The sequence below is a fragment of the Pseudoscardovia radai genome, from assembly GCF_002259605.1.
In the GTDB taxonomy this organism is placed as follows: Bacteria; Actinomycetota; Actinomycetes; order Actinomycetales; family Bifidobacteriaceae; genus Pseudoscardovia; species Pseudoscardovia radai.
Genome location: NZ_MWWR01000009.1, coordinates 1 through 57,671, shown reverse-complemented (window position 1 = coordinate 57,671; position 57,671 = coordinate 1). Strand labels below are relative to the sequence as shown.

Genomic DNA, 57,671 nt, shown 5'->3' with positions numbered 1-57,671 from the left:
CACGGTCATGTGGCGGCCGGCGTTGTAATACTTGCCGTTGCGCACATCGTTGTTGTCATAGGCCACGGACAGCGTCGGGGCCTGGGTGTCCACGACGATGTCCGTCAGGCCCAGCACCTGGTTGTCGGCGGTCGTCTGGAATCCGGTGTAGTCGGAGAGCACGCTCGTGGTCGCCCAGTTGCCGGCCGCGTCACTGATCTTCACGCTCGTGTTGCCCAGCGACAGGCTCTGGCCGTCGCCGGAGAAGGAGAAGGAGATGGCGCCGTTCGCGGACACCGGGTGGGGCTCCGAGCCGTCGAGCTTGGTGAAGCCGTAGTCTGCGAAGGCCACCGTGCGGTCGTCCACTCCGGAGACGCTGTCGGTGACGCCGTTGATTGTCACGGTGACGGGCTGCGTCTGCACGTTGAGGCTTCCGTTACGGATTCCCGGGTTCGACAGCGTCAGCGAGCCGAGGGTCGGGGCCGTCCAGTCGAGTACGATTTCGCCGCCGTGGTTGTTGTTATAGGCGCCCTTGATCGCATCGGCCTGGCCGCTCTTGATATCCGGATAGGTCACCGTGAAGTTGTAGTGCCCCTCCACGGACTTGGCGATGGGATAGGTGCCGCCTTGGTTCCACAGATCGTTGACAGTCGGCTGGTCGCCGTCCGCTCCCTCGCCCTTGGTCAGGGTGGAAACCGAGGTGCCGCCAAACAGCGCCTGCGTGAACTTATGCCAGTCGTCCTTAACCGTAAACGTCGCCGTCACACCGCCACGGAAGTAGTAGTGCTCTTCCGTGGACGCGGGGTTGCCCGACTGGTTCTCCACGTCCAGGGACTGGACGCTCGGCTGCTGGTAGTGATCGCCGAGCACGAGGATGGACGAGCTGTCCTTAAGCTGCGTGAGCTGAGGGTACTGCTTGAGCAGCAGCTGCCTGAGGGTCTGGCTCTTCTGCGCATCGTCCTTCGGATTGCCGTTCTTGTCGGTAAAGGTAACGGTGATGTTGTCGAGGTCATAGATGCCGGTGTTGCTCAGGGTAACGGTCATCGTATGCGGGTCAGACTTCGGACCATCGGTGCCCGTGGGATCGCCATCCTCATTCGTGCGAACTATCGCGGAGACGGTGCCGCTCGCGACACCATAGGTTCCGGAATCGTCGGCGCTGCAGTCATGACCCGGGTAGCAGTCGTAGCCGGTGACGGTGAAGGTCAGCGGACCATTGACCACAAGGACATCCTTGTTGGAGGAACCGACCGGGACGTCCTTGGCCTCCCTGCCCTGGGAGATGGCACCCAAGATGCTGTCATCGGCGGTCGCCTTGACGGTCGGCGCCGTGGTGTCGACGATATGATCGCCCGTGTCTTTCCACGAGAGGATGTCGGCTGCGGGCTCGGCGATATCGTACTTGCCATCGTTCAGCGCAATCATGTGAATGAACTTGCCACCGGTCATCTCGGAGGCCTTCACGACGTGGGATGCCGAATCGCCATCATAGGTCTGATAGGTCAGCAGGTCGTCGCTCTCTGCGAGCATATCCCACGCCACGTCCGCACCCGCAACCGACTTGGTCTCGATGGAAAGCGTGGTGCCGTCAATCCTCGCCGTAGCGAGATTGTTGAAGTCCACATCCTTGCGGCTTGCGATATACAGCTTATCGGCACCACCCAGCTGGTCGCCGAGAATCTCCTTCAGCGTCTCCGACTTCTGGTTACCGGCCTTATCCGTGGCAATGGCGGTGATCTCGTTCACATCGTATGTGCCATCGGGAAGCGTCGCGGTGAAACTGGAGCCGGTTGCGTCGGGAATCTTCTGCTCGTTGCCGTCAGAATCGGTATACGTACCCTTGAACGTCAGGCTGGCCACGCCGGATGCCATACCGTTGGGATCCGAATCCGTGGCCGAAATCGTCACATTGTGACTGAAAGCGGCATTGCGCTTGATAACGGGCTGTTCGGAAGCGGAATTCGAGCTGATCTTCGGCGCCTGCGCATCAATGATATAGGTGACCGATCCGGAGGTGACGCCGGGGAAGGCCTTGGCATTCAGGGCGATGGCGTATTGCCCGTCGTTTTGCGGGCCGCCGGAAATCGTCTGCACGGGCGACTCTTTGCCATTCTTCAGGAACCAGTTGGCATTGCCGATAGCCGCCTGTCGATCTGCCAGTGCGGGATCGGTAATCGTGAGCCTGAGAGCCCTCGCATACTGGGTACCGGGGTTGGTGCCCTTCGGGACGATGTCGATGGGGTCTCCGTCGGTCGTGGGGTCTCCACGCATCGGCACCACCGTGGCCTTAATGCCGCTGATCGGATCAAGGTCGATGGTGGTGGGCGCATTCTCGACAGTACCGAGAACGACGGAATCCACGGGATCGCCGGCGGTCATGGTGTTATCGGCGTCGCCGGGGGTTGTGCCATCGGTCGGGGTGGCGCTATCGGTCGGCGTGGCGCTATCGGTCGGCGAAGCGGTATCAGTCGGCGTGGCGGACGACGTGGAAGACGACGTGTCACCGGTGGTATCCGATGCCTTGGCCGGAACGGCCTTGTAGATGCCGGACACCGTGATGCCGCTCGTCTTGTACTGCTTGAAGGAATTGGAAGTCAGCGTCACGTAGGCGGTCGTGATGGTCCCGTTGTCGTTCTTGTTGCCGGGGGCGATGGTCAGCTGCTCGGGCGTGGCCGTCTGGTCGGTGCCGTCGGCGTTCTTGTACGTCGCCGCCGGCTTCTTGCCATCGGCGTCGCTGAAGGTGTAGCCATCGGCGAGCGTCAGGGTCAGCTGCACGCTTGCCTCGGACGGATCTGCGCCATCGTACGTCGCGCCGGCAATGACAATGCCGTTGGCGGCGAGCGTGGTGTTCGGGTTGGACGACGTCATGACTCCGCTCACCACAACAGCGGGCTGCTCGGGTTCATCGGTTCCCGTGGGGTCGGAGCTCGGCGTCGGATCCGCGGTCGGCGTGGCGGTGTCGCTCACGGACGGGCCGGCGGACGGCGTCGGCGTCTGCAGAAGCGCAGACAGCGGATGCTCCGCCGACGACGGGTCGGTTGTCACCGTCGACGTCGAGGTGAAATCCTGGTCGGCCGTCGCATGATCGAGCTGTGAGCTCAAGGCGGCGCACGTCAGGGTGCCTGACAGGCAGATCATGGCCGCCCACGTAATAGCAGTGCGAGTCCTCATCGCCTGCCTCCCTTCTTCTTCCTGCCGTTAGCCAGAACGGTAGGAGCTTCGTCTTCGGAATCGTCTGTATTATCTGCCGCGCCCTGCGGAACGTTCGCATCCTCGGCATCGGAATGCCACAGGATGGTCGGCGCGGAATCCTCGTCATCATCGGCGTCGACCGTCTGCCTCACGCCGTGCTTGCGGATTCCCGCGAGCACGGTCGGCGCGTCATCGTCGTCGGATGCATCGTTTGCCTTCTTCGCGGCGGAACGCTTCGACCCGCGCTTCGCCAGAACGGTCGGCGCGGAATCCTCGTCGCCTCCGGCGAGCTCGGTCAGGTAATCGTCATCCTCTTCATCACCGCGGCCGGCCAGAACGGTCGGCGTGGAATCGTCTTCCTCATCGCGCCCTGCGAGCGTGGTCGGGGTGTAATCCTCGACCTCGTCGTCGTTGGACGCCGCGCGCTTCCTGCGCTTCTTGGCAAGGGAGGTTCGCGCGAGCTCGGTTTCGGAGGAATCGTCGATCTCGGCGTCGGAGTTGAGAGACGTCGGCGCGCCGGGGTTCCTGTCACGATTGCCCGCAGCGGACTTCGGCGTGCGGGTGCGCTTGGTGGGCTGCTTCACCTCATCGGCGGACTGCTCGCGCGTGGCGCGCTCCGCCGGACGCGAAGACACACCCGTTTCGGCGCGCAGCTCGTCCTCGACCGGATCGAGCCAGGTTCCCACTCGGCTCGAGCGCAGGATCTCGATCTCGCGCTCCCTGTCCTGGCCGTTCAGTGCCTGATGTGCCTGGCGCACGCGCAGCACGCGCCAGACGATGGCCGCCGCGATGAAAAGCACGGCAGCGGCGACGAGAAGAATGATCTCAAGCGTTTTCCAACCTGTGTACGTCATGCTTCGTTTCCCTTCTGGCCGGTGACGTCGATGAAGGCGTTCTCAATGGCTGTGGTGGTGGCGTCCTTCGAATCGATGGCGCGCTTCCTGTTGTTCTCCTGGGTGGAGTCGCTGGCGTTCACGGTCGTGCCCTGCGCCAGGTCCACCGCACTCTGGGCGAGGGCGAGCATATCGTCCTTGCTGATTCCCTCGGCGCGGAAGTTGCGCGGATACGTCTGGAGTGCGTAGAGGGTGAGGTTCGCCACGTCGAGCCTCATAACGGGGTTCGTTTCATCCTGGCTGTTCTCCACGAGCTTGCGCAGCTCCTCGAAGTGCTTGCTGTAGCCTGAATCGGTGCCCTGCTTGATCTTCGCGTCGATCTGCGTCATGAAGTCGGCGATCTCGGCGTAGACCGCGGCCTTGTCTTTGATGTCGGCCGTGGAATCGGCGGCGTTGTGCATCCACTGCGAGGCGGCGCGCACCCTCAGGCCGCGGGCCTGCTCGTCGGCCTCGGCGGAGGTTGCGGACGACGACGCGGACGCGACGGCGGAATCCGGGGTGTAGAAGTACCAGTACATCAGGCCGGTGTCGTATGACAGCGTGCCCCAGTTGTCGCTGTTCTTGGAGAGGTCCTGCGTGTTCTCCACGATCAGCGTGTTGAAGGTCTGCTCCTCGCTGGTCGAGAACTGTCCGTCGTTTTCGTACAGGGCGATCAGCTTCTCGTACGGCTCGATGGAATCGGACTTGGCCTTGGTGGCGTTCCTGTAGGCCTGCTCGGCGGCGGCATCGTTCGTGCTCTGCGCGCCCGTCTGCATCCAGTAGTCGTAGTCCTTGTTCCTGCTGGCGTTGCCGGCGGGGATGCAGGCCAGGCCGAGGACGAGGCAGACCACGGCGGCGATCACGAGGCCGTTGAAGATCCTCACGCGGCGCCTGAAGGCGCGGTTATGCGCGGCGTCGCGGTCACGATAATGACGCAGGGCGTAGGCCATCTCCGCGCAATCGGCGTAGCGCTTGTTCGGGTCCTGCTGCGTGGCCCTGAGGATGACCTCCTCGAGACCCTCGGACAGCGAGGGGTCGATCTGGCGGATCGGCTTCATCGGGTTCGTGTGCGGGTTGACGCCGGTGAGCAGATAGAACAGCGTGGCGCCCAGCGCATAGATATCGGTGCGGGCGTCGATGGGGGCGCCGTCCTCGAACTGCTCCGGCGCGCCGAAGCCCTGGGTGCCGAGGGGGCGGGGGTCACCCAGCAGCGTGCGGCCTTCGGTTCCCTTGCCGGGGATCTCGCGGGCGATGCCGAAATCGATGAGGCGGATGGCGCCGTCGGGCGTGAGCATGACGTTCGACGGCTTGACGTCGCGGTAAATGATGGACGGGTTGCGGCGATGCAGGTAATCGAGCACGTCGCAAAGCTGGACGCCCCAGTCGGCGACGACCTGCTCGGACTGCGGGCCCTTCTTCGTCACGAGGCGGCTGAGGGTGCGGCCCTCGACGTAATCCATGACGATGTAGATTTCGTCGGCGTTCTTCGCGTCCGTCTGGAACAGATCGACGATTCGCGGAATGGCCGGGTGGTTGAGGCCCTTGAGCAGGTTCGCCTCGTTGACCAGGCCCTTGATGATGACGTCACGCTGCTCGGCGTCGCCGACGGTGCGGATCTCCTTGAGCGCCCACTGCTTGTTGAGCTTCGTATCGGTCGCAAGATAGACGGTCGACATGCCGCCGTGACCGATCACCTTGTCGATCCTGTACCGCCCGGCTATCACTTCTCCTACCCCAGCCATAGGTGTGCCCCTCGTCTCGTGGATATCTTCTCACTATATGTACTCCAACATAATGTTTTCAAGGGACAATTGGCCTGTGGGAGCGGGGTGGGGCGGGCGGTGGAATGGGAGTCTGGTGCGAGGCAGGGTGCGGGGTGAGTGGCAGGCGGCGAAACGGGATGGAATGCGTGGTGAAGCTGGGCGGAGCGCGTGGAGCGCGATGGAGCGAATGGCGGGGACGAACGGTGGAGCGGGGCGGAGCGGGGCAGCTCGCGAATCGGCATGCGGAGTCGCGGACCTGGCATACCGTTCGCGAATGCGGCAGTGCGGGGGACAGGCGCGTGCAGTGGAACTGGGAATCGTACGTGCAGCGAAGCGTGCGGTGAACGAAGCCGATGCGAGGCTGGCTCGGGAATCGGCATGCATCTTGGCACGCGTCAGGTCCGGGATGAAAACACGTCCCGCGCCGAGCGCATCTATTCTCTATTCTTTTTCCGCCCTCTCTCCTCCGTCTCCTTCTCCCCGTCTCTCGTCTTCCCTCTTCCCCCTCCTTTCCCCTATTCCTTCTTTTCCCGTTCAGATCTTTCTCCCTCCTCCCCATCTCCCTTTGACTCCACCCCTCCGCCTCCTCCTTCTTCCCTCTCCTTTTCCCCTATTCCCTCTTGTCCCGTTCAAATCTTTCTCCCTCCTCCCCATCTCCCTTTGACTCCACCCCTCCGCCTCCTCCCTCTTCCCTCTCCTTTCCCCATTCCCGCTCTTTCCATCCATGTCTCTCTGCCCCTTCTTTTTCTCCTCCCTTTCTCACCCCTCGTCCTGTTCTTTTCTTTCCCCTTTTTCCCTCCTTCTTCCCTCGTCCTTTTTCTTCTTTCTTCCCCGCTCCTCTTTTCTCCCCACCGTCGTATGAGTCTCGAAAAGCAAGGGGCTGTGCCGGGAAACGAGACATCGTCCCCCGGCACAGCGGGTGCATCATGGATCAGAAAACACCGGGGCGGAACCCAGCGCCGCCGGGCTCGGATTCCTCCGCGTCCTCCGCGGCATCCGCCGCCTCGCCCTCGCCCGCGGCCTCAGCGTCTACGCCCCGCGCATCGTCTTCGCCCGACGCACCATCGCCCGAGCCGAACGGCCGCGTGACGCCGAACGTCTGACCCGACCCGGCGGGAGGAGCTCCCCCACCAGATGCGCGGGCTTCCATGGACGACACCGCCGCGCGGGCGGCGTCCTCCTCGTCCTGCGCCACCTGGGACGGCTTGGAATTGCGCGACTTGCGCTCGAACGAGCTGACACCGCGGCTCAGGTCGTGCCCAATGGACGCCGCTTCGATGGACAACGCCGTCCTCATGCTGCCGTCCTGCGCCTTCCAGCTGTCGGATACCAGCTGCCCGTTGATGATGACGGGGTCGCCGCGGGAGATGGATTCCTTGACATTCAGTGCGAGCTGACGATACGCCCGCACCGACATCCAGGTGGTGGGGAGGTCCTCCCATCTGCCTTCGCGCTGGCTGAAATACCGGCGAGTGCTGGCCACGCGGAACACGCAGCAGGGGACCTTGCCGACGTCCCCGATCAGCCGGGGCTCGCCGCCTACATAACCGGTCACCGTGACCATGGATTGCTGTGCCATTGTTCTTCCTTTCATTCTTTCTTTCCACCGACTCGGCGGCGAAGCTTGCGCTCGCCGTCGGCCGGTTGCGTCGCCTTCCGCGGATGCGCCCCGCGCTCCGTGCGCGCGGCGTCGACTGTTCGCAGGGGATGCGATGCTCTCGTCGTCGTGCGGAAGGTGCGTCCACTATGACGCATGCGACACGCTGACGCGGCCGGTTTCGGACAATGTGGAAAAACGTCGGCGAAAGCTTACGATGTGGACGGATTTATCCACAATGTCCGCATAGCGAACGCCAAATTGTCCCATTCTGGCGTATCTCGACGATTTCTCAGCGGTGCACGGCATCGGTGGCGTGCACGATCTCGGCGGCGCGCAGCATGCCATCGGCGGTGCGCACGATCTCGGCGGTCTCTGCCAAGCGCCCCCGCCATGCGCCATGGGCTGCCCGTCGCCGAGGGCGCAAAATCCTGCACCCCCAACCACGATTACCCCGGCCAACCACCCCACCAGACGGCCTATCCCCCACCGAGGGCGCACAATCGTGCACCCTCAACCCCGGTTAGGCAAAAGATCGGCCGGGTTTGAAGGGACAGTGGCCACCGAAGGTGCAATCCCGTGCACCCTCGACCCGGATTAGGCAGAGAATCGGCCGCATCTGGAGAGGTAACCAGCACCGAGGGTGCAATCCTGTGCACCCTCGACCACGATTACCCCCGCCAACCACACCGCCAGACAGCCCACCCCCACCGAGGGCGCATAATCGTGCACCCTCGACCGCGGTTAGAGAGGGGCAGGCCGGGTTTGAGGAACCTATTCCGCGCCGAAGGAGCACAATCGTGCACCCTCGACCACGATTACCCCGGCCGATGACCCCGCCAGATGGCCTATCCCCCACCGAGGGCGCATAATCGTGCACCCTCAACCCCGGTTAGGCAAGGATTCAGCCGGGTTTGAAAGGGCAACCGCCACCGAAGGCGCACAATCGTGCACCCTCGACCCCGGTTAGGCAGAGAATCAGCCGCATCTGGAGAGGTAACCAGCACCGAGGGTGCAATCCCGTGCACCCTCGGTGCGCGCACCGCGCCCGGGCACCCGCGCCGCGCCACCCGCGCCGCGCGCAGCACCGACACCCGCGCACCCGCCTCCGCCCCGCGCGCGCTACTGAAGCGCGGCGATGCGCTCGCGGATGCGGGCGGCGGCGTCGGCCACAGCAACGGCCTCGTCATTCTCGCCGTTGCGGTCGCGAATCTCGATCGTGCCGTTGTTCACGGTGTCGCGGCCCACGACGGCGATGATCGGCGCACCGATGAGCTCGGCGTCCTTGAACTTCACGCCGGGGCTCACCTTGCCGGCGCGGTCATCGTAGAGGACCTCCACGCCGGCGTCGGCCAGCTCGGACACCAGCGCGTCGGCGGCCTCGAACGCCTTGGGGTCCTTGCCCGTCGCCACCACGTGCACCTGCGCCGGAGCCACGGACACAGGCCACGCCAGGCCCTTGTCGTCATGGTGGAACTCGGCGATGCACGCCATCACGCGCGAAACACCGATGCCATAGGAGCCCATCCACACCGGCACGGCCTTGCCCTGCTGGTTGAGAACCTTGAAATCAAGCGCCTCGGAGTACTTCAGGCCAAGCTGGAACACCTGGCCGATCTCCACGCCGCGCTCGAAGCTGAGCGGACCGGAGCCGTCGGGGCTCATGTCGCCGTCGCGCACCTGCACGGCCTCCACGGTGCCGTCGGCCTCGAAGTCGCGGCCCCACACGGCGTGGAACAGATGCGTGCCCTCCTTGTCGGCGCCCGTGATCCACTCGGCGCCGCGCGTCACATGCGGGTCGATGAGGTAACGGATCGGGCACTTGATGCCGGCGGCCTTGGCCTGCGGGCCGAGCACCATCGGGCCGATGTAGCCCTTGACAAGCTCGGGATGCGCCTTGAGGTCGTCCTCGGTGGCCTCCTCGATCTCGGCCGGGGCGAAGCTGGCCTCGAGACGCTTCATGTCGACGGTGCGGTCGCCGGGAACGCCGATGGCCACGATTTCGCGCCACGGCTTGTCATGGTCCTCGTCCTCCGGGTGCTTGACCGCGATGATCAGGTTCTTCAGCGTGTCGGCGGCGGTCCACTCACGCCCGTCGGAGCGCGGATGCAGCGCATTGGCCTGCGCGACCAGCGTCTCGATGGTCTTGGAATCCGGCGTCGCCAGCGCCTCCATGGCCGGGGTGTCGGTGAAGTCGACGGGCTCGGGCACCGGCGTGGTCAGCGCCTCGACGTTCCAAGCCTTGCCGGACGGCGACATGGCGAAGGTGTCCTCGCCAATGGGCAGCGGCGCAAGGAACTCCTCGGATTCGAAGCCGCCCATCGGGCCGGACACGGCATGCACGATGACGTACTTCACGCCCAGGCGGTCGTAGATGCGACGGTAGGCCGCGCGCTCCTCGTCATAGCACTTGATGAGTCCTTCCTTGTCGATCGTGAAGGAGTAGGCGTCCTTCATCACGAACTCGCGGCCGCGGATCAGGCCGGCGCGCGGGCGGAATTCGTCGCGGTACTTGCTCTGGATCTGGTAGAGCGTGACGGGAAGGTCCTTGTAAGAGGAGTACATGTCCTTGGCCATGAGGGTGAACATCTCCTCATGGGTCGGGGCAAGCAGGTAGTCCTGGTCGTGGCGGTCCTTGAAGCGGAAGATGTTCTCGCCGTATTCCTCCCAGCGGTGCGTGCGCTCGTACGGCTCGCGCGGCTGCATGGCGGTGAAGTGGACTTCCTGGCCGCCGATCGCGTCGATTTCCTCGCGCACGATGGCCTCGATCTTGTTGAGGACCTTGAGGCCGAGCGGGAGCCAGGCGTACAGGCCCGGGGCGACCTTGCGAATATATCCGGCGCGCGTCAGCAGCTTGGCGGAGTCGACGTCGGCATCGGCGGGATCGTCGCGCAGCGTGCGCAGGAACAGGGTGGACATACGCATAACATGTGAGCTCATGGTTCCTCAGACTATTCGCGTTGCGTGACAAAGCACGATGGTCCCGGCGCCGCGCGGCGGCGAGAGTCCACGATGCTTCCGCCGCTCATCAGACACCGCGCCCGGGCATCCTCCCTCATGCGGAGAACAGCAGCCAGAAGTACCCGGTTCCGATGAGGAAGCCGCCGATGAGGCCGCCCACATGCGCCGACAGGTTGATGCCGCGGTTGCCCAGCCCCGGCGCGATGCACAGGAACACATTCGTCACGATGGCGCCCACATTGAGATACGCACGCAGGGACGGCACGAACAGCATCGCCACGTACACGCCGAGCAGCCCGCAGATCGCACCGGAGGCGCCGGCGGAGACGACATCGTATTGCCCGCTGGACTCCTGAACCGCCCACGTCAGCAGGTTTCCGAGCAACCCCGACACAAGATACGTCACGATGAGGAACAGTGACCCCGTCATGATCCGCGTGCCGAACGCCATCTCGATCACCACGCCGAGGTACAGAAGCGACATCATGTTGCACGCCAGGTGCACGAAGCCGAAATGCACGAACATCGACGTCATCAGGCGCCACCACTGGCCGCGGCGGATGTCACGCACCGTCATGGCGCCGAAGCGCCGTGCCACGCGGATATCGGTGCTGCCGCCCGCCACGGTTTCAAGAAGGAAGACGATGATGTTGATTGCGATCAGCGCGAAGGTGACCGGCGCGGCGGAGACGAGCTCGGCCGGATCGGAGTAATACATGCGGGCTCCTTTCGACGTCTCTACGATACCGCCGCCGCGCGCAGGAATGCCGCCGCCATGCGCAGGGTTACCGTCGCGCGCACACCATGCAACGCCCGCCCGCGCGCCGCCACCCGCCTCAGAACAGAACGCCCTGCGCGAATTCGTCGTCCTCGCCATCATCCGCCGACGACGCGCCATCCACCTTCGTCAGCGCAATCGCGCCGACGTGCCCAAGCGTTTCGCACGCCTTCTCGGAGCGCGCCACGAGCTCCCTGTCGATGCGCATGGCGCCCTCGCTTACCTCGAACGCACGCGGGCCGACCCCTTCGAGGTACAGCCCGTCGAGCGACTCCACGCGTGACAGCGCCACATACCCCATGCCGGGCGCGAACGTGCGGCGCAGGTCCATCACCGCGGCGTCCAGCGTCATGCCCTGCGACTTGTGAATCGTAATGCCCCACGCGCAACGCAGCGGGATCTGCGAGACCTCCGCCAGCACCGCGTCGTTGTCCGTGATCTGCCAATCGGCCGGGTGCATCGTCACCACATTGCCGTTGTCGAAGCTCACGATGGGCGCGCCGCCCGCCGCCTCGGACGCGGCCGAGGGCGCGCCGGATGACAGCCGCTTCTCGAAATCCGTCACCACGCCGATGGACCCGTTCACGTACCGGTGCTCGGAATCGTTGCGCAGCGCCATGACCACGGCGCCCTTTTTCAGCGACAGCCTTTCCGGGGCGAGCATCGAGCGCTTGAGCTGCTTGACAAGCGTGGGCGAGCCCGTGGACGTGGCGATGAAATCATGCGACATCCCGGGCAGCTGGTACAGGCGCATGTCGTTGAGCTGGTCGGCCTGGCGGTTGGTCGGGTACAGGCGCACGATCGGCATGTCCACGGGCACGGCGCCGACGCGGCCGTCGAGCACCGCGCGGTCGGCGGGCGTCACGGCGCCCTCGCGGATATGGGTCAGGACGCTCAGCAGCTCGCCGTGGTCCTGCCTGTGCTGCTCGGTGAGGTAGCACACCACCGGGTCGAAGTCGCGCCACACGAAGGATTCGGTGATGAAGCCGTCGGGGTCGTGCCCGGCGTCGGCGTAGGACTGGCGGTATTGCGCCACGTCTGGGTCCATGCGCAGGCCGTCGTCCGAGTTGCCGCGGTTGGTGCGGACGACGGGCGGCAGCTGGAAGAGGTCGCCGGAGATGACGACCTGGAGGCCGCCGAAGGGGTGGCCGGCGTCGTGGCGGATGGCGCGGCAGATGCGGTCGACCATGTCGAACTGCCAGGCGGGCATCATGGAGATCTCGTCGATGACGAGCACGTCGGCGCGGCGGATGGCCTTGCCGCGGTAGGTGCGGGCGCGGCGAAGAAGCGCCTCGGTCGGCGCCTGCGCCACTCCCATGCCGCTCCACGAGTGGATGGTCTGGCCGTTGATATGCGTGGAGGCGATGCCCGTGGTGGCGGTTATCGACACGATTTTCCCGGCCGCGCGGGCGGACGAGATGAACTGGTTGAGCACATAGGTCTTGCCTGCGCCCGGGGCGCCGGTCAGGAACACCGATGCGCCGGCGTCGAGGATCTTCAGCGCGTCCGATTGCTTCATGGGCTCCCTTTCTCCTGGATTCGCGGGCTGGCGGGCTCATCCGGCTCGCAGGCCGGTTCGACTGGTCCGGCCTCACCCAGAGTACTCGTGACAAACGAAGGCCGATTTCTGGGGCAAAATCGTATATACACCGCACAACCGGCGTTCGTTTGCCACAGCTTCTCTGCTCTATACCACACTCTTAAAACGCGCTACCTTCAGAGTCCCCGGCGATGCACCATGGTTCGGCAACTTTCCGCGCGAATGCGCAAAATACAAGAAAAGAACCCGAGCTCTCCGTCACAGGCAGAGACAGGGGTTCCTCTACAATTTCACTATTTGTGAAACTATTCCGTAAAACGTGTTGACGATTCCTTTTTCGTGTTTATACTTCGAGCGTCAGAATTTTTCATAACAGAACCGCCGATGCAAAGGAGGTCACTTTGTCAGACAGCAAGAAAACGTACCATGAAAACGCTCTCAAATTCGCGGAACACGCCGACGAGACCGAACAAGACAAAAGGCGAGTTGAGATCAGGAAAGATCGCGAACGTCGCTTCAAGGGCACATGGCCGCTTGTGGACATTGAGGAAGTGCGCAAACGCTACGCCCCGAAAGACCCGCACGGCCACAAGCAAGGATACAAATGGAATTTCGAAGACAATCCTGAAGATCATAAACACGGTTACGTGGTGTCTTGCGATATGATAACCGGCTCCCTCAGAGTATTCCTGAAAATTCCCCACACCAAGAAGTCAAAAATCAAACGTAAGGCCATTCATATTGAAGACAACACAATCGGAGAGGACAAGGATACACACTACAGAATCAAGAAACGCAACGGCAACGACACAGCCAAAGGAATCCAGCGGACGTTGAAAAGGAGAAAAAACAAGAAAAACAAGAAAAAGCATGGCAAGACATCAGACAACGACAACCAATAAGGCAGCCCTATGCTGAAATACAACAAACACGCCTAAGGAGCCAACCCATGATTCTCATGCTGTATCACGATTTGTCCAAGGTCAAGCATTGGTACGGGCCACTGCCGGATGATGGACCGGTCGAAACGGACAACGTCTCCGTGCTGGGTACCTCCGAGGACTGTTACATGGACGACGAAACGTATCCGGCGTACTACGACAACGTCTTCGGCCCTATCAACGACGTCTGCGGCTCGGACCTCGACAATTTCGACTACGACTTCCTCAACGCCGAACAATGCAAGAAACTCATCCCCTGGCTCGACGAGCAGATCAGGCATCCTAACGACAAACGATTCCTGCCCATGTACAAGGAACTCAAGGACTACGCGCTCAAGGCCATCGAATACAACACCGGCATCGGCATCGAGTGCTGTTGAAAATCAACCGCTTCCCCGCCTCGAACGGACGGAAAGATCCACCCCACGCCGTAGTTCGTCTCCATGACGTCGCTCGTCAAACTGCGTTGCCGAACACAACAACAGAAATTGAGTGAGACCTTCCCATGCATTTCACTATCTGTGAAATCCTTTCTTTCATTACAGCGCGTCTTCTCATTCTGTGTGTTATCATCACCGAGTAGAAAGATACCTTGATTCCATGAAAGGAGCCTACGATGACCGACACCAAGGACATCTTCCACAAGAACGCAGTCACTTTCTACGAACACGCAGACGAGACCGAGCAGGACAAGGAACGAATCGAAAGAGCCCAAAACCGCGAAAGCCGATACAACGACGCCTGGCCAAAAGTCGACATCGAGGAAGTGCGCAAACGCTACGCCCCGAAAGACGCGCAAGGCCATAAAAGCGGATATAAGTGGGTCTACGAAGACAACCCCAAAGACCACAACCACGGCTATCAGGTCGTCTGCGACATGCTCAACGGATCTCTTAGGGTCTACCTGAAAATTCCCCACACGAAAAAGTCGAAAATCAAACACAAGGCTGTTCACATTGAGGACAATTCATTCGGGGACAAGACAAACACGCATTACAAGATCAAGAAACGCAACGGCAATGACACTAGAAGGGGAATACTCAAAACACTGGAAAACCGGAGAAGAAAAAGAATAAAGCCGAAAACGAACGGAGTTGACAACAACCCGCCGACAAACGGCAGCAAACAACGAGCATCGGACACAAAGCACAGCAACAAGAATTGACGTCAGGAGCAAATGATGATTCTTTCGCTTTACCATGATCTGAGCAAGGTCAAGAAGTGGTATGTGAACATTCCGGCCGACGACCCAGTTGACACGGACAACGTCACCGTACTCTACACCAGCGAGGACTGCGACATGGACGAAGACTGGGAAGCGTACGAAAAATGCTTCTTCCTTCCAGTCGACAAGCTATGCAACGCACTTCTGGAAATGTATGAGTACGACTTCCTCAACGCGGAGCAGTGCAAGAAGCTCATCCCCTGGCTCGACGAGCAGATCAGGCATCCTAACGACAAACGATTCCTGCCCATGTACAAGGAACTCAAGGACTACGCGCTCAAGGCCATCGAATACAACACCGGCATCGGCATCGAGTGCTGTTGAGGATGTGACGACACATGAAATCAACGTATTTTCTGCCGGGCGCGTACTGGGACAAAATGAAACACGACGCCTGCAGCATTCCCGAATACGTTGATCTCTTTACCAAGCGCCTCGCGTCGTTGGGCTGCACCTTCAACGACAACAGCTTCCCCGCGTTGGAATCGAATTGGTTCATGCATGGAGAACCTCACGATATGGCGACCTTCACGATGCGAAACGCGCCATACATCAAAGACCACGGGCGAACACTCCTGTGTTTCTACAGTTCCGACAGACGAATCTATCCCAGATTCGACACAATCGACCAGAACCTTCCGATCTACCGTGAATTCATGGGAGTAGTAGCACCAGACCTCACGGTCTCTCCCGAGACGCCCATCAAAGAATGAAGGAGCGCCATTCGGAAAAGCAGATACTCATCGTGTGAGTTGTTGTCTATAATTTGTATACGGAATTCACTTCACGTGAAACCCATTCCGCCGCAAATCAACAAAAAAGACAGAATAATGAGAATGCACAGCGACGCCAACGAAAACAGGAGGATTCGCATAGCATCGCTAATCATTCTCCAGAAAAGCGCCGAACAACAAAGAAGGAAAGACATGGCAACTCCACTGGGGAAGGCTTTGCGCAAGATGCGCATCGACAGAGACGAATTGCTTAAGGACATGGCAGGCAAACTTGACATGTCGTCATCCATGCTGTCATCAATCGAAAACGGCACACGAAAGGCACCCAATGGATTCATGGAGCGCATCGAAAACGCCTACGCTCTGACTGACGAGGAAAAGGATGACATCGGGGCCGCCCTGTCGGACGAATGGGGAGAGGTACGCATACCCGTTGACGATGTCGACGCCGACGACAAGGAATTTGCATTGACATTCGCTAGAAGCTATAGGAAAGTCAGCGAGGAGGACAAACGACGAATCCTAGATATTCTGAGGAAAGGAGAGTGAATGGCCCTTTCTGCTTTCGAGGCATTCGTCAAGAACGACCGTGTCGACAACTTCGAGAATGGTTTCGTCGTTCCACCGACAAGTCGCGACAACATCCGACGTTGGCGAATTGCCGATGCCCCCGCCAATAGTCGGCCTCACTGGTCGCCACACTGCCAGTGAGAGGTACTGTCGGACAAACGATCGCTGAGCGTTATCAGGTTTCCCCCAGAGCAGCCGAAGTTGAAAAGAGCAAACTCAACAAGATAACAGGGGTCCGGAACTCACTCCCGGCGTAGGGTCGCACTGGCCGGAATCGGGGGATTGCGCCCGGGCACCGCCTTCTCACCATGGCCGACAGACTTCTCACCACGGCCGACAGAACAGTCTGGGTCAGGCGAGCCGGAACAGCCCGAATCCCATCAGGCTGGTCCGACCCGCAACCAGCCTGAATCAGTACTCGGCCTTTTCGGGCGTGGAGGCATCCTCAATCGGATTGCCCTCGGACTCATACACGCGCAGCAGGCTGGTCGCCTCGATGCGCGCGGCGCCGGCGCGGGCGGCCTCGGCATCGGGGCCGGGCGCGGGCACGAAGCACATCTCGCGGTAATAGCGCAGCTCGTCGATGGACTCCACGATGTCCGCAAGCGCGCGGTGGCCGCCGTGCTTGGCGGGCTTGTTGAGGCTGACCTGCGGGTACCAGCGGCGCGCGAGCTCCTTCATGGTGCTGACATCGATCACACGATAGTGCAGCAGGCTGGTGAGGTCGGGCATGTAGCGGTCGAGGAACTTCTTGTCGGAGTGGATGGAGTTGCCGGCCAGATGTGCCTTGCCGTGGCCTTCGGCGGGCAGGAACGGCCTGACGTACTCGACCACCTGGCGCGTGGCCTCCTCGAGGGAGACGCCGGTGGCGTTCCACTCGTCGATAAGCCCGGAGACGGTGTGCATATGGCGCACGAAATCGTTCATATGCGCGACGGCGGCGTCGGACGGCTTGATCACGATGTCGAAGCCCTTGTCAAGCACCTTGAGGTTGAAGTCGGTGGGGACGACGGACACCTCGCACAGTTCGTCGTGGAAGATGTCGAGTCCCGTCATCTCGCAATCGATCCAGATCATGCGGGATTCTTCGGGGCTGAAAACCTGATTGTCGTCGTGCGCCATGGATGGCCGTCCTTTCGTCTGCGTTCATCTGCGTTCGCCTGCGCCGCATCGCCTGCGCCGCATCGTCGGCACCGCTTCGTCGGCGTCATGGCGCGGTCCGGCGCGCCACGGAACGTTTCAGACTACCGCGCGGCGCATCGTTGCGCAAGCCGCGCTCCCGCGCCGCGCCGCCATCGCCCACGGCGCATCATGTGCCATCGTCCATGCCATCGTCGCACAATGACCGCATGAAGATCGCACTCGTCCAGACCCATATGTCCGATTCCGTCGACGCCAACCTCGCGCACGCGCTCGAGGCGATGCGCACGGCGGCGCAATCCGGCGCCGAGCTCATCGTGTTCCCCGAGGTGCAGCTCTCCCCGTTCTTCCCGCAGTACCCCGGGCGCGACGCCTCCCGCTACGCCATGCGCCTCGACGGCCCCGAGGCGCGCGCCCTCCAGAACGAATGCGCGCGGCTGGGCGTCTGGGCGTCGCCGAACCTGTACATCGAACGCGACGGGAAGCGCTTCGACACAAGCCTGCTCATCGACGACCGCGGGCGGCTTGTGGGAACGCAGGAGATGATCCACATCGCGCAGGCCGAGAAGTTCTACGAGCAGGACTACTACGCGCCGGGCGACCGCGGGTTCCAGGTCTTCGACACCCCGATGGGCCGCATCGCGATCGTGGTGTGCTTCGACAGGCACTACCCCGAGTCGATTCGCACGCAGGCGCTGCGCGGGGCGGATCTGGTGCTTGTGCCGACCGCGAACACGACGGCCGAGCCGGCCGAGATGTTCGACTGGGAGATCAAGGTGCAGGCCTTCCAGAACAGCGTGGCCGTGGCGATGTGCAACAGGTGCGGCGTGGAGGGGAATATGGAGTTCTCCGGGCGTTCCCTGGTGTGCGGGCCCAATGGCGAGACGATTGCGCAGGCCGGCGCCTACGACGAGCTGCTCCTGGCGGACGTGGACCTCGGCGCGGTGCCGGCGGTGCGCGCGGGTAGGCCCTATACGCAGCTGCGGCGGCCAGACGTGTATGCGTGATGCACCGCGCGCGGGCGGCGCGGCGATAGCACACGCATTGTGCCGGCACGCCGCCGACACCGGCCCTTCCCAATCCACCAATCCACACGACATGCACGGAATCTCCATCGTTTCCCCGCTCAGCGGAAAAACGATGGATAACCGCCGAATCCACACGCGCAACAGGTACGATAAGACCATGACACAAGCAATCATTCACACGTCCGAAGGCGACATCACCGTCGACCTCTTCGACGACAAGGCACCGTTCACCGTCCAGAACTTCATCGCGCTGGCCGAAGGCACCCAGGAATGGCGTGACCCCGACACCGGCGAGACCCGCACCGATCCGCTGTTTGACGGCACCACCTTCCACCGCATCATCAAGGACTTCATGATCCAGGGCGGCGATCCGGCCGGCAACGGCACGGGCGGCCCCGGCTACGTGTTCGACGATGAGATCAACGATGTGAAGTTCGACCGTCCGTACATCCTCGCGATGGCGAACGCCGGCATCCATCCCGGCCCCGACGGCCGCATGCACGGCACCAACGGCAGCCAGTTCTTCATCACCACCGTCCCCACCCCGTGGCTCGACGGCCACCATACCGTGTTCGGCGAAGTGGCGGATGACGACAGCAAGAAGGTCGTCGATGCCATCGAAGGCGTTGCCACGGACGCGCGCGACATGCCGCTCGAGCCCGTCATCATCGAATCCGTCGAGGTTCTCGACGAGGAGTAGCCTGTGGTTGGCTTTTGCTGACTAGCGGGTTCGTCGGCGCAGGTTCAGCTGACGCGGGTTCAGCTGGCGCAAGGCCGGCTCTGCTACGGCCAGATGCAGAAGGCGCATGTATGTCGATTGACATGCACGCGCCTTTTTTGTGTGCGCTGTGTCCTGCGTGACCGGCACTTGCGGCGGCTGGTTTTCAACGATTTCGCCGACGTTCACCGGATAGGAAAATCGTGGACCATGCGGCAGATTCCCACACGGCACCGCTACTGGCGGTCAGCCTTTCTGCTCCTGCTCGGCGGGGAAATGCGCGACGTCCACGAGGGTCAGCGCCATGTAGCACGGCTCCACCGCCTTCAGCGAATGCGGCTCGCCCGGCGCCAGGTAGATGACGTCGCCGGCGCGGAGGACGGACTTCTCGGCGCCGATCCAGAAATCCATCACGCCCTGCAGGAGCGTGACGACGACCGCGCGCGGCGAGGCGTGCTCCTTCATATCGCAGCCCGCATCCATGGCGAACACCACGTGACGCAGCCTTTCGTTGTTCTCCACGATTTTCGACGTCGTGGCATGCGGCGTGATGGGCAGATCCTGGAAAATCCCCGTCACGACTTTCGTTTCCTTCGACGATGACAGTGCCATACCCCCTCCCTCTCGATCGGCACGGATGGGTGTTCCAAGACTACCGCGCGGCCCGCCACGGCCGGTCGGCGCGACCAATATGCAGCGAGGGAGCAGAATCGTGCACCCCCGATCGCAGTTACCCCAGCAATCAGCACCACCCAGCACCCAAACCCACACCGAAGGAGCAAAGTCGTGCACCCTCGACCGGGATTACCCCAGCCCAAGACCCCTCTCACCCACCTAACCGCCACCGAAGGTGCAAAATCGTGCACCCTCGACCGGAGTTACCCCAGCCCAAGGCCCTTCTCACCTACATAACCCGCACCGAGGGCGCACAACCCTGCACCCTCGACCGGGGTTACCCCACCCATCCGCACCTCCCGGCACCCTAACCGCCACCGAGAGAGCACAACCGTGCACCCTCGACCCCGCTTACCCCGGCCCAGGATCCTTATCACCCACCCAACCCGCACCGAAGGTGCACCATCGTGCACCCTCGACCGGGGTTACCCCACCCATCCGCACCTCCCGGCACCCTAACCGCCACCGAGGGCGCACAACCGTGCACCCTCGGCTATGACGAACGTCATCTCGCAGCGGGGCATCGTCACGCGGATTGTGGTTCCTCCCGGTCCGCGAGTATCCTGTGGTTCAGAAGCCGGCGACCCTCGTGTTTCCACAATCTCTCACGTTTCCACAGAGAGGTATTTCGCGGGACGGCGCCGTCTGCTTCGTATCGTCCTCGGACCCAGCACATTTCCGAAAAGAGAAACCAATGGTGAACGCCAACAACCCTTCCGATCCCGCCTCTGGTGATTCTGCCGGATACGTCGGCAACGCCTACGGGCAGAACGGGGCTAATCAAACTAGCCAACCGTATCAAGGAACGCAGTACCAAGGCGCATACGCCCAGCCGCAGTACGCGCAGCAACCGTATGTGCAGTCGCAGTACGCGCAGCAGCCATACAGCCAAACCACCCCCAGCAATCCTTATGACCAAGGGCAATATGCCAGCGCTCAGCCCGCTAGCCCTTACGCCCAGCCGCAGCTGAACTACGCTGCGCCGGCGCCGCAATATCAAAACGCACCCCAGTACCAAAGCACACCCGCTTTCGGTCTGAGCGATAAGTCGAAACTCGCCGCCGGACTTCTCGGCATTTTCCTCGGCGGCTTTGGCATTCACAATTTCTATCTCGGCTACACCACGAAAGGTGTCATCCAGCTGGTGGTCAGCCTTTTCACCGTCGGCATCGGTTCGCTCTGGGGATTCATCGAAGGAATCCTCATCCTCTGCTCGGCCACAGGATCGCACTGGCACCGCGATGCGCAAGGACGCGAACTGCGCGACAACGCATAGTCGCGTATCGGCAGTCAGAAAAGCTGTCAGGAAACACGATTTTCCCGCCGTTGCCCCGCACCGAGGGCGCACAACCGTGCACCCTCGACCGGAATTAGATGTCGGGAGAACCGATGTTGAGAGGGCAACCCGCATCGAGGGCGCACAACCGTGCACCCTCGACCCCGCTTACCCCACCAATCGGCACCTCCCGGCACCCTAACCGCCACCGAGGGCGCACAACCCTGCACCCTCAACCGGAGTTGGCGGGGCAAAGCCGGGTATAAGAAGAGTAACCCCCACCGAGGGCGCACCGCAGTGCACCCTGGGCCGGGATTAGGCACAAGAAGAAGCGGGTGGGAAGGGGCAACCCCCACCGAGGGCGCACCGCAGTGCACCCTCACCGCCCATCACCGAACCAAGCCACACCAACAACGGATCAGCTTGTGATGTGGATGCCGCCGGAGAGGGCGGCGACGACCAGGCGCACGCCAAACCAGCAGATCAGTCCCAGCCCGACGCCCCAACCGGCGAACCACCAGACGAAGAATCGGTCGCTGCGGCGGAAACATTCGTGTCGCAGGGAAGCCAAAACAAGCTCGAGGATGATACCGACCGGTCCGAACAGAGCCGGCAGAACGATCGAGATGAATCCGGGCGCGTTGCGCAGGGGATTGTAGATCATGCCTTTCGACCCATTCCCAGTAAGCCCAGAGAACCCAGAGAGTCCGGCGAATCCCGCGGATCTATTGAAAGCGCCTGCAAAATCGCCGCTAGCGAATGACTCGACCGCGGCGCGGAACCGCCCGCGCTCGTCGAGCGTGAGGTCGGGGTAGCGCGCCCACACGAACAGCGGCGCCGTGAACGCAACCAGCACCACGCCCAGGACGATGGCGGCGATCCGCAGCACCTGCGCCGCATCGGGGTCGCTGCCGAGCATCCAGCACAGTGCGACGACGAACAGTTCAAACACCGCCGCGATGACACACCAGATCGCGAGTCGCACACGACGGCCACGCCGCACCTTCCGCACGATGTCGTCGATCGGGTCGGCGGAGGAAAAAGCAGAGGCGGCGGCAGAGGCAAAAGCGGAGGCAGAGGCGGCGGGACCGGAAAAGGCAGAAGACGCATCGTGAATCGTGGACGACCCCGCCGAAAAATCGTATGCCCCGCCTCGCGCAGCACCACCGCGAGCGCCACCGAACGCCGCGCCATCGTCCACCGAAGATGCCGTCGCGGACGCCGCGCCATCAGAGCGACCGTTCTCGCGCAGCACCTGCTCCTGCACCGCAGACCAGATCGAACGGTCCGCCTCGCCCGGCTGCTCCTGCCCCTCCGCCGGCGCGAACGGCACCTGCCCAGGCGTCTCCCACGGCCGCCATCCCGCGCCTCCGCCCGCGCTGATCGGCGCGGAATCCCTCTTGTGGTCGTTCATCGAGGCCTCTCTCCTATCGGTGTCCCCTAGATACTTCACGATTCTACCTGACCGCGCCACGCCGCTCTCCCTTCCCGCCCCGCTCCGTCGCTCGTCGGCTGAGGGGTATATGCCCTCGCCGAAGGTGCACGATATTGCACCCTCGACCGAAGTTAGAGGGGCCAGAGGGCAGATTCACCGGCCTAAACCCTGTCGAAGGTGCACGATATTGCACCCTCGACCGCAATCACCTCGCACAAACAGCTCTCCCAACCGCCTAACTCCCACTGAGGGTGCACAATCCTGCACCCTCGACCCGGATTACCCCGCCCAAACCACACCCACCATCCACTAACCGCCGCCGAGGGTACACGATATTGCGCTCTCGACCCCAGTTACCCCACGGGGACGCTGCTCCCGGCCGCCTAATCCCCGCCGAGGGTACACGATTCTGCACCCTCAACACCAGTTAGAGAGGAAAAAGACTGACCGAAGAGAGATAACCCGCACCGAAGGAGCACAACTGTGCACCCTCAACCACAGTTAGGCACGGGAGAAGGCGAACAGAAAGAGGTAACCCCCACCGAAGGCGCACAATCGTGCACCCTCGACCGGGATTAGACGGGAAAAAGGCAGACAGGAAGAGGTAACCGCCATCGAAGGAGCACAACCGTGCACCCTCGACCCGGTTAGGCACAGGAAAAGGCAGGTTCGACGGGGTAATTGCCACCGAGGGTGCATAATAAAGCACCCTCGGGAGCAGATCGCCAGGCCCATCGTCAATGAACCTGCTGATTCCACCACCGAGAGTGCACGAATCGTTGTCTCAACTGCGGCCGGTCATCTCACCCGCCTTCCCGCCGCCCGACCGAGCGCCCTTCTTCCCGCTCGTCCCACTCCCCCTCCCACTCTTCGCCTTCTTCCCGCTGCGCGACCGGCGCAGATCGGTCATCTCGCGCAAGGTCATCGGCGCCTCAAGCGGCGTCACCGTGCCTCCACGGCGCGCGATCCGTTCGGCCACACTGCGCACGACGGCCCGGCGGCGGTCCTCGTCACGCAAATCGTCCCAAGTCACGTTGACCAGCAACCATTGCGCGTCGCCGAGCAGCTTGATGCGCCGCTGATCGCTCTCCCATGCCTCCTCATGATGCCGCCCGTCGTACTCCACCGCAACGCCCCACTGTGGGAAGGCGAGGTCGAGGAAAAACCGCCGCACCACCCCACGCTCATCCCTCACATCGGCCGCCGCATTCACAACCGGCCGCGGCAGACCGTAGCCCTCCAGCAGCAGCCGCACCTGCGTCTCGGGCAGCGAATCGGTGCCCGGCTGCATAAGCCGCAGCGCGCGGCGGCAGTTGAGGAATCCGCGAGGCGTCGGCAGGCCCTTCTCGTCAAGGCGCCGCTCGAACTCGCCGACCGCGCGCGTGAAGTCGTCGGGCGTGTGCCAGCGGACGTCGGCGTCGCGGCGCATCATCGCGTCACCGAGCAGCACGAGGTCGCCGAGGCTGACATACGATGCGAACATCAGCCACGTGTCGAGCGGCGCGACGCACTTGATGCCGTCGCTGGTGATGGTTTCGACCGGATGGCACCATTGCACGCACCGCAGCCCCTGTATGCGTCGGCGCGATGTGCGCGAATCCGCGTAGATGACGAGTTCATCGTCCGCGGCGAACGTAGCGCGCGGCGTCTGTTGGGCTTGCGGTGTCTGTTGCGCCGAGTTCGCCGGGCGCGGTGTTTGCGCTTTCTGCTGCGCCCGCGCCTTCCCCGCCTTTGCCGACCGCGCGGGAGGATGCAAACGCAGTCGCTCCTGCACCTCGCGCGGCACATCGATGCACATGAGTTTCAGTGCGGTGTCGAGCGCAAAGATCAGCGGTCGCGACGACCGGCTTTGGGCCTCGCGACAGCGGGCCAGGGTTTCCGCACGTTGGCGCAGCAGCCTGACGCGGGTCGTTTCGAAATGGATACCTTCTGATTGCTCAAGCAATCGTGATTTTTTAGTACTCATAAGGGCACCGTAACAAAGACGCGCGCGGAATGGGGTGTGTCGCGGGAAATGTTGATAACTTCGTTCGGGCGCGTGCAAGGCATCTATGTTTTTGGCTTAAATACTGGGCTTTTTAACTTCTGGAAGTTATCCACAATACGATTTTCCCGCCGTCTTCCCCGCCGTCCGCGGCAAGATGCGGCGTCATCAGAGGCTTGCGCCGCCCGAGGTGCCCCCACCGCAGACCAATCGGCGTCGAAGGCGCAACATCGTGCACCCTCGACCCCAGTTACCTCACCGATCGGCGCCACCCGGCACCCTAACCGCCACCGAAGGCGCACATCCCTGCACCCTCGACCGAGATTAGGCAGGGAAAGAGGCGGGTTCGACGGGGTAATCGGCGCCGAGGGAGCACAACCGTGCACCTTCGACGCAGGAGAGCGGCCAATCAAAAACAATGGGATGGGTTTCGGACAGAAATCGGTGTTTTTGCCACGAAATCCGGGTCAAAATGTCCGCAAGCCATCCCACTGTTATCGGGGAGATTGCGCGCATGGGGCCGGGCCCACATCGGGCTGGGCGCACAGTGAGGAGGGCGCGCGCGTTTAGGCGACCACCACGCACGCCACCCACGCGACCAAGCACACGGCTCCACGATTGCAAGATCCACGCACCCCAAACGAAACCGCCACGCACGCGACCAAACACACGGCCCCACGATTGCAAGATCCACGCACCCCAAACGAAACCACCACACGCGCACACCCACGCGGCCAAACACAAGGCCCCGCGGGCGCGGGATACGCGCTCACGGGGCCTTGATACAGGGCCTTGTGTGAACCTTAGAGACTTAGACCTCAGAGACCCAAGCCGCACCAATCACATCGATCAGTCGTGGAAACCGCTGTAGTTCGGGGCTTCCTTGGTCATGACGATGTCATGCGGATGGGACTCGCGCAGACCGGCGTCGGTGATGCGCACGAAGCGGCCCTTCTGCTTGAGCTCCGGAATCGTGCGGGAGCCGGTGTAGAACATCGTCTGGTGCAGGCCGCCGACGAGCTCGTACAGCACGTAGTTGAGGGAGCCGCGGTACGGAACCTCGCCCTCGACGCCTTCCGGCACAACCTTGTCGTTGCTGGTGACATCGGCCTGGAAGTAGCGGTCCTTGGAGTAGGACTTCTTGCCGCGCGGAGCCATGGCGCCCATGGAGCCCATGCCGCGGTAGACCTTGTACTGCTTGCCGTGCAGGAGCACCTTCTCGCCCGGGGCCTCCTCGGTGCCGGCGAGCAGGCCGCCGAGCATCACGGAATCGGCACCGGCCACGATGGCCTTGGCGATATCACCGGAGTAATGGATGCCGCCATCGGCGATCAACGGGATGCCAGCCGGGGTGCAGGCCTGCGCCGCGTCATAGACGGCAGTGAGCTGCGGCACGCCGACGCCCGCTACGATGCGCGTGGTGCAGATGGAGCCGGGGCCGACGCCGACCTTGACGGCGTCCACGCCCGCGTCGATCAGCGCCTGGGCACCCTCGCGGGTCGCCACGTTGCCGCCGATGATCTCCACGCCACGGAAGGCCGGGTCGGACTTCAAGCGCTGGATCATGTCGAGCATGAGCTTGGCATGGCCGTGCGCGGTGTCGACGACGAGCACGTCCACGCCCGCATCCACGAGCGCGGTGCAACGCTGCCACGCGTCACCGAAGAAGCCGACGGCGGCGGCGACGCGCAGGCGGCCCTGCTCGTCCTTGGTGGCGTCCGGGTACTGCTCGGTCTTCACGAAGTCCTTGACGGTGATGAGGCCGGCGAGCTTGCCTTCGTCATCGACGAGCGGCAGCTTCTCCACCTTGTGCTGGGCGAGCAGCTTGTGCGCGTCCTCCTTGGAGATGTTGGCCGGGCCGGTCACAAGGCCGTCCTTGGTCATGATGTCCTTGACCTTGAGCGTGTCATAGTCGGCCGGGTCCACGAAGCGCATATCGCGGTTCGTGATGATGCCGACGAGATGATTCTCGCTGTCCACCACCGGCAGGCCGGACACGTGGTACGCGCCGCACAGCTTGTCGAGCTCGGTCAGCGATGCCTCGGGCTGCACCGTGAGCGGATCGGTGATCATGCCGGATTCGCTGCGCTTGACGATGTCGACCTGGTTGGCCTGGTCCTCGATGGACAGGTTGCGGTGAAGCACGCCGATTCCGCCGTTACGCGCCATGGCGATGGCCATCTGGGATTCGGTCACGGTATCCATTGCGGCGGAGATAACCGGGGACTTCATCGTGATGTTGCGGGTGAGGTGGGTCGTCGTATCGACTTCCGAAGGGACGACGTCCGACTCATTGGGGAGCAGCAGAACGTCATCATAAGCGAGTCCCAGCTTCTGGAACGGAGCGGGAAGCGGATTATAGGAATTATCAGCTGTGTTTTCAAAAGCCATAAAACTACTCTATGGGCCGCACACGACTTTGACACGCTTCAGCCATGGGAGGATTTTCCACGATGCCCCGGCGGTTATTTACGATTCTCCCGCCTGTGGGAATACCGGCAGGAATGACGGCGAGAATACCGGCCGACGATGCGGATACGCCCGACCCGCCCGCGTCTCATGGGTGGGTGCGCATGATTTCGTCGCCGATTATGGGGATCGGCGCACGCGATATGACGAGGATGTTGACGTTCTCCCCCACCACGATGCCGATGGCGAGCAGGATGCCGAAATACGCGCGGTCGATGTCCATCGTCTCGATGGCGGCGACCGCGGCGACGATGACGAGGCACAGCTTCGCCGCCCACGACACGATCATGCGGCGGGTCAGCGCTCCCCCTGTTTTGCCGCGGCGGATGGCGCGGATGACGGATTGCGAGGTGGCCGTGCACGACACCCACGAAAAGGCGAAGGCGAGCGCGGCCGACGCGAGCTGCGTGAGTCCCGCGCGCGCGTGGATCCACAGTGCGGCGATGGCGAAGACGATGACGAGTGCGACGGAGGACCATACGATGGCGCGGTGCATGGCGCGCACGACCGGCTGACGGCGGAACGCTTCGCGCGGGTCGTCGGCGGACGCGGCGCTGCGTTCGGAATCGTTTTTCTTAACGCCCATCTCGACGTCCGTCTCATCGTTCTTCCCGGCATTCTGCGTCATTCAGCGCTCCTTCCCGTCGCCGCGCCCGTCCACGGAATCGTCAGTGAAACCGCCGGCGGCCACGGGGCTGCCAGCGGGAACATCGTCGCCGTCGCGTCGCGCATGATGCGCGGACTGCACATCGGAGCGACCGCCCACGCGCCCGCGCACCGCACGCCGCGCAATCCGCCGCCGCCTCAGACACGGCCAGAAAGTCACCACAAGCAGCACGCACGCGGCCACTGCGCAGACGGCCACCACGTCCTGCCACGTCAGGAAAATCGTCAGCAGGGAGCCGAACGCGAACAGCGCGGCCCACGCCCACAGAATCAGCACGGCGCCCTGCACCGAATGGCCGATGCGCAGCATGCGGTGATGCAGGTGCTGGCGGTCCGGATGCATCGGCGACTGTCCGCGCGCCAGACGCCGCACGATGGCGAGCACCATGTCGAGCAGCGGCAGGAACAGCACGAACAGCGGCAGCAGAATCGGCATGAACACGGGAACGTACTGGCTTGTGTGCAGCGTGGACGGGTCGAGATGCCCGGTCACCACCATGGACGCGCATGTGATGAGGTAGCCGAGCAGCATGGAGCCCGAATCGCCCATGAACAGCTTGGCGGGATGCCAGTTATGAAGGAGGAATCCCACGCAGATGCCGACGAGAGCGACGTCGATCAGCGTGGCGATGGACGCGTAGCTCGGCGAATGGCGTGCCAGCATGTACGAGTACGCTGCGAACGCGATGCCGCCGATGCCCGCGATGCCCGCGGCCAGGCCGTCGAGGCCGTCGACGAAGTTCACGGCGTTGATGCATGTGACGAGCACAAGCGCCGTGAACGCCACCGACAGGCTCGGCGACGCGGTGATCAGCGAACCGAAGGGCAGCGACACCACGCGGATGCCGCCCCAGGAGACGAAGACGGAGATGAGCAGCTGCCCGGCGAGCTTGAGCATCCAATCGAGATCGAAGATATCGTCGAGAACGCCGAGCGCCACGATGAGAACCGCGCCGATGGCGACGATCCATGCCTCGTCGTTGCCGATGAACGCGCCGGAGATAAAAGGCAGGCGCGAGGCGAAGACGATGGCGACGACGAATCCGATAAGCATGCCGACGCCGCCCATACGCGGGGTGGGAACGGTATGCACATCGCGGGCACGGACCTTGCCGACCGCGCCCGCCGCGATGGCGAGATGCCGCACAAGCGGCGTGATAAGCCAGGTGACGCCGCCCGCGATGGCGGCGATGAGCAGGTAGACCCTCATGCGCGGCCTCCGTTCTGTCGGGCGTGCGGTTTGGTAGGCGCGGGCGCGGGCGAATCCACGATGGCTCCGCGCAGCACGGCGCGGATGCGGGAATCGTCGATCACGCCATGGCGCAGGATCGCGATGCCGTCGGCGCCATCCGGATCGGCCGCGACAATCGTGCTCGCCACGGCACCCGGCGTGGGGCCGGCATCGATGTAGAGGTCCACACTGTTGCCGAGCTGGGCGTAGGCGTCCTGAGCGGTCATGCACGACGGGCCGCCGGAGATGTTGGCGCTGGACGCCGCGAGTGGCCCCGTGACGGCGATGATGCGCCGCGTCACGTCGGAATCGGGCACGCGCACGGCCTGCGTATGGTCGTCGGCGCGCACCGTGGCGAGCCGGCACTGCGGTCCCGCGAGGCAGATCGGCGAAAACGGCCCCGGAAGGAACCGGTCGGCAAGGACGTCCAAAGGCGCGGGAAGTCTCAGGTCAAGCGATTCCAACCTGTCTTGGGAATCCAGCAATACCTGCAGTGATTTGGTGCGCGGACGGCGCTTGGCTGTGAAAAGACGATCGATTGCCGCATTGTTGGCCGGATCGCACGCGATACCGTAAATCGTGTCCGTGGGAATGACCACAAGACCACCCGCCGCGATGATGCGCTCGGCCTGCGTCAGCGACTCGTCGCTCACCGGCAGGACCGGTGCCGCATGCGACGTGTGCAATGCGCAAAGTTGTTCCATACTCGATTCCATCGCAACCCATGCTATTGCCTGCCGTGCATTTTCACACCGTGGGAACGCGCAACAGGCGGCGACTCGGCTAGTCGGCATGCGCGATGGAATCGACGATTCTGCCGTCACGCAGAACCACCGTGCGGTCGGTACGGGCGGCGAGCTCGAGGCTGTGCGTGACCATGACGACGGTGGTGCCCGTCTCGGCGATCTGCCTGAGAAGGCCGACCACGATGTCCGCGTTCTTCGAATCGAGTGCACCCGTCGGCTCGTCGGAGAACACAATGCCTGGCGAGCACGCGAGAGTGCGCGCGATGGCGATGCGCTGACGTTCGCCACCCGACATATCGGATGGATATGCGCCAGCGAGATACCCCACGCCGAGACGACCCATCGCATCCTCCGCCAGCCGCCGCGCCTGGCCTGCACGATGTCCGCACAGGCGCAGCGACAACTCGATATTCGCCCGCCCGGTCAGCGAATCGATGAGGTTGTAGTCCTGGAAGATGAAACCCGCGGTATCACGCCTGACCACAGACACATCTTGGCGCGACATGCGAGTGATGTCGGTTCCGCCAAGCCGTACCGCTCCTCCGTCCACGCTTTCCAGTCCCGACAGGCAGTACAGCAGTGTGGATTTCCCGGAACCGGACGGCCCTACGATGGAGACGAATTCACCAACATCTGCGGAAAAATCCACGCCGTGGAGCACCTCGTTCCATTCCTTGCGCCTGCCGAGGCGGAATCGCTTAATCACGCCTTGCGCTTGTACTGGCCGCCAGTCTTCGGCCGATTCAGGTGCATCGCTTGCGGTTGCGTCGGTTTTTGTGTTGTTGTGAGAAATCATGGCTGGTCCTTGAGTCTGTTAGACATGTGTGATGAGTGAAGATATGGATGGAGGCGCGGGAATCGTGGTATCACGAACGGGATCTCCGCGTCACCACTCGTTATCTGTCCGTTGCACGAACGATAGTGAGCGGATCGCGCTGTGTTTGTAAGGCGAGTATTGAAACGAGCAGGATTGCGAGAAGTGCAAATCCCGCTGCGATGATGCAGAACGCACTGGAGTCGATGCCCGCATAGCCGGCGCCCGGAACTGGTCCTGCGCCCAACGCCGCACCGATGGCCAGCGCATTGACTTCGAGAATCGCAACGGTCAGGATGGCCGCGACGAGGGAATAAACGAAGGCTTCCACAAAGCCGGACGCGATGATGGCACGCCGCGGAACGCCGGCGACCATGAGCAGTGCAGTATCGGTTTTACGTTGAGCGCCTGTGATGACGATGATGCAAAACGCCGCGACCGCGGCGAGGATGATCGGTGACATGAATTCGAAGACGATTTGCCCGGCGGGAGTCACCTGCAACTCGGATTCGGAAACGCCCCGGGCACGTGAGACGTTCCTGATCTGCCGTACAAGCCCCATGATGGCGCCGACGGTACCCGCCGCCACGCAGATAGGCGTCACCATGGCGGTCGACATGCGGATGCGACGCCTGGCAGAGCCGCACGCCAAGAAGGAGCCCAGTCCTCCCGATTGCGGGATGAGACGGGACACGACTGCGACGGCAAGAGGCACAACAGTGGATTCGCACAATGCGAGTGCAAGAAGCCAACCCAAGGCGCAGCCCCAATAGGCCGCCATCAGGCCGTCCAAGGTGTCGGAGGAAATGGTGGATGGCTGCTTCGAAATCGCTACATATCCGGTGATGATTCCTACCGCCACGGCGATACCCAAAAGAAGACGCACAGGGTGGTGGCGCGTTCTCGACAGGCCCGTGTCGCGCACGACCGTGGCGATATCGATGTGGGAGATGGACCTCATGCTGCCCGCTCCGGCAAGCGCCGTCACCGCTATGCCGGTAGCGATACCGATCGGAAGCGCGATGGCGGAAATCGATTCGTGCATTTCATCGACCGAGGGAAACGATACGCGAAGGGCCCACGACGAGTAAGCCGGCCACAGCAACCAGGCGACCAGGCCACCGAGAATGCTAAAGATGATGGCATCGATGACAAGAGAGCACCAGTACAAACCCTGGCTCTGCCTGACACTGGCACCCGCCAACTGCCACCGCGCGATGCGCGGCGAATCCACGGCGATTGACGTGGAGACAACGGCGGGGACGATGGCCAGCACCCCGAACGCAATGAAAGCCAGTTGCATACCGCCTAGGGAGATGTATTCCTCACCAATGTCGCGCAATCCAAAGTCAAGGTCATCGGCATAGGGGGCGCCGGCGGCGATGAAGCCGATCGACAGGCACAGCAGACACACCGCCACCGCTAGGAACACGCCCAACGCGAGCCATTGGCGGCGACATGCATGCATCTCTTCCGCGATGAAATGAATCATTGAACCGTCACCTCCTGATATCCGCAGCATCATGGCGCCGAATATCTTCCTCATGTTACATTACGGAAAAGTAGGTTGCATAAGAACACGGAAACTCTAGGTGTCTCAAGGATGGTCGGAGGCCTTTGCGCGACGGCGCATCGGCTCCGTCGACGTTAGCGTTGGTTACGGACTCTGCATGAGCACGAGGCGAGAGATGATGCAAGACAACAAAAGCAACTCGGACAACACACCCTCAACGACGTTGGATGACCTGCCCCAGTATCTTTTCAGCTTCAGGTACTCCGGCGATGACGACGACACGACGATCGAGAAATATGAATCCGCGGCCGATGGCGTTCTCGAAGGATATCTATGCCGCGCCCGCCCGATTCCACCGTGCACATCCCATCACCCCCATCGCCCCGGCAACTCGTCGCCCATCACTCCTTGTCACCCCAGTAGTACGAGAAGTAGTAGTCCTTCTGCTTCTCATTGCGGGGGTCGTCCGCCCCGACGTCAACGTAACCGTCGCCCCATTCCACCGCGCACGACCCGCCATCGTAAGGCACGTACACCACGGACCGACGGCTCCAGAGCACATCGCCCCCAGGGCCGACATGCTCCAGCGTGAACCGCGTTGGCGTCCCGGACATGATCGTGGCGCTGGCCAGCATGTCCGCCCGCAGGCTGTACGTCCCGTCGGGCGACTGGGACCTGCACCACGTGCGGTTGCCGATGTACGGCACTGTGGTTACCCCGTAATAGAGAAGAAACACCAGCAGGCACCCAAGGAGCGCGTTCAGCGCCGTCGACATGCCATGGAGCTCGTGCGCGCCGCCGGTCGGCCTTCCCATTTCCACAAGCCACGAGACGAAATAGAACGCCAGCATGACGATGCACAGTGGAATGGCAAGGCACGCAATCACCAGTGCGACGAACACGATCAGAGAAAAAACCTCCACGGGTTCCATGACACCCTCCCGTTCAGTCGGTGACGGGGACGAGGAAGGCCTCATCCGACGGGCAGCCTGGGAAGGAGACGCGCGCATACCGGCCACTGCCCTTCTCGCCGAGACGCCGCACACCGTCATAGGAATCGGCAAAGACCGGGTCGCCCGTCGCGCACCCCGGGACGACAATGGTCCGGCTGTCCTCGAAGTCGTCCTCGCCTGCTCGCAGGAGCAGACACTCGCCCGCAACGCCGGGGCACGTCGTTCTGAGGGCGGTCCAGCCGGAACTTCCGGCGGGCCTGCCGTAATACCCCAGCTGGATTTGGAAACACAAGGCAATCACCAGCGCCTGGATCAGAATCGCCGCAACGAACTTCACCACTACGCATCGCCCGATTCCATCCGCCGTCGGATCGCCGCAGCCTTCCCGGACTGCACCCGCAGCCGAAAATCTCAATCGTTTCATTTCTAACTCCCTAACCTCATCCCACAAAATCGACAAAGACATGGACACCGCACAAACGCATCAATGCAAGCCGCCGCGGCATCGCGCATCGAAGGGCAACAGCAGATGTCATGCCTGGCGCCAGACGCAGGGACACACCTCGCGCACCTCCGCGGTGCACGCCGCCGCGCGCCGAACGCCTTGTGGAAACAATCCCGCGCATTACCGAACCCCTCCGGCTCTCCGATTCCGATGCAACCCGGCCACCGCCCGGGCTCCATCACCCCACGGCAACCGAAATTGGAAAAAGCGTAACAGGACGAACGCCCGGACCACCCCACGCGCACGGCACCATCACAATCCCCACGCAACCGACACGACCCAGCGCCCCCGCGCACCCCACGCACAGGACGCAGACCCACGCCGGCAGGACACGACACGGCCCAGCACTTACCCCGCGCACGGCCCCCGGCCGGACACGCGGCAGACTAACCGCTAATCGTCCATTGGCGAAGAACGTCTTCAAGGAAAGCAAAGAAGTCCCCATAGCGCACGGCATCGTCGAAAGTGCCACCCTCACGGTTATAGACCACCGTCGCCTCACCCGTCAGACTCACAAGCACGAGGTCGGTATCCGGCATCATTCCGACGACAAGCCAGCCGCCCTCGGGCGTATAGGGATCATCAAGCTCCAGCAGCGGCGGATGGACGACGCCATACAGCTCGATGCCCTCCGGAGAGAACAGACGCCCGCCGTCGCTGATCTCCAGCCAGCTCCTGAACGACGCGGGAAGCACGACGCCATTGCCGCACTCGAATTCGGAAATCTCCGCATCGGTCGCACCAGGACGCAACCGCGTCCCATCCACCTGCGCCAGATTCGCGGCGATTTGCCGCATCAGTTTTCTCCTCCTGTCGGTGAAGTCTTCCTCTGCAACCATGTCTGTGTTCCTTACGATGCAACGGATCAGGTCAGGATTACGTAACGCTTCCAACGGTACATGAGCGATGCCGTTCCAGACGCCATTGCATGTACCGTACCACGATTCACAGCGGCGCGCAGGCGAAACGACTCTGCGAAGCGAGCACGGATCGCTCCCGCAATGCCAATCACCTGGCTTCGCCATGGTTTCGCCATGATGCTCAATGCCGAGGGCGCGGCATCGTGCACCCTCGACCGCAGATAGACCACCCCGGCCGCCCTTACGGCACCACAACCGGCGTCGAGGGAGCATTATCCTGCACCCTCGACCGCAGATACCCCGCCACAACCGCCATTCCGGCCCCATAACCCGCACCGAGGGGCAACAACGCGCACCCTCGACCGCGATTACCCCGCCACCAGGCCTCTCCGGAAAGCTAACGCGCCGCCGCAGCATTCCCGCGGCAACCCGCCTTACTCTCCGTCGCGGCAGGCGACGAGGAAGCGGTCACGGCCGGTCAGGTCTGGCTCGGTGCGCGGCCGCACAAAACCCATGCGCAACGCGGCCTCGCGCAACGCAGCACCTTGCGTGATGTCATGCTCCATCACAACTAATCCGCCCGGGCGCAGCAGCGTGCGGATGCGGCGCAGCAACAGCACGGGAATGTGCAATCCGTCATCCGAACCACCGAACAGCGCCACATGCGGGTCCCAATCGATGACCTCGGGCTGTTCGGGCGGCGTGGCAAGCGGAATATACGGCGGATTCGTCACCACCGCGTCCACCGTGCCGTCGAGCTGTGCGAGGGTCGCGGCATCGGTGGCATCCGCCTGCACAAGATGGTAGCGGTCGGCGGCCCCGGCAATGCCGTCAAGAACGCGGCTCGCGTTGCGGCGAGTCCAGACGATGGCGTCATCGTCTTTCTCCACGGCCCAGACCTGGCTCGCCGGCAGTTCGGTGACGAGGGACAGGCCGATGGCTCCGGTCCCGGCACACAGGTCCACGATGCGGGTGCCCGCTCCCGGTATGCAAGCGGACCGCAGCCAGTCAAGCGCCAGATCGACGGCCATTTCCGTCTCGGGCCGCGGCACGAACACGCCGGGGCCGACGTCGAGGCTCAGATAGCGGAATGGCGCGGTTCCGACGATGTATTGCAGCGGTTCTCGCGCGCAACGACGGCGCAGCGCATCATCGAAACGCGCCAACACGGATCGCGGCATGCCAGCGAAATGCGACAGGAAGACATCCATCGTCTCCCCCATGAGCATCGCCCGGCGCACATCGCCCGGCTCGCAACCAGCCGCCCAAGCAAGCAGAAGCACGGCTTCGTACTCGCCGTGCTCCACGCCCGCGTGTTCCAATGCCGCGCCCGCAGCGATCACCGCGAGGCGCACATCGGACGCATCCGATGGTGCATCGAAGCGATCGTCAGTCATTGCCGCCAGCGGCGCGCGACAGGCGGTCGGCCTCGTCGGCGCGGATGTCGGAATCGATCACCGCCTGCAGGTCTCCGTCGAGCACCTGATCGAGGTTGTAGGCCTTGTAGCCCGTGCGATGGTCCACGATGCGGTTCTCCGGGAAGTTATAGGTGCGGATGCGCTCGGAGCGGTCAAGCGAACGCACCTGGGAATGGCGCAGATCCGCGGCTTCCGCAGCCTCCTGCTCGTGCTTGATGGCGAGCAGGCGGCTCTTGAGCACGCGCATGGCAGCCTCGCGGTTCTGGATCTGACTACGCTCGTCCTGCATCGTCACCATCATGCCGGTGGGCAGGTAGGTCAGGCGCACCGCGGAATATGTGGTGTTCACGCCCTGGCCGCCCGCGCCGGAGCTCATGTAGGTGTCGACGCGGATGTCCTTGGGATCGATCTCGATCTCGTCGGTGTCATCGTCGGCCTCGGGGAACACGTACACGCCGGCCGCGGAGGTCTGGATGCGGCCCTGCGACTCGGTGACGGGGATGCGCTGCACGCGGTGCACGCCGCCCTCGTACTTGAGCGACGCCCACACGCCATCCTCGGGGCTCGGGTTGCCCTTGGCGCGGATGGCGATCTCGCAGTCCTTGATGCCGCCGAGCTCGGTGGTGTTCTGGTCCATCACCTCGACCTTCCAGCCGCGCTTCTCCGCATACCGCGTGTACATGCGCAGCAGGTCGCCGGCGAAGAGGGCCGCTTCCTCGCCGCCAGTGCCGGCCTTGATCTCCATGATGGTGTCGCGCGCGTCATCGGGGTCGCGCGGGATAAGCGCGGTGCGCAGCTTCTCCGCCGCCTGCTCCAGCTCACCTTCGAGACGCTTGGCCTCCTCGGCGAACGAGGCGTCCTCTCCCGCAAGCTCCTTCGCGGCCTCGAGATCGTCGCGCGTCGAGGAATACTCGCCGTAGGCCGACACGATGGGCTGGAGCTCGGAATGGCGACGCCCCAGCTTGCGCATCTTGGTCGGATCGGCCGCCACCTCGGGCTGGCTCATCTGCTGTTCGATATTGTGGTACTCCTCAAGCGCCGCCTGCGCCGCGGGGAACTGGTTCTCGTCGCTCATAATGCTCCGTCTCGTACTCTTATTCGCTGTGTTTCACAATACGCCGCGCCCGGCATGGCATCGTTTCCGGCACCCGGCGGAAGGCATACAAAGGCATACAAAAACGCCAGCCCCCGTGGCGGCGTGCTGCAGCACGCTGCGCGAAGACTGGCGTCCGACGTTTGCTACTTGGCGTTGCGCTTGCCGTAACGAGCCTCGAAGCGAGCCACGCGGCCGCCGGTGTCGAGGATCTTCTGCTTGCCCGTGTAGAACGGATGGCACTTGGCGCACACGTCAGCGGTGATATGGCCGGACTTGACGGTGGAACGCGTCACGAAGTGGTTGCCGCAAGAGCACACGACCTCGGTCGGCACATACTCGGGATGGATTCCCTGCTTCATATTGTTCTCCTAGGATTTGAGAAGCCCGGGTCGCCTGCCCCGATGGCAGACGTGAACCGGAACCTCATGCATTATACTCGCCCCGCCCGACTCGGGCAAGGCGCGCTGACTATCGCGAGGATATGGAGGCTCCGCGAGCGCGGCGGGATGCGTCATGCAGCGACGTGCGGGGCGCGGCTTTCGATGACGTCGCATACCTCGTCGAGGGTGCGGCCCGCGAGGTCCTTTTCGAAATCGTTGCGAATCTCCTTGAGCTGCCCGTCGAGCGCCGCGTGGATGTTGCGGCCCACCGGGCACTGCGGATTGGGACTCTCGTGGAAACGGAACACCCCGTCGTCGGCGTTCGTCTCGACCGCCCGGTACACGTCGAGGAACGTGATGTCGTGCAGCGGGCGCGCGAGCCTGCAGCCGCCGGGGCCGCGCCTGACCTCCAGCAGCCCGGCGTCCTGCAGTTGGCGCATGATCGTGCGCACGATGACGGGATTCGTGCCCACGCTGTCTGCCAGCAGCGCGCTCGTCACCTTGTGGTCGCCGCCGAAATACGCGGTCGCGGCCAGCATGTGGATCGCGATGGTGAATTTCGTGGAGATCTGCATGGTGTTTCTCGCTTTCCGCTTCTACGATGGCGCGTTTCTACGATGGCGCGTTTCTACGATGGCGCGTTTCTACGATGGCGCCGATCCGATGTCATGCGCGAGACGCCGGCAGACGCCCCGCCAGCGTGACCGATGCCATTGCGATTGATGTCATCGTGACCGATGCCATCGTGGTCGCCGCCGCCGACATGCGCGCGGGGCGCCCGGATTCCTGCCTGTTAGGCGCGGACAACGCTGATGCGCTGCTGGATGTGGTCGCCCTTCTCGATCTCGTCGACCATCGCGATGGCGTAGTCGGCGTACGAGATGATGGACTCGCCGCGATCGTTGAGAGTGAGCTCCTCGCCGGCGAGCAGGTACTTGCCGGTGCGGTCGCCGTCGGCCTGGAAGTCGCCGGCGGGGCTGGCGTACGTCCACTTCACGTCGCCGCGCTTGCGCAGGTCTGCAAGCGCGGAGGCCATCGCGTTCGCCAGCGGCTTGAAGGAGTCCGGGAAGTCCGGCGTCTGCGACAGGGTGACCGTATGCTCCGGGTTGACGTAGAGCGAACCGGCGCCGCCGACGATAAGCAGGCGGGTGTCGGTGCCGGCAAGCAGGTCGCTCAGGTGGGCGAGCGTCGTGGAGTGCTGCGGGAGGGTGTCCTCCGTCCATGCGCCGAAGGCGTCGACCACGGCATCGAAGCCCTTGAGGTCATCGGCCGTCAGGTCGAAGATATCACGCTTGACGTAGTGCTGGGCATCGGTGGGGTTCTCGTCCTTGCGGCCGAAGGCGGTCACATCGAAGCCACGATTCACGGCCTCGGTGATGATCTTGCGGGCGGCGCGGCCATCGGCTGCAACGACTGCGATCTTCTTCGTCATGATGTTCTCCTGTTCCGCGCCTGCCTCCGGCGCCGTTCTTTGATGTAATCTCTTTTGTTACATCTTGTGATTATGAAGATACAGGGTTGCGGCATGGTTGTCAATATTTTGGTTACATCTTGTGGTTTGCAGAAGGGAAATCGTGGCAATTGGCGGCCTTCATCGGCGTGTCGGCATCGTCAAGGCAGCGAAAACTCGCGCAAAAATCGTGCGCCCGCGCACCCACGCACTCTCACGCACCCTCACGCCCACGCAATGCAAGCGGTCAGTCGCTCGTCACATCGTGCGCCATCTTCTCGAAGGCGCCGATATACGCGTCGCACGCCGCCTTGTCATGCGCCACCGACAGCGTCCACTCCTCCTCGCGACCCGGCGTCATGAATACGCCGTTGTTCATGGCGTACAGCCAGCACAGCTGGTTGAGATCCGTGCGCTGGCCCTGCTTGAAGGTGACGTAATCCACGATCTTGTGCGGCGAGAACGTGACGCAGCCCTTCGCGCCGAAGCCGATCGAGTAGCCGGGGAAGCCGTACTTCTTCACGACCTCGGTGCAGCCTTCCATGAGGTAGCTGTTGAGCTCGTCGAAATGCCTGTAGGCTTCGGGCGTCAGCACCTTCTCGAGGTTCGCGCGCGCCGCGGCGACGCACAGCGGATTGCCCGAATACGTGCCCACCTGGTAGACCTCGCCGGATTCGACCACGCTCATGACCTCCTCGGTGCCGCCGATGGCGCCCATCGGCAGGCCGCCGGAGATGGCCTTCGCCATCGTGACGAGGTCGGGCGTCACGCCGAACAGCTTCGTGGCGCCGCCTGGCCCGATGGTCAGACCGGTCTTGACCTCGTCGAAGATCAGGACCATGCCGTGGCGCTTCGTGATCTCGCGCACCTTCTCCAGATAGCCCGGCTCCGGCGGCACGATCGACATGTTCATGAGGCAGGCCTCCATGATGAGGCAGGCCGGCGGATTGCCGTCCGTCTCCATCTCGCGAATGCGGAATTCGAGCGAATCGGCGTCGTTGAACGGAACAGGGACGGTGAGCGGCACCATGGACTTGGGGATGCCGGCGCCGTACGGGATGGACTTGAGGTGCTTCTTGTCGCCGATGTTCTCGTAATCGCCGACGATCGAGACCATGACGGCGTCATGATGGCCGTGGTAGGAGCCGAAGATCTTCATGATCGGATCGCGGTGCGTGTAGGCGCGGGCGATGCGGATGGCGTCCATCGTGGCCTCGGAACCGGAGTTTGTGAAGCGCCACTTCGGAAGGCCGAAGCGCTGGGTGAGCTCGTCGGCGACCACGAAATCGTCTTCGTCGGGGAGGGCGAAATGCGTGCCCTTCGGGAAGCGGTCGGCGATGGCCTTGCCGATCTCGGGGTTCGCGTGGCCCTGGACCATGGCGCCGAAGCCGTTGTGGAAATCGTAGTACTCGTTGCCATCCACGTCCCAGACCTTCGCGCCCTCGCCGTGGTCCACGTAAATCGGCCACGGGTCGCGCAGCTGGTAGGACGACGCGACGCCGTTGCACAGATGCACGCGCGCCTTTGCGTACATTTCGCGCGACTTGGTGAGCTTGGCGTCGAGTTTCGCGCCTTCGCGCTCGGTAAGTTCCTTGACCTTGGCCGGATCGATTGTTGCGGTCATGATATCTGCCTTTCGTTTTCGACGTTGATAGCAGCTAATCATCGGTGTATTTCGCAGTGGTTAACCGTTTTACATATGTATTTCGAAATTGAGTGGGGCGTTTGAGCGTGGGATGCGCATTTTTCGGGGTGACTGGGAGGGAGGCCTGTTCCCTACGGTGCTCGCCTCGCTCCGCCCCGACGGTCGGTCTCGCTGGTCGATTCCGTGCCAGCGAGAGGCACCGTTACCGGTTCGGCCGTTGAAAACACTGGGCCCTTCCCCCGACGGTCGGTCTCACCGGTCGATGCCGTGCCAGCGAGAGGCACCGTTACCGGTTCGGCCGTTGAAAACACTGGGCCCTTTCCCCAACGGTCGGTCTCACTGGTCGATGCCGTGCCAGTGAGAGGCACCGTTGCCAGTCCGGCCGTTGAAAACACTCGGCTTTCCCCCAACAGTCGGTCTCACTGGTCGATGCCGTGCCAGCGAGAGGCACTGTTGCCGGTCCGGCCGTTGGAAACACTGGGCTCTTTCCCCAACGGTCGGTCTCGCTGGTCGATGCCGTGCCAGTGAGGGGCACTGTTGGCGGCCGGGCCGTTGAAAACACTTGGCTTATTGCGTAACGGTGCCTCTCGCTGGTCGCTTCCGTGCCAGTGAGGGGCACTGTTGGCGGCCGGGCCGTTCAAAACACTTGGCTCTTTCCCCAGCAGTCGGTCTCGTTGGTCGATGCCGTGCTAGTGAGAGGCACTGTTATCGCTCGCGGGCCGGGGCGGATGCCGGTCCGGGGTTGGATCGGGGTGTTCGATGCGGGAACGGGGTGTCTTGGGAGGGGTATTTCGCGGTTTGTGGGGTCCTTTTCGGGGGCCGGCCGAGTAGACGGGGCCCGGAATCGTTGCAATTGCGTCGGCCGAATCCGCGCCGGGACCCCACAAACCCGCGGATAGGTGTTCGATGCCCCGGGATGCGCATGGGGAAAATCGTGGAAACCGCGAGATTGCACCGTTCCAGGCAAATCCCCCTTCGATACGCCCCGGTCTCCGCCCGCGATTTCGGAAACCCACCCGCGCCCATACCCGCGCCACAGACGCGCGACTAACCATCAACCTCCCACATGGGACGACGCCGCCGGCCCATGCGACGGCGGTCGGCCAGCTGCTCGGTCGTCGACTCGGCCCGCAGCCGCACCTTATGCCCCACGCGCCGCGACATGCGTTCGGCCACGCGCCGTGCCAGTTCGCGCTCCGCGTTGAGGTCGGCCAAATCGTCTTTCGTCACCTGGATGTATATCCAACCCGCATCCTCGATCGCCGTGCGCCGCGCGCTATCCGCGAGCCACTGCCGCGCATGATGCATGCCATCGTACTCGATCGCAATCTTGAGCTCGGGATACGCAAGATCAAGGTACAGCCGCCTGCCCGACCGCGGATCCTCCATCATGTGATTGATCTGGGGCTCGTCAAGGCCGCACCGCATCAGCGCCAGCCGCAGGCGCGTCTCCTGCGAGGAATCCGTGCGCTCGCGCATCAGGCGCAGCGCCTTCTCGCAGGCGCGCAGGCCGTGGGGCTTGCGCCAATCGCCGCCCGGGCCCGCGATTCTCGGGCCCGCCGCGTTCCCGCTGCGAGCGCCGATCACGCCGCTCGCAGCGCCCGCGCTCCGCTCCTCGCCCATCGCCCGCAGCGATTCGACGCGGCGCTCGAACTCCTCGAGCCGACACGACACGCCGAGATATCCGCGCCGCATCATGGAATCGCCGAGCACCACGAGCTCCTCCAGGCTGAGATGGCTCGCGAACATGATCCACGTGTCGACGGCGTCCACGCACCTCACGGAGTCCTCCAGCATGCCCACGCCGATGGTGCGCGTCTGCGGGCCGAACGCCGCGACGACGTACCGCAGCCCGGGCATCGTGTGGCGTTGGCGCGGGCGCACGTTCGCGTTCGGCAGCGCCATGTACAGCGGCGAGTCGTCCATGAAGGCGCGCGATGCCTCGCTGCACGGCGCCGGGCGCGGCTTTTCGATGCCCATGAGTTCGAGCGCGGTCCAGAGGCAGTACGGCCAGGTCCGGCTCGATTCGCCGTCGCGCTCGAGGCAGACGGCGAGGCGCCGCGCGGCCTCCTCAAGAAGCCGGGTATGCGTGATGCCCGCGTGGGACGGGGATTTGTCGGCGGGGTTTTGGTTTTTCGAATTGACGATTCCCATATCGTGGAAGGTTCCGGCGTATTCGCAGGCGCTGCGCGGGCGCCTGTCGCGCGGGTGGGCGTTGCGCGGGCGCGCGGGGTCACAGCGGGGTTCGAAGGGGAACTTCCAGCAACCGTTGAGATCCACGACGTCGGTGTGCACGATGTGGTCGGGGTCGTAGTCGGCGTCCGCACCATCGCCATCGGCATCGTCACAGTCGCCATCGTCGATGTCCGCAAGCACGTCGAGGGTGCTCAAGGCATCGTGGATATCCGAGACGTCCGAGGCATCCGCAGTCGAATCGGGTTCCAGGGCCGGATCGGCAGCACCGAAAAAGCTCGGATGCACGATGCGCGAATCACACGAATCGTTCGCCCAGCCGTCGCCCGAGCGCATGCCTCTCGATTCCGCCCCGTCCCAGCGCATGCCCGCGTCGGTCTCCGCGCCGCCAGGCCGCCACGACCCGCGCGCCGTCTCTCCCTCGGTGGAATCGTCTCCCCCGTCACTCCAATCGTCTCTCTCGTCGCCCCCAAGGCAATCATCAGACATCGCACCCCATTCGAACCGACCATCGTCGCGCTCGGGGCAATCCACCCCGCACCAATCATCTGGCCGCGCGTCGCAATCGGCCAGCGGCGGATTCCAGCCGCTCGCCTGCCCGGCCATATCGGGCGACGCACCCCAGCCGCCCAACGCATTCGACACGTCCGGCCGCGCGGGCGGTGCATCCGGTTGCGCGCGCCACGCATCCGGCATCGCGCGCCGGGCGCGCGACACAGCGCACAGGCCGGGCCGCTGTACGCACCACGTGCCGGGCGGCGTGCCCCATGCGCCCGTCAGGTCCTCGACCCCGTTGATTTCGACGATGTCGTTGCCGTCCCCATCCCCGAGCAGGCCAGCATGGAGGTTGCTCTCGTATGGCGGCGCCTTGACGACGTCCTTGTCGAACGCGCCGCTGGCGATCGCTCTCTCCATCTTCACAATGTCGGCGGAGGTGAATGTGATGTCGGGAACGCGGACGGCGACGATTTCGCCGAAGCGCGTGATGACGGCGGGCAAGGTCGGGGACGCGGACGGGTTTCCAGGGTTCTCCGGGTTCTCGGGGGACTCAGGGTGCTCAGGGCGCTCCGAGGGCTCCGGATTATGATCGGGTTCGTCGACATCAGCGGGGTTCCCCAGTTTATCGGCGGAGCGTTCGGCGTCAGGACGTTCAGCGGCAGATTCGTCGACGATGAGTCCATCACGAGCGACTCCATTATCAACGGGTCGTTCGGCGGACGCCATGCCAGCAGCGGCCGCCGTATCAACCGATCGCTCTGCGGAAACGTTCCCATCGGCATCGAGCGCATCGGGAGCGCCATCACGCGCATCGGGAGCGCCATCGAGCGCCGCGTCGTTGTGCGTCGGGAACAGCACAACGCAGCCTGGACACGCGCATCCCGCGTCCGCGCATTCCTCGCAGGCGCACGTCCTGCGAGCGCCATCCCCCGGCGCCCCGGCCGGCCCGGACACGGCAAAGCCGGCGTCATCCCTATTTTCGTTGTAATTCTTGAATTCCTCAGTCATCTCTAACCCTTTCCCGGCCGCGGAGATGAGTGTAAAGAACGGCCGTGGAATCAAGGCTAGAGGAAGACACGCCGCGACACGGGCGCGCCAGGTAAATTTGTGGATAAGTGGATAACTTCTTTTTAGTGTGGACAACCACCCCTATTTTTTGTGGATAACTCCACGATTCGAACGGCCCGCATGCCGTTCGAGTATGTTTGCCTGGTTCCGTTGCGGTGTGGGTTTCCGAAATCGCGGGCGGAGACCGGGGCGTATCGAAGGGGGATTTGCCTGGAACGGTGCAATCTCGCGGTTTCCACGATTTTCCCCATGCGCATCCCGGGGCATCGAACACCTATCCGCGGGTTTGTGGGGTCCCGGCGCGGATTCGGCCGACGCAATTGCAACGATTCCGGGCCCCGTCTACTCGGCCGGCCCCCGAAAAGGACCCCACAAACCGCGAAATACCCCTCCCAAGACACCCCGTTCCCGCATCGAACACCCCGATCCAACCCCGGACCGGCATCCGCCCCGGCCCGCGAGCGATAACAGTGCCTCTCACTAGCACGGCATCGACCAACGAGACCGACTGCTGGGGAAAGAGCCAAGTGTTTTGAACGGCCCGGCCGCCAACAGTGCCCCTCACTGGCACGGAAGCGACCAGCGAGACCGACCGTTGCGGCCCAACGCCCCAGCACCCAACACCCAACACCCAACCCCGCTAGCTCCGGAAGTCCTCGAACATCTGCGTGTAGTTGTCATTGAGCTCATTCGAGCAGTGACGCTCCATAATGGTCGTGGCGCGCTCGACATCGCTGGGCTCGATCACATTGACGCTGCGCATGTCGTCCGGGAGCAGCTCGTCACCGCCGGTGAGCACGCTGCCGGCGCCCGCATTCTGCTCCACGGCCGTTTTGTTCTCCGGATCGAGCATCCAGTTGATGAACGTCTTCGCCTGGCCGATGTTCTCCGCCCCGCTCGAGATCGCGATGTTGTCGACGAACATATTCGTGCCGTCCGACGGGAACACGAACTTCAGATCCGGATTCGCCGCAATCGCCTGGTACGCGTCGTAGCTCCACGCCATGCCGACTTTCTGCTCCCCCGACGCGAGCCGGTCCGCCACGCCCTCGGAGCTGAGCACGCCGACATGCGGCTTGAAGCTTTCGAGCAAGTCGCTGGCGTTCTGGTAATCCTGCGGATCGGTCGGGCATTGGTCGCTTCCGGTCGCGCGCAGCGCCGCGTTCACGGTTTCGATCTGGTCGTCGAGCACCTGCTGCCCGCCCCAGGAGTCGCGCGGATGGAAGAAATCGTCCCACGATGCGGGCGCCTCGTCGGCGGGAATGGACGCGGAATCATAGACGATCCCGGTATAGCTGACGATATACGGCACTGAATAGAGGTTGTCGGGGTCATAGTAAGGTGTGCGGAATTCCTCCTTGATGTTGCCGTAGTTCGGCAGGCTCGTGGCGTCGAACTGCATGAGCAGCCCCTCCTGCGCGAGCTGCTCGACCATGTAGTCGGACGGCATCACGATGTCGTAGCCCGAGCCGCCCGTCGACTGCAGCTTGGCCTCGAGCGCCTCGTTGCTGTCGAAGGTGTCGACGGTCAGCGAGATGCCCGTGTCGTTCTCGAACGCCTCGATCACGCCGTCGGGCATGTAGCCGGCCCACGTATATATATGGAGTTCGCCACCTGTCGCCGCCGCGTAAGGCCCGATGCCGGCGGTGGCGTTGCCGGCGGCGGCCACGTCGCTGACGCCGCCGGAGCAGGCGGAGCACGATGCGGCAATGACGATGGCCGCCGATGCCGCCGCAATGCCCCGCGCCACGCCGCGGAAGACGGCCGCGCGGGATGTGCGGCGTGCGTGATGTGAGGAAGATTCACGATTCCCCCGCTGTGAGATGTTGTTGCTTGTCATAAAAGCCTCCTTGTCCATGACGGCATCCAGGCCGCCCGGGCTTGCGCCCGTAGCATCCGTAGCATCCGTAGCGCCCGAGCCGCCGCCCGGGGTCACTTGTCCTTGCGGTTGGTGAGCAGCGACGAGATCACCGTCACCACAATCGCGAGCAGGAGCAGAAGCGTCGCCACCACATTGACGCTCGGGTTCACGCCCTTGCGGATCAGCGAGAAGATGTAGATCGGCAACGTGGTGGTGCCGGCGGTTGTCAGGAAGTTCGAGATCATGTAATCGTCCATCGACACCACGAAGCCCATCAGCGCACCAGACACGATGCCCGGCGTCAGCAGCGGCAGCGTGATTTTCGTCACCGTGGTCAGCTGCGAGGCGCCGAGATCCTGCGCCGCCTCGAAGCAACTGCGGTCGAGCGTCTGCAGCCTGGCGCGAATCGGCATCTCCACGAACGGGATGCAGAAGGTGGTGTGCGCGAGAATCAGCGGCAGATAGCCCGGCGCCATGCCGATCATGCGGATGAACGCCATGGTCGCGACGCCCAACACGATTTCCGGAATCATCATGGACGCGTTGATCAGCCCGGACGCGAGCTTCGAGCCGAATCGCGACATGTGGTCGAGCGCCAGCACATAGCCGAGCGAGAGAATCGTGGCGAGGGCCGTGGCCGCAACTGCCACGATCAGCGAGGTGCGCGTGGCCGCGATGATGGACGGGTCGTGGAACACCGAAGCGTACCAGCGCAGTGAGAAGCCCTGCCACAGCAGCGCCTGGCGCCCGCCGTTGAAGGAGTACGCCACCACGATGAGCATGGGGATGTAGAGGAACAGCAGCACCGCCACGGAGATGAACCCGACGAAGGGAAAGCGCTTGAGGCCGTTCTTCGCGCGGCCGGAGCGGCGCGTCGTGAGAGCCTTGTCGGGCTTCTTGTCTTCGAGCCATTCGGGAACCACGATGGTTCCGTGGTTGGCCACGGAAGCACGCGCGACGAGCTCGGCGTACTCGGTATGCGTGGCATCCATCGGCGCCATCGTTATTACTTTGTTCTGTTCGGGAGTTTTTCCAGTCATGCCGACTCACCCGCCTTTCGTGCGGAACGATTGCCCATCACGCTGGCCACAAGCGCCGCAAGCAGCGTGATGACGAGAATCACGGTGGAAATGGCCGCGCCGAACGGCCAGTTGCGCGCCTCGGAGAATTGGGACGAGATGAGGTTGCCCACCATGAGCACGCGGCCGCCGCCGAGCAGCACGGGCTGCACATAGGAGCCGAACGCAGGGATCAGGCACAGCGCGATGCCGCTGAGAATGCCCGGCCGCGCGGCGCGCAGGATGATGCGGCGCAGCACCACGCCCTTCGTGGCGCCGAGATCGTACGCTGCCTCCGCCAGGCGGAAGTCGAAGCCCGACAGCGCCGAGTACATCGGAAGGATGGCGAAAGGCAGGAAGGTGTAGATCAGGCCGATCAACGATGCCCCGGTTGTGTAGAGCATATGCTGCGTGCCGAAGCCGAATGCGGTGGCGAACGCGTTGATGGGACCGTTGTCGTTGAGGATGAGCATCCACGCGTATGTGCGCACGATGAGATTCGTCCAGAACGGGATGGTCACAAGGAGTACGAGGATGCGCTGCGTGCGTTCGGTGCGCATGGAGATCCACAGCGCGATCGGGAAGGCGAGGGCGATGCACACGGCCGTGGTGACGAGCGCCATCCACAGCGAGGTCCAGAACACCTCAAGATAACGCGGGTCGAAATAACTGTTGCCGAAGAAGTCCTCGCGGAACAGAAGCTTTCGGTAGCCTTCGGTGGAGAAGGCGAATTTCACGCCGCCGCCGACGTCCGGCCGGCTCATGAAGGAGAACGCGACGATGACGCAGATGGGGCCGAGCGTAAACAGAAGCCCCAGGATGATGGACGGAACGGCCCAGACGCGGTGCAGCAGGCCCGGCTTGACCTTGCGGCCCAGCCCGATCTTGCGGCGGGGGCGGGCGGAGCCGCGCGGAGCGGGGGCGGAGCCATGGCGCGGCATGGAAGTGGAAGGCGTGGAGGCGGAAGGCGCAGCACTCGAAGGCGTGGAGGACGGGAAAATCGTAGATTCTTCTGGGACCCTGGTCATATCATCGTCGCTCATCGCTCCACCACCCTGATGTGGTCGCTCTCCACGCCGAGCGACACCGGCGTGCCGGGCGCGATGAGGCTTGCGTCGAAGGGCGGCGCGAGGCGCGTCATGACGGTTTCGCCGGTCGCGAGGCGCACGTGCACGCGCATGTCGAAGCCCATGAACATGGACTCCGTCACGGTGCCGTCGAACACCGGCTTTCCGTCAAACGTCGGCCCCGCCGCGCCCGCGCCAGCTCCCGCGCCATCAGCCTTGCCGCGCGGCATCAGCGTGATGCGCTCGGGGCGGATCGCCGCGCTCACACCCTTCCCCGTCGCGAAGCCCGAGAGGTCCTGCGCCACAGCGAGCCGCACGCCTGCGGTCTCGATCTCGCGCGGCCCGGTGATGCGCGCGTCAATGAAGTTGATGTCACCGATGAAATCGGCCACGAAGCGATCGACGGGCTCATCGTAGATCTGTTCGGGCGTGCCGATCTGTTCGGGGCGGCCGTTGTGGAAAACCGCGATGCGGTCGCCCATCGACAGCGCCTCCTCCTGGTCATGCGTCACGAAGATGAACGTGATGCCGGTTTCGCGCTGGATGCGCTTGAGCTCGGTCTGCATCTGGCGGCGCAGCTTGAAGTCGAGCGCGGACAGCGATTCGTCAAGCAGCAGCACCTTGGGCTTCTTCGCCAGCGCACGGGCGAGTGCGACGCGCTGCTGCTGGCCGCCGGAGAGCTGGCTGGGGCGGCGCCTGCCGAATTCCGACAGGTGCACGAGGTCGAGCATCTCGGCCACGGTGGCGTCGATCTGCTTCTTCGGCTTCTTCTCCATCTCGAGGCCGAAGGCGATGTTCTCGGCCACCGTCATATGTGGGAAGAGGGCGTAGCTCTGGAACACCGTGTTCACGGGGCGTTCATAGGGCGGAAGATTGTCGATGCGCTGGTCGCCGATGTAGATTTCGCCGGCGTCCAGGGTTTCGAGGCCGGCGATAGAGCGCAGGAGTGTGGTCTTGCCACATCCCGAGGGGCCGAGCATGATGAAGAACTCGCCCGCATTCACGGCCAGGCTCACGTCGTCGATGGCCTTGACTTCCTTGTCCTCCGCGGAGATGAAGGTTTTGCGGGCGCGGCCGACGGTCAGGCCGGCCTCGCGCCGGTCGACCGCCGCGTCGCGCGTCAGGCGAACGGTTGCGTTTGTTGGTGCGGTGGCGGTTGCGGTTGTGAGTGCGGGCGTGGAGGTGGCGTTCAGAATGGCCGTCGGCGGTTTTCTGCTCGCCGCGGCGTGCGCCACGATGCTCGGTGCGCCGAACGCTGAAACGAGACCGGACCTGACCGCCCGCGCGACACGGAACATCGCGCCTTTCGCACCGGCCGTCGCGCTAGCCATTGTCGCCGCACCAGTCTTTGCGGCGGCCGTTGCGCCGACCGCGGCGCCTGCAGTTCCGCCACCGGCCATAGCGCCGGTCGCTGCATTCATCGTTGCCGTCATCGCGTACCTCTCTTCCTGCGCGCCGCACACCTTCGCCTGGCCCGCCACGCATTGCGCGCGACGACGACGATTCCTGCGGCCACGGTGGTTTTGGTAACCGCCGACCGCCGCATCTGCAAGGTGTTGGACTTCGCAATCAATTCACCGGGATTTTGATTTTTCCGTCGTTTTTTATCCAAAGCCATGCTGATTTCGGAACAGTAAAGCGGATTTGCATCTCGTTATGCGTTGTTTACATAAGACTTTGCGGAATTCGCAGTTTGGCGGCACGCCACGGCACGAAACCGAATATTCATAAAGGCTTGCTTACGATATCGGCATGACTCAGGAAACCGAAGAACCGGGGCCGCTGCGCTCCGTGCAGGCCGTTGAATCCGCCGGACTCGACGAAACCAACAAGAAGATCATTTCACTGTTGCAGAAGAACGGCCGCCGATCGTATGTGTCGATCGCCAAGGAGATCGGACTGTCGGAGGCGGCCGTGCGACTGCGCGTGCAGCGCCTGACCGACGACGGCATCATCCAGATCGTGGCCGTGACGAACCCCATGGAGATGGGATTCCGGCGGCAAGCGATGGTCGGCATCACCGTGAACGGCGACATCGAGCAGGTGGCGCGCGACCTGCGCAAGATCGCGCAGATTGACTACATCATCATCACCGCCGGGCGCTATGACATCCTCGCCGAAGTGTTCGCGTCCGACGACGAGGCGCTGCTGCAGCTCGTCAACCGCAAGATCCGGCGCATCCAGGGCATCGGCCATACCGAGCTGTTCACCTATATGCGGCTCGAGAGCCAGCGCTACGACTGGGGCGTCGCCTAGGTCGGGTGCGGGTTGGCGCTGCGCGCGGCGGGGTTGACCGGTCGGTGCGCGGCGGGCAATACAGACGATTTGGTCGGCGAGGGTACACGATTATGCTCCCTCGCCGACCGAATCCCCCATCCACACACGTCCTCGGCGCCCTACTGTGCGCCGAGGGCGCACAAAATCGTACCCTCGACCCCAGTTAGACCGCCAACCGACCCCTCCACGCACGCTAACCTCCGCCGAAGGTGCAAAATCGTGCACCCTCAACCGCAATTAGGATCGGGCAGGCCGGTTTCAGAAGGGGCAACCCGCACCGAGGGCGCAAAATCGTGCACCCTCGACCCCAATTACCCCGCCAACCGGCCCCTCCACGCCACCTAACCCCCACCGAGGGTGCAAAATCATGCACCCTCGACCCCAATTAGGATGAGGCGGGCCGGTTTCAGAAGGCCCAATGCCCACCGAGGGCGCACAATCGTGCACCCTCGACGAACTTGCCGGCCCCACGGGAAAACGGGCGCCACGCCTAGCCGAGCAGGCGCCACCCGCACCCCCGCACATCCACGCGCACGCACGCCCGCGCGCCCGATTCGCCTCAGAAGTAATCCGGCGTATCGAGGCTAATGAGCTTGAGGTTAACGAACTCATTGATGCCGAGCGACCCGAGCTCGCGACCGAAACCGGAGTTCTTGACGCCACCGAACGGCATTTCGGCGGAATCCGCGCCGACCTCGTTGACGTAGGTCATGCCGGTTTCGAGGGCATCGGCCACGCGCTCGCCCTGCCGCGGATCGATGGTGAACACGTAGGAGCCGAGGCCGTACGGGGTGTCGTTCGCAAGCGCGATCGCCTCCGCCTCGTCCTTCACGCGGTAGAACTGGCTCACCGGGCCGAAGAACTCGGCGTATCGCGCGGGCGCGCCGGCGGGGATGTCGGTGAGAATCGTCGGGGCGAAGAAGGCGCCGTCGTTCTTGCCGTCGCCAAGCGCAAGCGTCGCTCCATCCGCCACCGCCTGCGCCACCTGTTCGGACAGATGTCGCGCGGCCTTGACCGAGCACAGCGGCCCGAGTTCGACGGCCTTCGACGCCTCGGCGAACTTGGCGAGGAACTCATCGTAGAGTGAATCAAGCACGATGAAGCGCTTCGGCCCGTTGCACACCTGGCCGCAGTTCTCATACTTGCCCGCGACGGCCGTGGCGACGAGCGCGTCCATGTCGTCGGTTCCGAGCACGACGAACGGATCCGAGCCGCCGAGCTCGCACACCACCTTTTTCAGCGCCGCGCCCGCCTCGCCGGCGATTGCGACGCCCGCGCGCTCCGATCCGGTGAGCGACACGCCGCGCACGCGCGGGTCGGCGATCATGGCGCTGGTCTGGTCGAAGCTCGCGTACAGGTTCGTGAACGCACCCTTCGGGAAGCCCGCGTCGAGGAAGATGCGCTCCATGGCGGCGGACGACGCGGGGCACAGCGACGCATGCTTGAGCAGGATGGTGTTGCCGAGCATGAGGTTCGGCGCGGCGAATCGCGCCACCTGGTAATACGGGTAGTTCCACGGCATGACGCCGACCAGCGGACCGATGGGCATCTTGCGCACCACCGCGGAGCCGGCGGCCTCGCGCTCGACGGGGATGTCGGCGAGGAATTCCTCGCCGTGGTCGGCGTAGTAGCGGTAGATGGACGCGGAGAACTCGACCTCGCCGATGGCCTCGTCGAGTTTCTTGCCCATCTCGTGGTTGATGGTTTCGGCGAGCTCCTGCTTGCGCGCCTCGTACAGGTCGGCGACTTTGGCGAGCAGCGCCGCGCGCTGCGCCTTCGTTGTGGTGCGGCCCCACTGCACGTAGGCGTTTTGCGCCGCGGCGAGGGCGGCGTCGACCTCGGCGTCGGTGGCGCTCGGATAGGTTTTCTCGACCTGGCCGGTCGCGGGGTTGGTAACGGTGTACGCGCTCATGATGCCTCCTCGTCCGCGCGCGAAGGTCGCGCGCCTGTGGGTTTCGCGTATGTACTCGGCTGTGCGTGGATGGTGTTGGTTGCGCGGTGCGGGGTGATGCCCCGCGGTGCCGGGCAGCACCGCGGGGCAAGTCACGCAAGCCGCATCAAACAACGATTCCGCGCTGTCAATCGTCAAGATATTCGAAAACCGTATCTGTTTTGTTACACACGTTTCGTTTTTCATACGATTTCCCGACGATTTCTCCCGTCCTCGCAGTCTTGTCAACGATTTGCCCACCGATCACAGCGTCAGACGCGAGAATGGCGGAAGCCATCAAGGGTGCGCAATCGTGGACTTTGGACCGTGATTACCCGCGGTCAGCACCCCTCCACACGCCCTAACCTCCACCGAAGGTGCAAAATCGTGCACCCTCGACTGCGATTGCCCCCGCCCAACGCCTTTCCAGACTTCCTATTCCCCACCGAGGGTGCACAGTCGTGCACCCTCGACCCCTGTTAGGACATGGTCGGGCAGGTTTTGGAGGGGTAACCCCCACCGAAGGTGCAATTCCCTGCACCCTCGACCCAAGTTAGGGCAGGGACGGCCGGTTATCGGAAGGGCAAACGCCACCGAGGGCGCACAATCGTGCACCCTCGACCGTGATTACCCCGCCAAGCGCCCCCTCTCCGCCACCTAACCCCCACCGAGGGCGCAATCCTCTGCACCCTCGACCACGATTACCCCGGTCCAGCACCCCGCTAGGCAGCCTATTCCCCACCGAAGGCGCAATCCCATGCACCCTTGACCCCAATTGCCCCCGCCCAACGCCCCTCCAGACTTCCTATTCCCCATCGAGGGTGCACAGTCGTGCACCCTCGACCCCAATTACCACCGAACCAAGCGGGTATAGGAGGGGTAACCCCTACCGAAGGTGCAATTCCCTGCACCCTCGACCATGGTTAGACCGGCGCCGGGCAGGTTTTGGAGGGGTAACCGCCACCGAAGGTGCAATGCCGTGCACCCTCGACGCAAACGCGGACGCGGACGCGAACACCAGTACAAGCACAGACGCCGATGCAACATCGGCAATCAGGAAGCGAAACCGGGGTCACGGTCACTGCCGAAGCGGGTGTAGCGGCAGGCGTACCAGAGCTCGGCCATGACGCCGGGGTCGTCCATCGACACATGCATCGCCTCGCCGATCCGCGCGATGTACTTGGTCATCGTGTGGCGATGCACTCCGATCCGCCGGGCGGCCTCCTCCACGCGGCCGCGGCTGTCGACCCATGCGCGCACGACGTCCACGGCCTGGATCGTGGTGCTGCTGTCGATGATGCCGTCGCGTCCCGTCCGCGAGCCGGCGGAGGGAGAAGAATCCGCCCCGTCCCCGTCGGCACCGGCAGACGATTCGCCCGTCTGCGAGGCGACGCCTTGCGAAAAAGAGGAAGAGGCACCGTCAGCCGCCCCGCCACCAACCGCACCCCCACTCCCACCGCGATGCGCACCGACGGAGATATCGAAGGTCATCGTGGAAATCGGCGCCAGGCGCAGATCGGCGAACGCCCGCATCGTGGCCGGATCGATCACACGCTCGAGCGCGGCCGCACTGCCGCCGGAGCCGTACCGCACGGACCGCTCGCCCGACGCCAGCGCCTCGGCCCCGGCCTGGAACGCCTCGTGCCGCCCGCGCGGCAACCCACGCCACGTGCACCCCGACGACTCGCCCACCGTCAGCCTCGTGTCCTTGCCCAGCTGCACCAGCCACTCGTCCACATTGGACTGCGACACCACAACCCACAGCTCGTCGTCGATCTCGCCGTACATCACGGGGTTCATGTTGCGCGCGATATGCGATCCGAACGGCTCGAGCAGCCTCGCCGCACTCTCGATGGCGTCGGGCTCCCCCATCACGCGCAGCACCTCGAGCGGCTCGTGCGGCATGCCGCCCCACAGGTCGTCGGCGTACCGGTGCACGTCCTCGCTGCGCCCCTCGAGGCAGTCGCGCGTCAGGGCGGTGCGGAAATGCGTGAGCGCCAGCGTGCCGCGCGAGGAGCTGCCGATGGCGAGCGCGAGCATCGTGGCGGCCTCGGCGCACAGCGTCTGGTCGAGCGACCCCTTGACACCGCGGCATCCGGCAACGAGGTACCCGAGCGTGACATGCGCGGGCGTGGCGACGTGCAGCACGGCGATGTCGTACCCCTTGGCCTGGAAGAAATGCGTCTCGCCGAGCTTGCTGAAAGTCAACGCGTCGCTGAGTTCCTCGACGCCGACGGGCAGGAAATGGTGCGACGATTCACGCACCTTGCCCGCGGGGTTGAGCAGCGCGGCCCACCCTCCGACGAGCTGCGCCGTTTTCGTGACGATGCCGCGCACCGGGTCCACCTGCCGCGCGGAGCGGATGAGCTGCTGCTGGGCGCGGTACATGCGCGCGAATTCCTGGTTCTTGCTGTCCGCCACGCCGCGCGACACGCGTTTGGAGATGGCGATGAACGGCGTTTCCAGCGGCACGGAAAGCAGCGGCACACCGGCGTGCTCGCATTGGTCGACAAGCCACTGCGGGATGGCGGGATGGTTGACCTCGATGCCGAATCCGATGCCGCGGATGCCGATGCCGGCGAGCCGCGACGCGTAGAGGCGCAGTTCCTCGGTGGGTTCGTCGTCGGGCATCTGCAGGCCGGTGAGCAGCAGCAGTTCGCCGCCCTCGAGATACGGCGTGGGGTCGGTCGATTCGGAGGCGTGTACCCACACGATGGGATCGTCGAGCGCCCCGGGTTCGCCCTCGACGACGAGGGAGAGATCGAGCGAGCTTTCCGCAAGGAGGTCGTTGAGTGTCACCGCCATATGCCGCGCCTTTCGTTTGTTGCGCCTTTCATATGTTGCGCAATGCGAGGGGCGGCGGTTGCGAGAAACTCCACGATGCCTCCGCCGCAACCGCCCCGCCGTGCAGTGCGAACCGTGGACGTATCGTCCACGAACCACGGGTATTTTATCCAACTCGTCCATCGAATCTCCGGGCGTGTCCACATACGTTAGCAAGTGCAGGAACACCGCGGCGGCCGCCAACAACCGCCACACAACGGCACCACACACCGACGAAAGGAGCAGACATGACAGGCACGGCACAGACCGACGGCGCATCCCCCATCACGATCGCCATGGCGCAGTACAGCCAGCTTCCCATCGGCAAGCCTTTCGGCAGCTTCGCGAACACGGTGCGCTCCATCGCCAGCGAAAGAGACGCCGAGGGCCGCAAGCCGCAGCTCGTCGTCTTCCCCGAGATGCATCTGTTCGGCACGCCCGACATGGACGGGGCGCAGCACCGCGCCGCCGAACGCGCCGCGGCCACCGACCTGCACGACGATTTCGCCCGCCGGCTCGGCGGGCTCGCCCGCGAGCTCGGCATCTGGCTCATCCCGGGAACGGTGTGCGAGAAGAACCCTTCGGGCCATGTGTTCAACACCATGCCGGTGTTCGCCCCCGACGGCTCCCTCACCGCCACCTACCGCAAGATCTGCCCCTGGCGCCCGTACGAGCAGTACACGCCGGGCACGTCGTTCACGACGGTCGACATCCCGGGCGTCGGACGCCTCGGCCTGACGATCTGCTACGACGCGTGGTTCCCCGAGATCTCGCGCCAGGTGGCGTGGATGGGCGCCGACATCATCATCAACCTCGTGCGCACCACCACGCCGGACCGCCGCCAGGAGCTCGTCCTGGCGCGCGCCAACGCCATCGTGAACCAGGCGTTCGTGCTGTCGCTGAACGCGCCGGCGCCCGAGGGCTTCGGCGAATCCATCCTCGTCAGCCCCGAGGGAACGCCGATCGTGCAGATCCACGGCAACGAGCCGGACCTCGCGATCGCCACCGTCGATCTGGCACAGGCGCGGCGCGTGCGCGACCGGGGAACGCTCGGCATCAACCGCATGTGGCATCAGTTCGGTTCCGGCGACGCCACGATTCCCCTTCCCCTGTACCAAGGCAGGATCGATCCGAACACATGGAGCCCCGCCCCACGCTGATCGGCACGGCGGCACCCGCCGACACGCACCAACCTCGCCGGCACCCGCCAGGCTCCATCGAAAACTTCACACCACTTCGCATCACATCACACCACACCACATACCCCCCGGGCGGCCACCGCCGCCCCACCCGGAAAGGACACGCCATGACAGCACCGGCAATCGAGGCGAGCGCCGCCTCGGGCATCATCCAGGGCACGGGAACCCGCGTCACAACCGCAAGCGCCGCAGCCACCGTCATCTCGGACACCAAGGCTCCGGCCTTCAGGCGCACGATGGGCCTGCGTTCCGTCACCATGATGGGCCTGGCCTACATGACCCCGATCATCGCACTCGGCACCTTCGGCGTCATCGCCTCCGACTCGCACGGCGCGGCAGCGATGAGTTACCTCGTCGCCACCATCGCCATGCTGTTCACCGCCAACAGCTACGGCAGGATGTCGCTGCTCCACCCCGAGTCCGGCAGCGCCTACACCTATGTGGGCAAGACCATCAGCCGCAAGCTCGGCTTCCTCGTGGGCTGGGCCGTGTTGCTCGACTACATGTTCCTTCCGATGGTCGTGTGGCTCATCGGCGCATCGTATCTCAACGCACTGTTCCCCACCGTACCGATGTGGGCGTGGATCATGGGGTACATCGTGCTTGACACGGGCATCAACATCCTCGGCGTCAACGTGGCCGACAAGATCAACTTCGTGCTCATGGCCTTCCAGGCTCTTGTCATCGTGCTGTTCGTCGGACTGTCCATCCGCTCCGTGCTCGGCGGCACCGGCACGGGCACGCTGCTGAGCCTCAGCCCGTTCACCGGCCAGGGCTCCTCGATCAGCGCCGTCGTGGCGGGTGCCGCGGTGGCCGCCTACTCCTTCCTCGGCTTCGATGCCGTCACCACCATGAGCGAGGAGACCAAGGACCCGAAGCGCACCATGCCGCGCGCCATCATGCTCGTCGCCATGATCGGCGGCCTCATCTTCATCGGCGTGGCCTACTTCACGCAGCTCGTGCACCCCGGCGGTGCCTTCGTCGACTCCTCATCCGCCGCCTATGAGATCGCCATGACGATCGGCGGCAACCTGTTCACCTCCGTGTTCGTGGCCGGCCTGTGCATCGGCCAGTTCACCTCCGGCATCGCCACCCAGGCCAGCGCCTCCCGCCTCATGTACGTGATGGGCCGCGACGGCGTGCTGCCGAAGAAGGTGTTCGGCCGCCTGAGCAAGCGCTTCGGCACCCCGGTCCCGTGCATCCTCATCATCGCGGCCGTCGGCCTCATCGCGCTGTCCCTTGACGTGGCCACCTCCACCTCCTTCGTGAACTTCGGAGCCTTCACCTCCTTCACGCTCGTCAACGTCTCGCTTATCGTGGCGTATGCCAAGTCCCGCCGCAACGGCGGATCGGACGAGCTCGGCACCGACGGGCGCTCCGTGGCGCGCAACGTGGTGTTCCCGCTTCTCGGTGCGTTCTTCTGCTGCGTAGTCATCGGGGGTCACGTCGTGCTCGGGCGACGACGTGCTGGCGCTCGGCTTCCACTCGTCCGTTCCGGATTCCTGGAGGTGGAGCGCGCGGTCCTGCAGGGCGGCCTCGTCGA

At 63.7% G+C, this 57,671-nt stretch carries 47 protein-coding genes (1 of these 47 running past the window's edge); 13 read left to right on the top strand and 34 right to left on the bottom strand.

Features of this window, described 5'->3' with window-relative positions; translation table 11 throughout:
• The 8 genes from PSRA_RS06180 to PSRA_RS06150 all read right to left on the bottom strand — a co-directional run.
• Positions 1–3,150, bottom strand: partial view of a hypothetical protein gene (locus tag PSRA_RS06180; protein WP_143516363.1) — the 5' portion only. The gene continues 1,698 nt to the left of window position 1, outside the view; 3,150 of the gene's 4,848 nt are visible here — the first part of the coding sequence; its start codon is at positions 3,148–3,150; its stop codon lies off the left edge, out of view.
• Complete coding sequence (locus PSRA_RS06175) at positions 3,147–4,025, bottom strand: hypothetical protein (RefSeq protein WP_094661035.1); 879 nt, start codon at positions 4,023–4,025, stop codon at positions 3,147–3,149. The genes PSRA_RS06180 and PSRA_RS06175 overlap by 4 nt, the downstream gene beginning before the upstream one ends.
• Complete coding sequence (locus tag PSRA_RS06170; protein ID WP_094661034.1) at positions 4,022–5,785, bottom strand: serine/threonine protein kinase; 1,764 nt, start codon at positions 5,783–5,785, stop codon at positions 4,022–4,024. Before PSRA_RS06170 ends, PSRA_RS06175 begins: the two co-directional genes overlap by 4 nt.
• A gap of 555 nt (positions 5,786–6,340) precedes the next feature.
• Entirely contained in the window at positions 6,341–6,532 is a 192-nt protein-coding gene (locus PSRA_RS09195) for a hypothetical protein (protein ID WP_143516362.1), read from the bottom strand.
• A 205-nt stretch (positions 6,533–6,737) separates the two neighbouring features.
• Entirely contained in the window at positions 6,738–7,385 is a 648-nt protein-coding gene (locus tag PSRA_RS06165; RefSeq protein ID WP_158216340.1) for a single-stranded DNA-binding protein, read from the bottom strand.
• 1,140 nt (positions 7,386–8,525) lie between these two features.
• Positions 8,526–10,343, bottom strand: a complete 1,818-nt coding sequence (locus PSRA_RS06160) for a proline--tRNA ligase (RefSeq protein WP_094661032.1) — start codon at positions 10,341–10,343, stop codon at positions 8,526–8,528.
• A 115-nt stretch (positions 10,344–10,458) separates the two neighbouring features.
• Positions 10,459–11,082, bottom strand: a complete 624-nt coding sequence (locus tag PSRA_RS06155; protein WP_158216339.1) for a rhomboid family intramembrane serine protease — start codon at positions 11,080–11,082, stop codon at positions 10,459–10,461.
• A gap of 118 nt (positions 11,083–11,200) precedes the next feature.
• Positions 11,201–12,661 carry a PIF1 family DEAD/DEAH box helicase gene (locus tag PSRA_RS06150; protein ID WP_094661031.1) on the bottom strand — a complete coding sequence of 487 codons (1,461 nt, stop codon included), beginning with the start codon at positions 12,659–12,661 and terminating at the stop codon, positions 11,201–11,203.
• Between the two features lie 422 nt (positions 12,662–13,083).
• On the opposite strand from PSRA_RS06150, the gene PSRA_RS09375 reads away from it, so the two are divergent.
• From PSRA_RS09375 to PSRA_RS09500, 6 genes are all read left to right on the top strand, one after another.
• The gene (locus PSRA_RS09375) at positions 13,084–13,584 is read left to right on the top strand and encodes a hypothetical protein (protein ID WP_094661030.1); all 501 of its coding nucleotides are present in this window, start codon (positions 13,084–13,086) and stop codon (positions 13,582–13,584) included.
• 47 nt (positions 13,585–13,631) lie between these two features.
• Complete coding sequence (locus PSRA_RS06140; protein WP_094661029.1) at positions 13,632–14,003, top strand: hypothetical protein; 372 nt, start codon at positions 13,632–13,634, stop codon at positions 14,001–14,003.
• Between the two features lie 236 nt (positions 14,004–14,239).
• Positions 14,240–14,788, top strand: a complete 549-nt coding sequence (locus PSRA_RS06135; protein ID WP_094661028.1) for a hypothetical protein — start codon at positions 14,240–14,242, stop codon at positions 14,786–14,788.
• A 15-nt stretch (positions 14,789–14,803) separates the two neighbouring features.
• On the top strand, positions 14,804–15,172 hold the full coding sequence (locus PSRA_RS06130) for a hypothetical protein (RefSeq protein ID WP_094661027.1): 369 nt from the start codon (positions 14,804–14,806) through the stop codon (positions 15,170–15,172).
• A 14-nt stretch (positions 15,173–15,186) separates the two neighbouring features.
• On the top strand, positions 15,187–15,561 hold the full coding sequence (locus PSRA_RS06125; protein WP_094661026.1) for a hypothetical protein: 375 nt from the start codon (positions 15,187–15,189) through the stop codon (positions 15,559–15,561).
• A 213-nt stretch (positions 15,562–15,774) separates the two neighbouring features.
• Positions 15,775–16,131: a helix-turn-helix domain-containing protein gene (locus tag PSRA_RS09500; RefSeq protein WP_211280498.1), complete on the top strand. Its 357-nt coding sequence runs from the start codon at positions 15,775–15,777 to the stop codon at positions 16,129–16,131.
• Between the two features lie 432 nt (positions 16,132–16,563).
• Here PSRA_RS09500 and orn read toward each other — a convergent pair whose 3' ends face one another.
• Complete coding sequence (gene orn, locus PSRA_RS06115) at positions 16,564–17,274, bottom strand: oligoribonuclease (RefSeq protein ID WP_094661025.1); 711 nt, start codon at positions 17,272–17,274, stop codon at positions 16,564–16,566.
• A 227-nt stretch (positions 17,275–17,501) separates the two neighbouring features.
• On the opposite strand from orn, the gene PSRA_RS06110 reads away from it, so the two are divergent.
• Positions 17,502–18,299, top strand: coding sequence for a carbon-nitrogen hydrolase family protein (locus PSRA_RS06110; RefSeq protein ID WP_094661047.1), 798 nt, complete (start codon positions 17,502–17,504; stop codon positions 18,297–18,299).
• Between the two features lie 178 nt (positions 18,300–18,477).
• Positions 18,478–19,020 (top strand): peptidylprolyl isomerase, encoded by a 543-nt coding sequence (locus tag PSRA_RS06105; RefSeq protein WP_094661046.1) that lies wholly within the window; start codon positions 18,478–18,480, stop codon positions 19,018–19,020.
• A gap of 264 nt (positions 19,021–19,284) precedes the next feature.
• Here the strand turns inward: PSRA_RS06105 and PSRA_RS06100 are convergent, their stop codons facing one another.
• The gene (locus PSRA_RS06100; RefSeq protein ID WP_094661024.1) at positions 19,285–19,650 is read right to left on the bottom strand and encodes a cupin domain-containing protein; all 366 of its coding nucleotides are present in this window, start codon (positions 19,648–19,650) and stop codon (positions 19,285–19,287) included.
• Between the two features lie 757 nt (positions 19,651–20,407).
• On the opposite strand from PSRA_RS06100, the gene PSRA_RS06095 reads away from it, so the two are divergent.
• Complete coding sequence (locus tag PSRA_RS06095; protein ID WP_094661023.1) at positions 20,408–20,989, top strand: TM2 domain-containing protein; 582 nt, start codon at positions 20,408–20,410, stop codon at positions 20,987–20,989.
• A gap of 418 nt (positions 20,990–21,407) precedes the next feature.
• Here PSRA_RS06095 and PSRA_RS09370 read toward each other — a convergent pair whose 3' ends face one another.
• The 18 genes from PSRA_RS09370 to PSRA_RS06005 all read right to left on the bottom strand — a co-directional run bounded on the left by PSRA_RS09370 (position 21,408) and on the right by PSRA_RS06005 (position 43,262).
• A complete protein-coding gene (locus PSRA_RS09370; RefSeq protein ID WP_158216338.1) occupies positions 21,408–22,322 on the bottom strand; it encodes a hypothetical protein in 915 nt (304 codons plus the stop codon).
• Between the two features lie 886 nt (positions 22,323–23,208).
• Positions 23,209–24,390 carry a hypothetical protein gene (locus PSRA_RS06085; protein WP_143516360.1) on the bottom strand — a complete coding sequence of 394 codons (1,182 nt, stop codon included), beginning with the start codon at positions 24,388–24,390 and terminating at the stop codon, positions 23,209–23,211.
• 867 nt (positions 24,391–25,257) lie between these two features.
• Positions 25,258–26,799: an IMP dehydrogenase gene (guaB, locus tag PSRA_RS06080; RefSeq protein WP_094661020.1), complete on the bottom strand. Its 1,542-nt coding sequence runs from the start codon at positions 26,797–26,799 to the stop codon at positions 25,258–25,260.
• Between the two features lie 166 nt (positions 26,800–26,965).
• Positions 26,966–27,505, bottom strand: a complete 540-nt coding sequence (locus PSRA_RS06075; protein ID WP_094661019.1) for a hypothetical protein — start codon at positions 27,503–27,505, stop codon at positions 26,966–26,968.
• Positions 27,506–28,753: a glycosyltransferase family 4 protein gene (locus tag PSRA_RS06070; protein WP_094661018.1), complete on the bottom strand. Its 1,248-nt coding sequence runs from the start codon at positions 28,751–28,753 to the stop codon at positions 27,506–27,508. It abuts the gene before it with no gap.
• Positions 28,750–29,478, bottom strand: a complete 729-nt coding sequence (locus PSRA_RS06065) for an L-threonylcarbamoyladenylate synthase (protein WP_094661017.1) — start codon at positions 29,476–29,478, stop codon at positions 28,750–28,752. Before PSRA_RS06065 ends, PSRA_RS06070 begins: the two co-directional genes overlap by 4 nt.
• A gap of 79 nt (positions 29,479–29,557) precedes the next feature.
• Positions 29,558–30,316, bottom strand: a complete 759-nt coding sequence (locus tag PSRA_RS06060; protein ID WP_094661016.1) for an ABC transporter ATP-binding protein — start codon at positions 30,314–30,316, stop codon at positions 29,558–29,560.
• 100 nt (positions 30,317–30,416) lie between these two features.
• Positions 30,417–31,880, bottom strand: coding sequence for an FtsX-like permease family protein (locus PSRA_RS06055; protein WP_143516359.1), 1,464 nt, complete (start codon positions 31,878–31,880; stop codon positions 30,417–30,419).
• Between the two features lie 368 nt (positions 31,881–32,248).
• Positions 32,249–32,779, bottom strand: coding sequence for a hypothetical protein (locus PSRA_RS06050; RefSeq protein WP_143516358.1), 531 nt, complete (start codon positions 32,777–32,779; stop codon positions 32,249–32,251).
• A gap of 13 nt (positions 32,780–32,792) precedes the next feature.
• Positions 32,793–33,224 carry a hypothetical protein gene (locus PSRA_RS06045; protein WP_143516357.1) on the bottom strand — a complete coding sequence of 144 codons (432 nt, stop codon included), beginning with the start codon at positions 33,222–33,224 and terminating at the stop codon, positions 32,793–32,795.
• Positions 33,225–33,691: 467 nt separating this feature from the next.
• Positions 33,692–34,144, bottom strand: coding sequence for an SMI1/KNR4 family protein (locus tag PSRA_RS06040; protein ID WP_094661012.1), 453 nt, complete (start codon positions 34,142–34,144; stop codon positions 33,692–33,694).
• A 455-nt stretch (positions 34,145–34,599) separates the two neighbouring features.
• Positions 34,600–35,562 (bottom strand): peptide chain release factor N(5)-glutamine methyltransferase, encoded by a 963-nt coding sequence (gene prmC, locus PSRA_RS06035; protein WP_094661011.1) that lies wholly within the window; start codon positions 35,560–35,562, stop codon positions 34,600–34,602.
• On the bottom strand, positions 35,555–36,658 hold the full coding sequence (gene prfA, locus PSRA_RS06030) for a peptide chain release factor 1 (protein ID WP_094661010.1): 1,104 nt from the start codon (positions 36,656–36,658) through the stop codon (positions 35,555–35,557). Before prfA ends, prmC begins: the two co-directional genes overlap by 8 nt.
• Positions 36,659–36,822: 164 nt before the next feature.
• Complete coding sequence (gene rpmE, locus PSRA_RS06025) at positions 36,823–37,038, bottom strand: 50S ribosomal protein L31 (protein WP_094661009.1); 216 nt, start codon at positions 37,036–37,038, stop codon at positions 36,823–36,825.
• Positions 37,039–37,190: 152 nt separating this feature from the next.
• Positions 37,191–37,634 (bottom strand): Rrf2 family transcriptional regulator, encoded by a 444-nt coding sequence (locus PSRA_RS06020; RefSeq protein WP_094661008.1) that lies wholly within the window; start codon positions 37,632–37,634, stop codon positions 37,191–37,193.
• A gap of 218 nt (positions 37,635–37,852) precedes the next feature.
• Positions 37,853–38,491, bottom strand: a complete 639-nt coding sequence (locus PSRA_RS06015) for an NAD(P)-dependent oxidoreductase (RefSeq protein WP_094661007.1) — start codon at positions 38,489–38,491, stop codon at positions 37,853–37,855.
• Between the two features lie 265 nt (positions 38,492–38,756).
• On the bottom strand, positions 38,757–40,133 hold the full coding sequence (locus PSRA_RS06010; protein WP_094661006.1) for an aspartate aminotransferase family protein: 1,377 nt from the start codon (positions 40,131–40,133) through the stop codon (positions 38,757–38,759).
• Positions 40,134–41,201: 1,068 nt separating this feature from the next.
• Positions 41,202–43,262, bottom strand: a complete 2,061-nt coding sequence (locus tag PSRA_RS06005; RefSeq protein ID WP_143516356.1) for a hypothetical protein — start codon at positions 43,260–43,262, stop codon at positions 41,202–41,204.
• 168 nt (positions 43,263–43,430) lie between these two features.
• On the opposite strand from PSRA_RS06005, the gene PSRA_RS06000 reads away from it, so the two are divergent.
• Positions 43,431–43,859 (top strand): hypothetical protein, encoded by a 429-nt coding sequence (locus tag PSRA_RS06000; protein ID WP_094661004.1) that lies wholly within the window; start codon positions 43,431–43,433, stop codon positions 43,857–43,859.
• 694 nt (positions 43,860–44,553) lie between these two features.
• On the opposite strand, the gene PSRA_RS05995 is transcribed toward PSRA_RS06000, so the two are convergent.
• The 4 genes from PSRA_RS05995 to PSRA_RS05980 all read right to left on the bottom strand — a co-directional run bounded on the left by PSRA_RS05995 (position 44,554) and on the right by PSRA_RS05980 (position 49,230).
• Positions 44,554–45,753, bottom strand: coding sequence for an ABC transporter substrate-binding protein (locus tag PSRA_RS05995; protein WP_158216337.1), 1,200 nt, complete (start codon positions 45,751–45,753; stop codon positions 44,554–44,556).
• Positions 45,754–45,845: 92 nt separating this feature from the next.
• The gene (locus tag PSRA_RS05990; RefSeq protein WP_094661002.1) at positions 45,846–46,814 is read right to left on the bottom strand and encodes an ABC transporter permease; all 969 of its coding nucleotides are present in this window, start codon (positions 46,812–46,814) and stop codon (positions 45,846–45,848) included.
• Entirely contained in the window at positions 46,811–47,875 is a 1,065-nt protein-coding gene (locus PSRA_RS05985; RefSeq protein ID WP_245834930.1) for an ABC transporter permease, read from the bottom strand. The genes PSRA_RS05990 and PSRA_RS05985 overlap by 4 nt, the downstream gene beginning before the upstream one ends.
• Positions 47,872–49,230, bottom strand: coding sequence for an ABC transporter ATP-binding protein (locus PSRA_RS05980; protein WP_245834929.1), 1,359 nt, complete (start codon positions 49,228–49,230; stop codon positions 47,872–47,874). Before PSRA_RS05980 ends, PSRA_RS05985 begins: the two co-directional genes overlap by 4 nt.
• Before the next feature lie 421 nt (positions 49,231–49,651).
• Between PSRA_RS05980 and PSRA_RS05975 the strand changes: the two genes are divergently transcribed.
• Positions 49,652–50,155, top strand: a complete 504-nt coding sequence (locus PSRA_RS05975; protein WP_094660999.1) for an Lrp/AsnC family transcriptional regulator — start codon at positions 49,652–49,654, stop codon at positions 50,153–50,155.
• A gap of 580 nt (positions 50,156–50,735) precedes the next feature.
• On the opposite strand, the gene PSRA_RS05970 is transcribed toward PSRA_RS05975, so the two are convergent.
• Complete coding sequence (locus PSRA_RS05970; protein WP_094660998.1) at positions 50,736–52,088, bottom strand: NAD-dependent succinate-semialdehyde dehydrogenase; 1,353 nt, start codon at positions 52,086–52,088, stop codon at positions 50,736–50,738.
• Positions 52,089–53,159: 1,071 nt separating this feature from the next.
• Positions 53,160–54,911, bottom strand: a complete 1,752-nt coding sequence (locus PSRA_RS05965; protein WP_094660997.1) for a PucR family transcriptional regulator — start codon at positions 54,909–54,911, stop codon at positions 53,160–53,162.
• Positions 54,912–55,177: 266 nt separating this feature from the next.
• Here PSRA_RS05965 and PSRA_RS05960 point away from each other — a divergent pair, with 266 nt between their 5' ends.
• Together PSRA_RS05960 and PSRA_RS05955 are read left to right on the top strand one after the other, a co-directional pair.
• Positions 55,178–56,089 carry a carbon-nitrogen hydrolase family protein gene (locus PSRA_RS05960; protein ID WP_211280497.1) on the top strand — a complete coding sequence of 304 codons (912 nt, stop codon included), beginning with the start codon at positions 55,178–55,180 and terminating at the stop codon, positions 56,087–56,089.
• A gap of 146 nt (positions 56,090–56,235) precedes the next feature.
• The coding region (locus PSRA_RS05955; protein WP_143516355.1) for an APC family permease at positions 56,236–57,671 on the top strand (1,436 nt) is incomplete at its 3' end.

What these genes read in the sequence shown, in the direction of transcription:
- PSRA_RS06175 (WP_094661035.1), bottom strand. Translation starts at nt 4,025, where the DNA reads ATGACGTACACAGGTTGGAAAACGCTTGAGATCATTCTTCTCGTCGCC.
- PSRA_RS06170 (WP_094661034.1), bottom strand. Translation starts at nt 5,785, where the DNA reads ATGGCTGGGGTAGGAGAAGTGATAGCCGGGCGGTACAGGATCGACAAG.
- PSRA_RS09195 (WP_143516362.1), bottom strand. Translation starts at nt 6,532, where the DNA reads ATGGATGGAAAGAGCGGGAATGGGGAAAGGAGAGGGAAGAGGGAGGAG.
- PSRA_RS06165 (WP_158216340.1), bottom strand. Translation starts at nt 7,385, where the DNA reads ATGGCACAGCAATCCATGGTCACGGTGACCGGTTATGTAGGCGGCGAG.
- PSRA_RS06160 (WP_094661032.1), bottom strand. Translation starts at nt 10,343, where the DNA reads ATGAGCTCACATGTTATGCGTATGTCCACCCTGTTCCTGCGCACGCTG.
- PSRA_RS06155 (WP_158216339.1), bottom strand. Translation starts at nt 11,082, where the DNA reads ATGTATTACTCCGATCCGGCCGAGCTCGTCTCCGCCGCGCCGGTCACC.
- PSRA_RS06150 (WP_094661031.1), bottom strand. Translation starts at nt 12,661, where the DNA reads ATGAAGCAATCGGACGCGCTGAAGATCCTCGACGCCGGCGCATCGGTG.
- PSRA_RS06140 (WP_094661029.1), top strand. Translation starts at nt 13,632, where the DNA reads ATGATTCTCATGCTGTATCACGATTTGTCCAAGGTCAAGCATTGGTAC.
- PSRA_RS06135 (WP_094661028.1), top strand. Translation starts at nt 14,240, where the DNA reads ATGACCGACACCAAGGACATCTTCCACAAGAACGCAGTCACTTTCTAC.
- PSRA_RS06130 (WP_094661027.1), top strand. Translation starts at nt 14,804, where the DNA reads ATGATTCTTTCGCTTTACCATGATCTGAGCAAGGTCAAGAAGTGGTAT.
- PSRA_RS06125 (WP_094661026.1), top strand. Translation starts at nt 15,187, where the DNA reads ATGAAATCAACGTATTTTCTGCCGGGCGCGTACTGGGACAAAATGAAA.
- PSRA_RS09500 (WP_211280498.1), top strand. Translation starts at nt 15,775, where the DNA reads ATGGCAACTCCACTGGGGAAGGCTTTGCGCAAGATGCGCATCGACAGA.
- orn (WP_094661025.1), bottom strand. Translation starts at nt 17,274, where the DNA reads ATGGCGCACGACGACAATCAGGTTTTCAGCCCCGAAGAATCCCGCATG.
- PSRA_RS06110 (WP_094661047.1), top strand. Translation starts at nt 17,502, where the DNA reads ATGAAGATCGCACTCGTCCAGACCCATATGTCCGATTCCGTCGACGCC.
- PSRA_RS06105 (WP_094661046.1), top strand. Translation starts at nt 18,478, where the DNA reads ATGACACAAGCAATCATTCACACGTCCGAAGGCGACATCACCGTCGAC.
- PSRA_RS06100 (WP_094661024.1), bottom strand. Translation starts at nt 19,650, where the DNA reads ATGGCACTGTCATCGTCGAAGGAAACGAAAGTCGTGACGGGGATTTTC.
- PSRA_RS06095 (WP_094661023.1), top strand. Translation starts at nt 20,408, where the DNA reads ATGGTGAACGCCAACAACCCTTCCGATCCCGCCTCTGGTGATTCTGCC.
- PSRA_RS06085 (WP_143516360.1), bottom strand. Translation starts at nt 24,390, where the DNA reads ATGAGTACTAAAAAATCACGATTGCTTGAGCAATCAGAAGGTATCCAT.
- guaB (WP_094661020.1), bottom strand. Translation starts at nt 26,799, where the DNA reads ATGGCTTTTGAAAACACAGCTGATAATTCCTATAATCCGCTTCCCGCT.
- PSRA_RS06075 (WP_094661019.1), bottom strand. Translation starts at nt 27,505, where the DNA reads ATGACGCAGAATGCCGGGAAGAACGATGAGACGGACGTCGAGATGGGC.
- PSRA_RS06070 (WP_094661018.1), bottom strand. Translation starts at nt 28,753, where the DNA reads ATGAGGGTCTACCTGCTCATCGCCGCCATCGCGGGCGGCGTCACCTGG.
- PSRA_RS06065 (WP_094661017.1), bottom strand. Translation starts at nt 29,478, where the DNA reads ATGGAACAACTTTGCGCATTGCACACGTCGCATGCGGCACCGGTCCTG.
- PSRA_RS06060 (WP_094661016.1), bottom strand. Translation starts at nt 30,316, where the DNA reads ATGATTTCTCACAACAACACAAAAACCGACGCAACCGCAAGCGATGCA.
- PSRA_RS06055 (WP_143516359.1), bottom strand. Translation starts at nt 31,880, where the DNA reads ATGAGGAAGATATTCGGCGCCATGATGCTGCGGATATCAGGAGGTGAC.
- PSRA_RS06050 (WP_143516358.1), bottom strand. Translation starts at nt 32,779, where the DNA reads ATGGAACCCGTGGAGGTTTTTTCTCTGATCGTGTTCGTCGCACTGGTG.
- PSRA_RS06045 (WP_143516357.1), bottom strand. Translation starts at nt 33,224, where the DNA reads ATGAAACGATTGAGATTTTCGGCTGCGGGTGCAGTCCGGGAAGGCTGC.
- PSRA_RS06040 (WP_094661012.1), bottom strand. Translation starts at nt 34,144, where the DNA reads ATGGTTGCAGAGGAAGACTTCACCGACAGGAGGAGAAAACTGATGCGG.
- prmC (WP_094661011.1), bottom strand. Translation starts at nt 35,562, where the DNA reads ATGACTGACGATCGCTTCGATGCACCATCGGATGCGTCCGATGTGCGC.
- prfA (WP_094661010.1), bottom strand. Translation starts at nt 36,658, where the DNA reads ATGAGCGACGAGAACCAGTTCCCCGCGGCGCAGGCGGCGCTTGAGGAG.
- rpmE (WP_094661009.1), bottom strand. Translation starts at nt 37,038, where the DNA reads ATGAAGCAGGGAATCCATCCCGAGTATGTGCCGACCGAGGTCGTGTGC.
- PSRA_RS06020 (WP_094661008.1), bottom strand. Translation starts at nt 37,634, where the DNA reads ATGCAGATCTCCACGAAATTCACCATCGCGATCCACATGCTGGCCGCG.
- PSRA_RS06015 (WP_094661007.1), bottom strand. Translation starts at nt 38,491, where the DNA reads ATGACGAAGAAGATCGCAGTCGTTGCAGCCGATGGCCGCGCCGCCCGC.
- PSRA_RS06010 (WP_094661006.1), bottom strand. Translation starts at nt 40,133, where the DNA reads ATGACCGCAACAATCGATCCGGCCAAGGTCAAGGAACTTACCGAGCGC.
- PSRA_RS06005 (WP_143516356.1), bottom strand. Translation starts at nt 43,262, where the DNA reads ATGGAGAGAGCGATCGCCAGCGGCGCGTTCGACAAGGACGTCGTCAAG.
- PSRA_RS06000 (WP_094661004.1), top strand. Translation starts at nt 43,431, where the DNA reads ATGATCGGGTTCGTCGACATCAGCGGGGTTCCCCAGTTTATCGGCGGA.
- PSRA_RS05995 (WP_158216337.1), bottom strand. Translation starts at nt 45,753, where the DNA reads ATGACAAGCAACAACATCTCACAGCGGGGGAATCGTGAATCTTCCTCA.
- PSRA_RS05990 (WP_094661002.1), bottom strand. Translation starts at nt 46,814, where the DNA reads ATGACTGGAAAAACTCCCGAACAGAACAAAGTAATAACGATGGCGCCG.
- PSRA_RS05985 (WP_245834930.1), bottom strand. Translation starts at nt 47,875, where the DNA reads ATGAGCGACGATGATATGACCAGGGTCCCAGAAGAATCTACGATTTTC.
- PSRA_RS05980 (WP_245834929.1), bottom strand. Translation starts at nt 49,230, where the DNA reads ATGGCTAGCGCGACGGCCGGTGCGAAAGGCGCGATGTTCCGTGTCGCG.
- PSRA_RS05975 (WP_094660999.1), top strand. Translation starts at nt 49,652, where the DNA reads ATGACTCAGGAAACCGAAGAACCGGGGCCGCTGCGCTCCGTGCAGGCC.
- PSRA_RS05970 (WP_094660998.1), bottom strand. Translation starts at nt 52,088, where the DNA reads ATGAGCGCGTACACCGTTACCAACCCCGCGACCGGCCAGGTCGAGAAA.
- PSRA_RS05965 (WP_094660997.1), bottom strand. Translation starts at nt 54,911, where the DNA reads ATGGCGGTGACACTCAACGACCTCCTTGCGGAAAGCTCGCTCGATCTC.
- PSRA_RS05960 (WP_211280497.1), top strand. Translation starts at nt 55,178, where the DNA reads ATGACAGGCACGGCACAGACCGACGGCGCATCCCCCATCACGATCGCC.